The organism is Rhodococcus parequi (genome assembly GCF_046042785.1).
GTDB classification, from domain to species: Bacteria; Actinomycetota; Actinomycetes; order Mycobacteriales; family Mycobacteriaceae; genus Prescottella; species Prescottella parequi.
In genome coordinates this window covers 230,260-286,536 of record NZ_JBDLNV010000007.1, presented here as the reverse complement: position 1 = coordinate 286,536, position 56,277 = coordinate 230,260, and the positions used below count along the sequence as shown (strand labels likewise).

The 56,277-nt window shown below is 69.3% G+C and carries 55 protein-coding genes (2 of these 55 cut by a window edge); 30 read left to right on the top strand and 25 right to left on the bottom strand.

Going from position 1 to position 56,277, the window contains the following annotated elements:
- Positions 1–651, bottom strand: partial view of a transcriptional repressor LexA gene (gene lexA / locus ABEU20_RS20445; RefSeq protein ID WP_420166194.1) — the 5' portion only. The gene continues 78 nt to the left of window position 1, outside the view; 651 of the gene's 729 nt are visible here — the first part of the coding sequence; it begins with the start codon at positions 649–651; its stop codon lies beyond the left edge, outside the window.
- 303 nt (positions 652–954) lie between these two features.
- Between lexA and ABEU20_RS20440 the strand changes: the two genes are divergently transcribed.
- Together ABEU20_RS20440 and nrdR are read left to right on the top strand one after the other, a co-directional pair.
- Entirely contained in the window at positions 955–1,491 is a 537-nt protein-coding gene (locus tag ABEU20_RS20440; protein WP_420166193.1) for a LysM peptidoglycan-binding domain-containing protein, read from the top strand.
- A gap of 241 nt (positions 1,492–1,732) precedes the next feature.
- The gene (gene nrdR / locus ABEU20_RS20435) at positions 1,733–2,221 is read left to right on the top strand and encodes a transcriptional regulator NrdR (protein ID WP_420166192.1); all 489 of its coding nucleotides are present in this window, start codon (positions 1,733–1,735) and stop codon (positions 2,219–2,221) included.
- A 37-nt stretch (positions 2,222–2,258) separates the two neighbouring features.
- Here nrdR and hrpA read toward each other — a convergent pair whose 3' ends face one another.
- Positions 2,259–6,209, bottom strand: a complete 3,951-nt coding sequence (hrpA, locus tag ABEU20_RS20430) for an ATP-dependent RNA helicase HrpA (RefSeq protein WP_420166191.1) — start codon at positions 6,207–6,209, stop codon at positions 2,259–2,261.
- A 178-nt stretch (positions 6,210–6,387) separates the two neighbouring features.
- On the opposite strand from hrpA, the gene ABEU20_RS20425 reads away from it, so the two are divergent.
- The gene (locus tag ABEU20_RS20425) at positions 6,388–7,581 is read left to right on the top strand and encodes an aminotransferase family protein (protein ID WP_420166280.1); all 1,194 of its coding nucleotides are present in this window, start codon (positions 6,388–6,390) and stop codon (positions 7,579–7,581) included.
- 36 nt (positions 7,582–7,617) lie between these two features.
- Here ABEU20_RS20425 and ABEU20_RS20420 read toward each other — a convergent pair whose 3' ends face one another.
- A complete protein-coding gene (locus ABEU20_RS20420; RefSeq protein ID WP_420166190.1) occupies positions 7,618–8,616 on the bottom strand; it encodes a LacI family DNA-binding transcriptional regulator in 999 nt (332 codons plus the stop codon).
- A gap of 183 nt (positions 8,617–8,799) precedes the next feature.
- Here ABEU20_RS20420 and ABEU20_RS20415 point away from each other — a divergent pair, with 183 nt between their 5' ends.
- Genes ABEU20_RS20415 through ABEU20_RS20405 form a run of 3 tightly spaced genes read left to right on the top strand, consistent with a single transcriptional unit; the run spans position 8,800 to position 13,258 of the window.
- On the top strand, positions 8,800–9,774 hold the full coding sequence (locus ABEU20_RS20415) for a ribokinase (protein ID WP_420166189.1): 975 nt from the start codon (positions 8,800–8,802) through the stop codon (positions 9,772–9,774).
- Entirely contained in the window at positions 9,771–11,267 is a 1,497-nt protein-coding gene (locus ABEU20_RS20410) for a sugar ABC transporter ATP-binding protein (protein WP_420166188.1), read from the top strand. Before ABEU20_RS20415 ends, ABEU20_RS20410 begins: the two co-directional genes overlap by 4 nt.
- Positions 11,268–11,272: 5 nt before the next feature.
- Positions 11,273–13,258 carry an ABC transporter permease/substrate-binding protein gene (locus ABEU20_RS20405; RefSeq protein WP_420166187.1) on the top strand — a complete coding sequence of 662 codons (1,986 nt, stop codon included), beginning with the start codon at positions 11,273–11,275 and terminating at the stop codon, positions 13,256–13,258.
- Between the two features lie 3 nt (positions 13,259–13,261).
- On the opposite strand, the gene ABEU20_RS20400 is transcribed toward ABEU20_RS20405, so the two are convergent.
- Positions 13,262–13,513 carry a hypothetical protein gene (locus tag ABEU20_RS20400; protein WP_420166186.1) on the bottom strand — a complete coding sequence of 84 codons (252 nt, stop codon included), beginning with the start codon at positions 13,511–13,513 and terminating at the stop codon, positions 13,262–13,264.
- 17 nt (positions 13,514–13,530) lie between these two features.
- Here ABEU20_RS20400 and ABEU20_RS20395 point away from each other — a divergent pair, with 17 nt between their 5' ends.
- The 3 genes from ABEU20_RS20395 (at position 13,531) to ABEU20_RS20385 (ending at position 15,622) form a co-directional block, all read left to right on the top strand.
- Entirely contained in the window at positions 13,531–14,217 is a 687-nt protein-coding gene (locus tag ABEU20_RS20395; RefSeq protein ID WP_420166185.1) for a hypothetical protein, read from the top strand.
- Positions 14,218–14,572: 355 nt separating this feature from the next.
- Positions 14,573–15,160 carry a transglycosylase family protein gene (locus ABEU20_RS20390; protein ID WP_420166184.1) on the top strand — a complete coding sequence of 196 codons (588 nt, stop codon included), beginning with the start codon at positions 14,573–14,575 and terminating at the stop codon, positions 15,158–15,160.
- Positions 15,161–15,319: 159 nt separating this feature from the next.
- A complete protein-coding gene (locus ABEU20_RS20385) occupies positions 15,320–15,622 on the top strand; it encodes a hypothetical protein (protein WP_420166183.1) in 303 nt (100 codons plus the stop codon).
- Between the two features lie 29 nt (positions 15,623–15,651).
- Here the strand turns inward: ABEU20_RS20385 and ABEU20_RS20380 are convergent, their stop codons facing one another.
- Positions 15,652–16,329 carry a PhzF family phenazine biosynthesis protein gene (locus ABEU20_RS20380; protein WP_420166182.1) on the bottom strand — a complete coding sequence of 226 codons (678 nt, stop codon included), beginning with the start codon at positions 16,327–16,329 and terminating at the stop codon, positions 15,652–15,654.
- 105 nt (positions 16,330–16,434) lie between these two features.
- On the opposite strand from ABEU20_RS20380, the gene ABEU20_RS20375 reads away from it, so the two are divergent.
- A complete protein-coding gene (locus tag ABEU20_RS20375) occupies positions 16,435–17,367 on the top strand; it encodes a LysR substrate-binding domain-containing protein (RefSeq protein ID WP_420166181.1) in 933 nt (310 codons plus the stop codon).
- 25 nt (positions 17,368–17,392) lie between these two features.
- Here the strand turns inward: ABEU20_RS20375 and ABEU20_RS20370 are convergent, their stop codons facing one another.
- Positions 17,393–18,163: a LysR substrate-binding domain-containing protein gene (locus ABEU20_RS20370; RefSeq protein WP_420166180.1), complete on the bottom strand. Its 771-nt coding sequence runs from the start codon at positions 18,161–18,163 to the stop codon at positions 17,393–17,395.
- A gap of 73 nt (positions 18,164–18,236) precedes the next feature.
- Between ABEU20_RS20370 and ABEU20_RS20365 the strand changes: the two genes are divergently transcribed.
- Positions 18,237–18,668 carry a DUF5997 family protein gene (locus ABEU20_RS20365; RefSeq protein WP_420166179.1) on the top strand — a complete coding sequence of 144 codons (432 nt, stop codon included), beginning with the start codon at positions 18,237–18,239 and terminating at the stop codon, positions 18,666–18,668.
- A 39-nt stretch (positions 18,669–18,707) separates the two neighbouring features.
- On the opposite strand, the gene ABEU20_RS20360 is transcribed toward ABEU20_RS20365, so the two are convergent.
- The 5 genes from ABEU20_RS20360 to ABEU20_RS20340 form a co-directional block, all read right to left on the bottom strand.
- On the bottom strand, positions 18,708–19,007 hold the full coding sequence (locus ABEU20_RS20360; RefSeq protein ID WP_420166178.1) for a DUF1540 domain-containing protein: 300 nt from the start codon (positions 19,005–19,007) through the stop codon (positions 18,708–18,710).
- 87 nt (positions 19,008–19,094) lie between these two features.
- Complete coding sequence (locus tag ABEU20_RS20355) at positions 19,095–19,745, bottom strand: TM7S3/TM198-like domain-containing protein (RefSeq protein ID WP_420166177.1); 651 nt, start codon at positions 19,743–19,745, stop codon at positions 19,095–19,097.
- 74 nt (positions 19,746–19,819) lie between these two features.
- Positions 19,820–22,339: a DEAD/DEAH box helicase gene (locus ABEU20_RS20350; protein ID WP_420166176.1), complete on the bottom strand. Its 2,520-nt coding sequence runs from the start codon at positions 22,337–22,339 to the stop codon at positions 19,820–19,822.
- A 75-nt stretch (positions 22,340–22,414) separates the two neighbouring features.
- Complete coding sequence (locus ABEU20_RS20345; protein WP_420166175.1) at positions 22,415–23,452, bottom strand: alpha/beta fold hydrolase; 1,038 nt, start codon at positions 23,450–23,452, stop codon at positions 22,415–22,417.
- A 181-nt stretch (positions 23,453–23,633) separates the two neighbouring features.
- Positions 23,634–24,587 (bottom strand): proteasome assembly chaperone family protein, encoded by a 954-nt coding sequence (locus ABEU20_RS20340; protein WP_420166174.1) that lies wholly within the window; start codon positions 24,585–24,587, stop codon positions 23,634–23,636.
- Positions 24,588–24,798: 211 nt separating this feature from the next.
- Between ABEU20_RS20340 and ABEU20_RS20335 the strand changes: the two genes are divergently transcribed.
- A complete protein-coding gene (locus ABEU20_RS20335) occupies positions 24,799–25,479 on the top strand; it encodes a DUF5642 family protein (protein WP_420166173.1) in 681 nt (226 codons plus the stop codon).
- A 151-nt stretch (positions 25,480–25,630) separates the two neighbouring features.
- Positions 25,631–26,740 (top strand): DUF4192 domain-containing protein, encoded by a 1,110-nt coding sequence (locus ABEU20_RS20330; protein ID WP_420166172.1) that lies wholly within the window; start codon positions 25,631–25,633, stop codon positions 26,738–26,740.
- Here the strand turns inward: ABEU20_RS20330 and galE are convergent.
- Together galE and ABEU20_RS20320 are read right to left on the bottom strand one after the other, a co-directional pair.
- Positions 26,737–27,732 (bottom strand): UDP-glucose 4-epimerase GalE, encoded by a 996-nt coding sequence (gene galE / locus ABEU20_RS20325; protein ID WP_420166171.1) that lies wholly within the window; start codon positions 27,730–27,732, stop codon positions 26,737–26,739. The genes ABEU20_RS20330 and galE overlap by 4 nt on opposite strands.
- Positions 27,733–27,777: 45 nt before the next feature.
- Positions 27,778–28,464, bottom strand: a complete 687-nt coding sequence (locus ABEU20_RS20320) for a metal-dependent transcriptional regulator (protein ID WP_420166170.1) — start codon at positions 28,462–28,464, stop codon at positions 27,778–27,780.
- A 176-nt stretch (positions 28,465–28,640) separates the two neighbouring features.
- Between ABEU20_RS20320 and ABEU20_RS20315 the strand changes: the two genes are divergently transcribed.
- The gene (locus ABEU20_RS20315; protein ID WP_420166169.1) at positions 28,641–29,915 is read left to right on the top strand and encodes an acetoin utilization protein AcuC; all 1,275 of its coding nucleotides are present in this window, start codon (positions 28,641–28,643) and stop codon (positions 29,913–29,915) included.
- Complete coding sequence (locus ABEU20_RS20310; RefSeq protein ID WP_420166168.1) at positions 29,908–32,604, top strand: bifunctional acetate--CoA ligase family protein/GNAT family N-acetyltransferase; 2,697 nt, start codon at positions 29,908–29,910, stop codon at positions 32,602–32,604. The genes ABEU20_RS20315 and ABEU20_RS20310 overlap by 8 nt, the downstream gene beginning before the upstream one ends.
- Positions 32,605–32,695: 91 nt before the next feature.
- Here the strand turns inward: ABEU20_RS20310 and ABEU20_RS20305 are convergent, their stop codons facing one another.
- From ABEU20_RS20305 to ABEU20_RS20295, 3 genes are all read right to left on the bottom strand, one after another.
- Positions 32,696–33,664, bottom strand: coding sequence for a sigma-70 family RNA polymerase sigma factor (locus ABEU20_RS20305; RefSeq protein WP_420166167.1), 969 nt, complete (start codon positions 33,662–33,664; stop codon positions 32,696–32,698).
- A 151-nt stretch (positions 33,665–33,815) separates the two neighbouring features.
- Positions 33,816–35,294: a DUF7782 domain-containing protein gene (locus ABEU20_RS20300; RefSeq protein ID WP_420166166.1), complete on the bottom strand. Its 1,479-nt coding sequence runs from the start codon at positions 35,292–35,294 to the stop codon at positions 33,816–33,818.
- 46 nt (positions 35,295–35,340) lie between these two features.
- The gene (locus ABEU20_RS20295; protein ID WP_420166165.1) at positions 35,341–35,697 is read right to left on the bottom strand and encodes a DUF3099 domain-containing protein; all 357 of its coding nucleotides are present in this window, start codon (positions 35,695–35,697) and stop codon (positions 35,341–35,343) included.
- Positions 35,698–35,756: 59 nt separating this feature from the next.
- Between ABEU20_RS20295 and ABEU20_RS20290 the strand changes: the two genes are divergently transcribed.
- Positions 35,757–35,993 carry a DUF3039 domain-containing protein gene (locus ABEU20_RS20290; protein ID WP_420166164.1) on the top strand — a complete coding sequence of 79 codons (237 nt, stop codon included), beginning with the start codon at positions 35,757–35,759 and terminating at the stop codon, positions 35,991–35,993.
- Here the strand turns inward: ABEU20_RS20290 and ABEU20_RS20285 are convergent.
- Positions 35,966–37,075: a YihY/virulence factor BrkB family protein gene (locus ABEU20_RS20285; protein WP_420166163.1), complete on the bottom strand. Its 1,110-nt coding sequence runs from the start codon at positions 37,073–37,075 to the stop codon at positions 35,966–35,968. The genes ABEU20_RS20290 and ABEU20_RS20285 overlap by 28 nt on opposite strands.
- A 264-nt stretch (positions 37,076–37,339) precedes the next feature.
- Between ABEU20_RS20285 and ABEU20_RS20280 the strand changes: the two genes are divergently transcribed.
- Entirely contained in the window at positions 37,340–39,076 is a 1,737-nt protein-coding gene (locus ABEU20_RS20280; protein WP_420166162.1) for a DEAD/DEAH box helicase, read from the top strand.
- 96 nt (positions 39,077–39,172) lie between these two features.
- On the opposite strand, the gene ABEU20_RS20275 is transcribed toward ABEU20_RS20280, so the two are convergent.
- Entirely contained in the window at positions 39,173–39,376 is a 204-nt protein-coding gene (locus ABEU20_RS20275; RefSeq protein WP_420166161.1) for a DUF7455 domain-containing protein, read from the bottom strand.
- Positions 39,377–39,622: 246 nt separating this feature from the next.
- Here ABEU20_RS20275 and ABEU20_RS20270 point away from each other — a divergent pair, with 246 nt between their 5' ends.
- From ABEU20_RS20270 to ABEU20_RS20260, 3 genes are all read left to right on the top strand, one after another.
- On the top strand, positions 39,623–39,991 hold the full coding sequence (locus ABEU20_RS20270) for a DUF952 domain-containing protein (protein ID WP_420166160.1): 369 nt from the start codon (positions 39,623–39,625) through the stop codon (positions 39,989–39,991).
- Positions 39,992–40,069: 78 nt separating this feature from the next.
- Positions 40,070–40,552, top strand: a complete 483-nt coding sequence (locus ABEU20_RS20265) for a cation:proton antiporter regulatory subunit (RefSeq protein ID WP_225023116.1) — start codon at positions 40,070–40,072, stop codon at positions 40,550–40,552.
- A gap of 21 nt (positions 40,553–40,573) precedes the next feature.
- Complete coding sequence (locus tag ABEU20_RS20260) at positions 40,574–41,779, top strand: cation:proton antiporter (protein WP_420166159.1); 1,206 nt, start codon at positions 40,574–40,576, stop codon at positions 41,777–41,779.
- A 15-nt stretch (positions 41,780–41,794) separates the two neighbouring features.
- Here ABEU20_RS20260 and ABEU20_RS20255 read toward each other — a convergent pair whose 3' ends face one another.
- Together ABEU20_RS20255 and ppgK are read right to left on the bottom strand one after the other, a co-directional pair.
- Positions 41,795–43,171, bottom strand: a complete 1,377-nt coding sequence (locus tag ABEU20_RS20255; protein WP_420166158.1) for an RNA polymerase sigma factor — start codon at positions 43,169–43,171, stop codon at positions 41,795–41,797.
- Between the two features lie 123 nt (positions 43,172–43,294).
- The gene (gene ppgK / locus ABEU20_RS20250) at positions 43,295–44,071 is read right to left on the bottom strand and encodes a polyphosphate--glucose phosphotransferase (RefSeq protein WP_420166157.1); all 777 of its coding nucleotides are present in this window, start codon (positions 44,069–44,071) and stop codon (positions 43,295–43,297) included.
- A gap of 123 nt (positions 44,072–44,194) precedes the next feature.
- On the opposite strand from ppgK, the gene ABEU20_RS20245 reads away from it, so the two are divergent.
- Entirely contained in the window at positions 44,195–45,118 is a 924-nt protein-coding gene (locus tag ABEU20_RS20245; protein ID WP_420166156.1) for an inositol monophosphatase family protein, read from the top strand.
- 9 nt (positions 45,119–45,127) lie between these two features.
- Here ABEU20_RS20245 and cei read toward each other — a convergent pair whose 3' ends face one another.
- Positions 45,128–45,808 (bottom strand): envelope integrity protein Cei, encoded by a 681-nt coding sequence (gene cei / locus ABEU20_RS20240; protein WP_420166155.1) that lies wholly within the window; start codon positions 45,806–45,808, stop codon positions 45,128–45,130.
- 480 nt (positions 45,809–46,288) lie between these two features.
- On the opposite strand from cei, the gene ABEU20_RS20235 reads away from it, so the two are divergent.
- Entirely contained in the window at positions 46,289–46,591 is a 303-nt protein-coding gene (locus ABEU20_RS20235) for a DUF4193 domain-containing protein (protein WP_420166154.1), read from the top strand.
- 36 nt (positions 46,592–46,627) lie between these two features.
- Here the strand turns inward: ABEU20_RS20235 and ABEU20_RS20230 are convergent, their stop codons facing one another.
- A complete protein-coding gene (locus ABEU20_RS20230; protein WP_420166153.1) occupies positions 46,628–47,137 on the bottom strand; it encodes a DUF3093 domain-containing protein in 510 nt (169 codons plus the stop codon).
- An 18-nt stretch (positions 47,138–47,155) separates the two neighbouring features.
- Between ABEU20_RS20230 and dut the strand changes: the two genes are divergently transcribed.
- From dut to ABEU20_RS20215, 3 genes are all read left to right on the top strand, one after another.
- Positions 47,156–47,698 carry a dUTP diphosphatase gene (gene dut / locus ABEU20_RS20225; protein WP_420166152.1) on the top strand — a complete coding sequence of 181 codons (543 nt, stop codon included), beginning with the start codon at positions 47,156–47,158 and terminating at the stop codon, positions 47,696–47,698.
- Between the two features lie 2 nt (positions 47,699–47,700).
- On the top strand, positions 47,701–48,525 hold the full coding sequence (locus ABEU20_RS20220; protein ID WP_420166151.1) for a DUF3710 domain-containing protein: 825 nt from the start codon (positions 47,701–47,703) through the stop codon (positions 48,523–48,525).
- A gap of 101 nt (positions 48,526–48,626) precedes the next feature.
- Complete coding sequence (locus tag ABEU20_RS20215; protein ID WP_420166150.1) at positions 48,627–48,932, top strand: hypothetical protein; 306 nt, start codon at positions 48,627–48,629, stop codon at positions 48,930–48,932.
- A 26-nt stretch (positions 48,933–48,958) separates the two neighbouring features.
- Here ABEU20_RS20215 and ABEU20_RS20210 read toward each other — a convergent pair whose 3' ends face one another.
- A complete protein-coding gene (locus tag ABEU20_RS20210; RefSeq protein WP_420166149.1) occupies positions 48,959–49,663 on the bottom strand; it encodes an alpha/beta fold hydrolase in 705 nt (234 codons plus the stop codon).
- Between the two features lie 203 nt (positions 49,664–49,866).
- Here ABEU20_RS20210 and ABEU20_RS20205 point away from each other — a divergent pair, with 203 nt between their 5' ends.
- On the top strand, positions 49,867–50,244 hold the full coding sequence (locus ABEU20_RS20205; RefSeq protein ID WP_013415819.1) for an OB-fold nucleic acid binding domain-containing protein: 378 nt from the start codon (positions 49,867–49,869) through the stop codon (positions 50,242–50,244).
- A gap of 72 nt (positions 50,245–50,316) precedes the next feature.
- The gene (locus ABEU20_RS20200; protein WP_420166148.1) at positions 50,317–51,021 is read left to right on the top strand and encodes a DUF3159 domain-containing protein; all 705 of its coding nucleotides are present in this window, start codon (positions 50,317–50,319) and stop codon (positions 51,019–51,021) included.
- Here the strand turns inward: ABEU20_RS20200 and ABEU20_RS20195 are convergent.
- Both ABEU20_RS20195 and ABEU20_RS20190 read right to left on the bottom strand, forming a co-directional pair.
- Entirely contained in the window at positions 50,998–51,654 is a 657-nt protein-coding gene (locus tag ABEU20_RS20195) for a potassium channel family protein (protein ID WP_420166147.1), read from the bottom strand. The two genes, ABEU20_RS20200 and ABEU20_RS20195, sit on opposite strands and share 24 nt — an antisense overlap.
- A 46-nt stretch (positions 51,655–51,700) precedes the next feature.
- Complete coding sequence (locus ABEU20_RS20190) at positions 51,701–52,366, bottom strand: potassium channel family protein (protein ID WP_420166146.1); 666 nt, start codon at positions 52,364–52,366, stop codon at positions 51,701–51,703.
- A 213-nt stretch (positions 52,367–52,579) separates the two neighbouring features.
- Between ABEU20_RS20190 and ABEU20_RS20185 the strand changes: the two genes are divergently transcribed.
- The 3 genes from ABEU20_RS20185 to ABEU20_RS20175 form a co-directional block, all read left to right on the top strand.
- Positions 52,580–54,574 carry an APC family permease gene (locus tag ABEU20_RS20185; RefSeq protein ID WP_420166145.1) on the top strand — a complete coding sequence of 665 codons (1,995 nt, stop codon included), beginning with the start codon at positions 52,580–52,582 and terminating at the stop codon, positions 54,572–54,574.
- 21 nt (positions 54,575–54,595) lie between these two features.
- Positions 54,596–55,861: a class I SAM-dependent RNA methyltransferase gene (locus ABEU20_RS20180; RefSeq protein WP_420166144.1), complete on the top strand. Its 1,266-nt coding sequence runs from the start codon at positions 54,596–54,598 to the stop codon at positions 55,859–55,861.
- Between the two features lie 159 nt (positions 55,862–56,020).
- A protein-coding gene (locus tag ABEU20_RS20175; RefSeq protein ID WP_420166143.1) for a MarR family winged helix-turn-helix transcriptional regulator crosses the window boundary here: on the top strand, positions 56,021–56,277 show its 5' portion. Its footprint extends 226 nt past the window's final position; only the first 257 of its 483 coding nucleotides appear in the window; it begins with the start codon at positions 56,021–56,023; the stop codon falls past the right edge of the window.

Sequence of the window (56,277 nt, the reverse complement as noted above, 5' to 3'; positions counted from 1 at the left end):
GTGGGGCATGAGCCACACGTCCTTGCCGGTCCGCTTGAACGTCTTGACCGTCGCCTCGCCGTCGATCATCGCCGCGACGATGTCCCCGTTCTCGGCGACATTCTGCTGCCGGACCACCACCCAGTCGCCGTCGCAGATCGCGGCGTCGATCATGGACTCGCCGACGACCTTCAGCAGGAAGAGCGATCCCTGTCCCACGAGTTCGCGGGGCAGGGGGAACACGTCCTCGACGGCTTCCTCGGCCAGGATCGGGCCGCCGGCCGCGATCCGCCCGAGGACGGGCACGAACGTGGGAGCGGGGCGGTCGCCGGCGCCGTCACGATCGGTGGCCGACTCCTCGATGCTGTCCAGGCCGCGGACGTCGACGGCGCGGGGGCGGTTGGCGTCGCGGCGCAGGAAGCCCTTGCGTTCGAGGGTGCGCAACTGGTGGGCGACCGACGATGTGGACGTCAGCCCCACCGCGTCGCCGATCTCCCGGATGCTCGGCGGGTAGCCCCGCTCGGCGACCGACCCCCGGATCACCTCGAGCACCTTCCGCTGTCGAGCCGTGAGCTGGGAGGCGTCGAGCGTGGCAGTCGCCTCCTCCGGCGACTGGTTCCCGGAGGACGTGCTCCCGGAACGGCCCGAGATGCTCGTGCTGTCGTCCTTCATCGTGGGTGCGCCTCCTTCGCGGATACGTCGTGATGCGTATCGATTGGTGTGTCGAATCTATCCCGATCGGTCGGCTACTTCAAACATCTGTTCGAGCCGTGTCGGCGATTCTGCTGACTTTGTCGGAGTCGCGTGGTAGAAATCGAATATGTGTTCTATCGAACGCATGATCGAACAGGTTCACGGCGGACGGTTCGCGTGGAGACCAACAGCACGGCGAGCTGCAGCGATTCGACGATTCGCAGGAGGGTTCGGATGGGTACGGCACTTTCGGAGCAGCGAGGGGCACGAGCGTTCGAGGGAATGACCAGGGGTCGCGCGGTGTACGTGCGGGCGGACGCGACGGGAATCGAGTACGAATGCCGTCCAGCGCACCCGCGGGTGCGGGCCGCGGGAGTCGCTGAATCTGCCGCGGTGCGTGGACGGGAGCGGCAGCGCAGCACCTCCCGTCCCGCGGCGGGGGCGGTGGACTACGGCCGCGGGCTGCGGCACGGATCGGCCGGTACGCAGGTCTCCCGGGCGCCCGGTCCGTCCCACGGCAGGAAGCGTTCGCTGTCGGGGCTGTCGGCCGTCGTCGCGACCTTCGTCATCACGGCCGGTGTCGTGGCCGGTCTCGACGCCATCGCCAACCTCCGCTTGGCGCAGACGGATTCTGTTCCGACCTCTACCGATTCGGTGCAGGTGCGCCGGGGTGAGTCGCTCGGTGACGTCGCGGCGCGGGTGGCTCCCGAGGCTCCTGTCGCGCAGGTGGTCGACCGGATCGTCGAATTGAACGCGATGCCGGGTGCGGAGGTCCGCCCGGGTCAGGTCCTGATCAGCCCCGTGTCGTACGGAGGCTGACGTGGCCCGGCCGTGGACTGGCCGAGTGACCGCTGCGCCCCCTTCGCGCCGGACGTCGACAGGGAGGGTCACCCGCGAGTCGGTGCCGGGGCTGCCGGGGCGGGTATCCTCGATTCCTGTCAGTCCCACCACATCGCGTGGTCGCGTCGATATCGCGTCTCCTCTGCACGGGCCGGTCCTTCTGGTTTCGGCGGCGGTCGAGGAGCAATCCAGCGGCCACGATGGCCACGAAGGATTCACCATGCACTGCCCGTTCTGCCGGCACCCAGATTCACGCGTGGTCGATTCCCGTGAGGCCGACGAGGGGGCGGCCATCCGTCGTCGTCGATCGTGTCCCGAGTGCGGACGCCGCTTCAGCACGGTGGAGACCGCGGTGTTGTCGGTGGTCAAGCGCAGCGGTGTCACCGAACCGTTCAGCCGGGAAAAGGTGGTACAGGGTGTTCGGCGTGCCTGTCAGGGCCGTCAGGTGGACAACGATGCGCTCTACCTGCTGGCACAGCAGGTCGAGGACGCCGTTCGCGCCGCGGGGGCGCCCGAGATCCCCAGCCACGAGGTGGGACTGGCCATCCTCGGCCCACTGCGCGACCTCGACGAGGTCGCCTACCTCCGATTCGCGTCGGTGTACCGGTCCTTCAGCTCGGCGGAGGACTTCGAGCGTGAGATCAAGGACCTGCGCGCCCACCGCGACAGCCGCGACGAGGACCTGGCCGAGGCCGACAGCGCCGAATAGACCACGTGAGTCCCGGGGGACGGGCGTCCCGCGGCAATCAGCGCCGGATGGCGTCGATCGCCTTGAGGACCCGCTTCTCGGACACGGGGATCGACGTACCCAGCGACTGGGCGAACAGGCTCACCCGGAGTTCCTCTATCTTCCACAGGATCTCGTTCACGTCGTCGTCCCCGCGGCGTTCCTCGGGCAACGCCGACAGCATCCGGTCGTACGCCGCGTAGACGCGGTCGAGCGCATCCATCCCGACACGGTCTCGTTGCGCACTGCCCGGTAGGGATTCGAGGCGCAGCGCCGCCGCCGCCAGATAGCGCGGCAGCTCCCGTAGTCGCTTCGAGCCCAGCTCCGTGACGAAGCCGGGGAAGAGTAGCGACTCCCGTTGCTCGCGCACGTCGTCGGCCGCCTCGCCGGAACTGCGGTCGAGGATTGCCGACAGACGGTGCGCCTCGGTGAGCGCCGGCAGCAGCAGCCGCAGCAGCCGCGCGACCCGCGTGGCGAGCTGCGCGCGCACCTTGCCGGTGAGCTCCTCGAAGGCGGCCGGATCCTGCACGGGCCCGCCGTTCTCGGCGATCAGCTCGTCCACCGCGCAGGCGCGACAGTCTTCGAGGAGAGCGTCGAAGCCGCCGTCCGGGTTCTGCCCCAGCGCCAGGCGGTCGGCGTTGCTCATCCCGTTGATGACCGACTTGGCCTGCGTCGGAATGGCCTTCAGCAGCAGCTCGCGGGTGCCGGCCCGCATCGCTGCCCGCTGGGCGGCAGGTGTCGTCAGGACCCGCACCGCGACCCCGGACTCCTCGGCCACCAGCGCCGGATAGCCGGTGACCTTCTGGCCGCCGAGCTCGCGGGTGACCGACGACGGCAGGGTGCCGAGTGTCTGCGCCGTCCACACCAGCGCGGGCTTGCGTTCGGTGGCGGCGGCGGCCTTCGACACCTCCACCTCGACGCGGGGTGCGAGGGCGCGGCGCAGTGCCGTCAGGCTCTTGTCGCGTCCGAGGACCTTGCCCTTGTCGTCGACCGCAGCGAACGTCATGCGCAGGTGCGCCGGCAGGGACGCGACATCGAAGTCGGTCGGCTCGATCCGGCAGTTCCCCAGCCGGGACAGTTCCCGCGCCAGCGCATGCACCAGCGACTCCGAGCGCGGCTTCACCGAGGCGAGCGCGGCCGCGGCGAAATCGGGTGCCGGCACGACCTGTCGGCGAAGCTGTTTGGGCAGCGTCTTGATCAGGGCGGTGACGAGTTCGGTGCGCATGCCCGGTACCAGCCAGTCGAAGCCCACGGGGCGCAGGCCGGCGAGCAGCGCGACCGGGATCCGTGCGGTCACGCCGTCGTCGTCCTTGCCGGGCTCGAACTGGTAGGTGAGCGGGAACTGGATGTCGCCCTGACGCCACGCATCCGGGTAGTCGCCCTCGAGGACGGCCGCGGAGTCGGCGTTGACGACCGTCGACGTGGTGAAGTTCAGCAGGTTCGGGTTCTCACGTCGCGCTTTCTTCCACCACGTGTCGAAGTGCTTGGCGGACACGGCCTCCGCACCGACCCGCTCGTCGTAGAACTCGAAGAGCGTCTCGTCGTCGACCAGGATGTCGCGGCGCCGAGCGCGGTGCTCGAGTTCCTCGACGTCGTCGAGCAGCGCCCGGTTGGCGTGGAAGAACTTGTGTTGCGTCTGCCACTCGCCCTGAACCAGCGCGTGGCGGATGAACAACTCGCGCGAGACCTCGGGGTCGATCGAGCTGTAGGTGACGGGGCGCTCGGTGACGAGCGGGACCCCGTACAGGGTGACTCGCTCGTACGCCATCGCGCACGCCCGCTTGGTGGACCAGTGTGGCTCGGAGTAGGTGCGCTTGACGAGGTGGGGCGCCAGCTTCTCCGCCCACTCCGGTTCGATGCGGCCCGCCATCCGGGCCCACAGCCGCGACGTCTCGACGAGTTCCGCCGCCATCACCCAGCGCGGGGGCTTCTTGAACAGCCCGGATCCGGGGAAGATCGCGAACCGGCTGCCACGGGCGCCGAGGAAGTCGCGCTTGTCGCCCTCGCGCAGGCCGATGTGCGAGAGCAGGCCCGCCAGCAGCGACTGGTGGATCAGGGACTCCGAGACCCCGGAGGTCCCGGACGCGCCGGAATCGGAGGTCTCCCAGCCGAGCCCGCGGGCGATCTGCCGGAGCTGACCGTGCAGGTCCTGCCATTCGCGGATCCGCAGCCAGTGCAGGAACTCGTTGCGGCACATCTTGCGGAACTGGCCCCCGCTCAGCTCCTTCCGCTGCTCGCGCAGGTACTCCCACAGCTTCAGGTAGGCCAGGAAGTCCGAGTTCTCCACTGCGAAGCGGGCGTGCTTCTCGTCGGCGGCCTGCTGGAACTCGGCGGGGCGTTCCCGCACGTCCTGGATCGACAGTGCCGAGACGATCACCAGCATCTCGTGCAGGCAGCCGTTGCGGTGCGCCTCGACGAGCATGCGGGCCATGCGCGGATCGACCGGGAGTTGGGCGAGTTCGCGTCCGGTCGCGGTGAGCTGCGGGCCCGCCGGAGCCTGACCGTCGCCCTTCCCGGGCTGCTTGCCGGCCGCGATCGCGCCGAGTTCCTCGAGGAGGGCGATGCCGTCGCGGATCGCCCTCGGGTCGGGCTTCTCCACGAACGGGAACGCCTCGATGTCACCGAGGCCGAGTGCGGTCATCTGCAGCACCACCGATGCGAGGTTGGTGCGCAGGATCTCGGGCTCGGTGAACTGGGGCCGCGCCTCGAAGTCGTCCTCCGAGTACAACCGGATGCAGATGCCGTCGGCGACGCGCCCGCAGCGGCCGGCACGCTGACTGGCCGACGCCTGCGAGATCGGTTCGATCGGCAGGCGCTGCACCTTGGTCCGGACCGAGTAGCGCGAGATGCGCGCGGTGCCCGGGTCGACGACGTACCGGATACCGGGCACGGTCAGCGACGTCTCGGCGACGTTGGTGGACAGCACCACCCGGCGACCGGCGTGCGGGGTGAAGACCTTGTGCTGTTCGGCCGCGGACAGTCGCGCGTACAGCGGCACGATCTCGGTGTTCCGAAGTTTGCGGTCGCGCAGGGCGTCGGCGGTGTCCCGGATCTCGCGCTCGCCGGACAGGAAGACGAGGATGTCGCCGTCCCCCTCGGCCGACAGTTCCTGGACGGCCTCGCACACGGCGTCGACGGGGTCGCGGTCGAACGTCTGCTCGCCCACCTCGACGGTGAGCGGCCGGTAGCGCATCTCCACGGGGAACGTCCGGCCCGACACCTCGACGATCGGGGCGGGGACGCCGTCGACCGCGAAGTGCTCGGCGAACCGCTCGGGGTCGATGGTCGCCGACGTGATGATGACCTTGAGGTCGGGTCGGCGGGGGAGCAGCTGCTTGAGGTAGCCGAGGATGAAGTCGATGTTGAGGCTGCGTTCGTGTGCCTCGTCGATGATGAGGGTGTCGTAGCGGCGCAGCATCCGGTCCCGCTGGATCTCGGCGAGCAGGATGCCGTCCGTCATCAGCTTGACCAGGGTGGAGTCGGACACCTGATCGGTGAACCGCACGGTGTAGCCCACCGTGTCGCCGAGCTCCCGGCCCACCTCCTCGGCGATCCGCTCGGCGACGGTGCGCGCGGCCAGGCGGCGGGGCTGGGTGTGTCCGATCATGCCGCGGATGCCGCGGCCCAGTTCGAGGCAGATCTTCGGGATCTGGGTGGTCTTGCCGGACCCGGTCTCGCCGGCGACGATCACCACCTGGTGCGACGCGATGGCGGCGGCGATGTCGTCGCGGCGCTGCGTGACCGGCAGCGCCTCGGGGTAGGTGATCTCCGGGACCTGGGCGCGACGGCCCGCGATCCGCGTCTCGGCCGCGGTGATCTCCTCGTCGAGGGCGGCGAGCGCGGACGGGGACTTGGCGCGGTCGAGGCGTCGGCGCAGCCGGTGCTCGTCGCGCAGCGTGAGCGCACCGAGACGCTTCTTCGCCTCACGGCGATCGGTCTGGATCTCGGCTGCAGATGGTGATGTCGACATGCTGCGAACAGCCTATCGAAGCGCGCAACGGCAAATTCCCGGACGACCGGCGCAGCGCCGACGGCGACGGGCGGTCGGGGCGCCAACCGTGGCATAGTCGCTGGGGGGAGCGGGAAAGTACGTCTCGAACGAGTGGAGCACTGTGGTGAGTGGAGCACTGTGGCACGGGTTCGCCGACATGGGAGCGGTGCAGCGCGACGGCGCTTTCGTCGTCTCCCGCGGTGAGGGCGCCTACATCTGGGACGACGCGGGCACGCGCTACCTCGACGCGACCGCCGGCCTGTGGTTCACCAACGTCGGGCACGGCCGCACCGAGATCGCCGACGCCGTCGCCGCGCAGTTGTCGAAGGTGGCGCACTTCTCGAACTTCGGCGATTTCACCTCCGATGTGACCGTCGCTCTCGCCGAGCGCCTCGGAGCGATCGCGCCGGTGCCCGGCTCGAAGGTGTTCTTCACCTCGGGCGGCTCGGACTCCGTCGACTCGGCCGCCAAGCTCGCGCGTCGGTACTGGAACGAGCTGGGCCGGCCGGGGAAGAAACTGATCGTCGGACGGCAGAAGGCGTATCACGGCATGCACGTCGCCGGCACCGCGCTCGCCGGTATCCCGGTCAACCGGGAGGGCTACGGCGAACTGATGTCCGATGCTCGAACCGTGGGCTGGGACGACGCGAAGAGCCTGCTCGAGCTCATCGAGCGGGAGGGCGCGGACGCGATCGCGGCGTTCTTCTGCGAACCGATCATCGGCGCCGGCGGCATCTACCTGCCGCCCGAGGGTTACCTGACCGAGGTCCGCGACATCTGCCGCGAGCACGAGATCCTGTTCGTGGTCGACGAGGTCGTCACCGGTTTCGGGCGGATCGGGGGCTCGTGGTTCGCGTCCACCCGGTTCGGTCTCGAGCCCGACATGATCACCACCGCGAAGGGGCTCACGTCCGGCTACGTCCCGATGGGTGCGGTCTTCGTCGCGCCGACGGTGGCCGAACCGTTCTTCGGCGGCGGCGTGTGGTGGCGGCACGGCTACACCTACGGCGGGCACGCCGGTGCCGCCGCCGCGGCGATGGCGAACCTTGACATCGTCGAGCGGGAGAACCTGCTGGCGGAGGCGAAGCGGCTCGAGGCGGCGTTGCACGCGCATCTCGCGCCACTCGCCGAGCACCCGCGCGTCGCGGAGGTGCGCAGCGGACTCGGAGCGGTCGCGGCGGTGCAGCTGGCCGATCCCGCCGAGGCGCTGCCGTTCGTGAAGACGCTGCGCGCGCACGGCATCTCGGGTCGCGCCGCCGGCCAGGGTGCCATGCAGTTCTCGCCGTCGTTCGTCATGACCGACGAGCAGGTCGCCGAGATGGCGGCCGGGGTGCGTGCGGCCCTCGGCTGACCGCGGTCGGTGCAACGACACCGCCCCGGCCCGCCGTCAGGGCAACGTCGATCCTCGTGCGACGAGCACGGGGGTGATGGCGATCCGCTGCGGCGGCGGGCTGTCCGAGCGCGCCGCGGCGGCGTCGAGCAGGCGCACCGCCTGTGCGGCGATCTCGTCCTGGGGCTGACGCACGGTCGTCAGCGACGGCCGCGACAGCGCGGCGTACGGGGTGTCGTCGAATCCGGTGACCTGGATGTCCTCGGGGACCCGCATTCCGGCGGCGGCGAGGCCGTCGAGCACGCCGAGCGCGATCATGTCGTTCCCGCAGATCACGGCGTCGGGCCGGGGGTCGCGGTCGACGATGCGACATGCCGCCGCGCGCCCCCAGTCGGTGCTGAAGTCGCCGAGCAGGACATCCGGCTCGCCCAACCCGTAGCGCCCGGTCGCCTGCCGGTAGCCGTCCAGTCGTTCCTGGGCGGACGAGTCGACGGGTTCCGCGCCGACGAAGACCGGGCGGTACGCCCCGCGACCCACGACGTGATCGACGGCGAGCCGGAGTCCGAACTCGTTGTCGACGGTGACCGAACTGCCGGCATGGTCGTCGACCCGCAGGTCGACCTGCACGGTCGGGACCCGCGCGGCGGCGTCCGCGGTGGCGTCCCGGCTCGCCGTGCGATCGCACGGTACGAGGATCAGGGAGTCGACGCGGCGATCGAGCAGCGCCTGGATCTGGCGGCGCTCGGTCTGCGGCTCGTACCGGGAATTGGCGAGCAGCAGGCTGCGGTCGTCGTCGCGCAGCTGGTGTTCGACGGCCTCGACGAGGGTCGCGAAGTAGGGATTGCCGATGCTGGGTACCACCATGCCGACGGTGTAGGTGGTGCGTCCGCGCAGCGCGGCGGCAAGGATGTTGGGCTGGTAATCGAGCGCGGCCGCGGCGGCGAGCACGCGCTCCCGGTTCTCGGGGCGAACGCCGCGCTCGCTCGACAGCGCACGTGACGCCGTCGCGACCGACACTCCGGCTCGCGCGGCGACATCGCGAATGGTGGCACGCATGGGACCCCTCGAGATCGTGGAAACGTCACGGTAAACGATTTCCGGAACTCCGGGCAATCCAGACCGGAATGTACGCATTGCACCGCCTTGACGCGGGCGCATCGCTCCGTCATCGTGGGACCGCTACGGAAAACGATTTCAGTTCGTGGCGCAGTCGTTCTGTCCGACCGAGAGGCCGTCCCGATGTCCCAGACGCGTCAGTCCCAGCGCCCGCACGTTCCGGATCGTGCGTCACCGGAGGCGTCGCCGGAAGTCGTCGTCGTGGGCTCCGTGAACGTGGACACCGTCGTCCGCGTGCCGCGGTTGCCGGCGCCCGGTGAGACCGTGCTGGGGACCGGCGCGACCGAGCACGTCGGCGGCAAGGGCGCGAACCAGGCCGTGGCCGCGGCCCGGCTCGGGCGTCGGGTCGCCTTCGTCGGCGCGGTCGGCGATGATGCCGACGGCGGAACGGTCCGGGAGGCCTTGGCGGCCGAAGGCATCGACCTCGTCGGCCTCGGCAAGCGCCCCGGTGCCCGGACCGGTGCCGCCGTGGTGCAGGTCGACACCTCCGGCGAGAACTGCATCACCGTCCTGGCCGGCGCCAACGGCGACCTCGACGCCGCTGCCGTGCGGACCGTCGCCGACGACCTGCGACGCGCGCTGGTGACCGTCGTCCAACTCGAGATCCCCGACGACGCCGTCGCCGCCGCGATCGCGCTCGCGGGTGGCACCGTCGTCCTCAATCCCTCACCCGCGCGGCCCGTCGCCGCCGGGGTCCTGGACCGCGTCGACGTGCTCATCGTCAACCGGTCGGAGTTGGCGCTCCTCGCGGGGGAGACCGAACCGGAGACGGCGGGGCAGGCCGCGGAACTGGCGGGTCGGTTGTCCGGCCCCGCTGCCGTCGTGGTGACGCTCGGTGCGGACGGTGCGGTGCTGGTGCGCGCCGGTGCGGTGACCGAGGTGCCGGCCGTCGCCGTCGAGCGCGTCACGGATCCGACCGGAGCCGGGGACACGTTCGCCGGCGCCCTCGCGGACGCGCTGGTGCGCGGCGAATCGCTCGAGGACGCCGTGCGCTGGGCCGCGGAAGCCGCGGCGATCGCGGTCACCGGGTCGGGTGCCCAGTCCGCGATGCCTAGCCGCGAGCAGGTGCTCGCCGCGCGGCAGGCGAGCCGGTCGTGAGCGGGCCCGCGCGGCCCGGCCGGCTGGAGCTGGACGGAGTCTCCAAGCTGTATCCCGGTGTGCGAGCTCTCGATTCGGTGGACTTCGATCTGCACGGTGGCGAGGTGCACGTGCTGCTCGGCGAGAACGGCGCCGGCAAGTCGACGCTCATCAAGATGATGGCCGGCGTGCATCAGCCCGACACCGGCGAGATCCGGGTGGACGGAACCTCGGTGCGGCTGCGCGGGCCCGGGGACGCCGAGGCGCTGGGCATCTCCACGATCCACCAGGAGATGGCACTGGTGCCGCAGCTGACGGTGGCCGAGAACATCTTCCTGGGCAGGCCCCCGCGCCGGTTCGGGATCGTCGACACCCGCGCGATGCGCCGCCAGGCCCGGGAACTGCTCGAGCGGACCGGGCTCGACCTCGACGTCGACGCGACCGTCGGCGACCTCGGTGTCGCCCGGCGTCAGATGGTCGAGATCGCGAAGGCCCTGAGCATCGACACCCGCTTCCTCGTGATGGACGAACCCACCGCGGTGCTCAGCCGCGGCGAGGTCACCGCACTGTTCGACATCGTGCGCAGCCTCACCGCCCGCGGCGTCGGCGTCGTGTTCATCTCGCACCTGCTCGGGGAGGTCGCCGAGATCGGAGACCGGGTGACCGTCCTGCGCGACGGCGCGAAGGTGGGGGAGGCGCCCGCCGACACCGACGTCGACGAATTGGTACGCCTCATGGTGGGTCGGTCGATCGACCAGCAGTATCCGCCGCGCCGCAACGAGATCGGTGACGTCGTCCTCGACGTGCGCGGTCTCGGTCGGGACGGCCAGTTCGACGGCGTCGACCTGACCGTGCGTGCCGGGGAGGTCGTCGGCATCGGTGGACTGGTCGGCGCGGGCCGCACCGAGGTGGTGCGCGCGATCTTCGGCGCCGACCGGTACGACCGCGGCGAGGTGCTTGTCGACGGCCGCCCGGTGCGCCGCGGTGACGTCGTCGCCGCGCACGAGGCGGGACTCGCGCTGGTGCCGGAGGACCGCGCGGGACAGGGGCTGGTGCTCGGTGCGTCCGTCGAGGAGAACCTGGGCCTCGCGACGCTCGGGGACCGCACCCGTCTCGGTCTGGTCGACTTGAACGACCAGGCGGCGAAAGCCCGGACCGCCGTGCAGCGCATGGGGATCCGCGTGTACGGACCCCACCAACCGGCGGTCACCCTGTCCGGCGGCAACCAGCAGAAGATCGTCATCGGCAAGTGGCTCATGGCCAAGCCCCGCGTGCTGATCCTCGACGAACCCACCCGCGGCATCGACGTCGGCGCCCGCGCCGAGATCTACGAACTGATCGCCGAACTGACCGCCGACGGCACGGCCGTCGTGGTCGTGTCGAGCGACCTGCCCGAGCTGCTCGGGCTCAGCGACCGCGTGCTCGTGATGGCGGACGGAAGAGTCCGCGGCGAGCTGGACGGTACCCAGGCAACCCAGGAGAGCGTCATGGCTCTCGCGGTCACGGAAGGATGAGGGCGGTGCCCGAGAACAACACCGATCCCGCACGAGCGGGAACGTCGGCGGCGGGCGAGCAGCCCCCATCGTCCCGAGGCGGACTCTGGCGACGGGTGACGTCGGTGCGCGGCACCGGCGGCCCGCTCGCGGCACTCGTCGCCCTCGTGGTTCTGCTGGCGCTGCTGTCGGGGGATTTCCTCACCACGAACAACCTGCTCAATGTCGGGGTCCAGGCGTCGGTGACCGCGGTCCTCGCGTTCGGCATGACGTTCGTGATCGTCAGCGGCGGCATCGACCTGTCGGTGGGGTCGATCGCGGGCCTGTCCGGCATCGTCACCGGCTGGACCGCGACGACCGCGGGCGCCCCCATGTGGCTGGCGGTGCTCGCCGGTATGGCGTCGGGTGTCCTGGCCGGTGTGGTCTCGGGCGTCCTCATCACCGCCGGGCGGATGCCCCCGTTCATCGCGACGCTCGCGATGCTGTCCGTCGCACGTGGTCTCGCGTTGGTGATCGCCGACGGCCGGCCCATCCCCGTCGACGGCTGGCTCGCCACCCTCGGCAGCGGTGAGCTGTTCGGCTTCCTGCCGTATCCCGTCCTGGTGTTGGTCGCCGCCGCGATCGCGACCGGCCTGATCCTGCGCCGCACGTACGCGGGGCGGGCGATGTACGCGATCGGCGGCAACCCCGAGGCGGCGCGCCTGTCCGGGATCCGGGTGAACCGGCAGCAGGTGCTCGTCTACGCGCTGTCCGGACTCTTCGCGGCGGTCGCCGGCATCCTGCTCGCGGCCCGGCTGGCCTCGGCGCAGCCCGAGGCGGGCACCGGCTACGAACTCGACGCGATCGCGGCTGTGGTCATCGGCGGCGCGAGCCTGTCCGGTGGCGTCGGCACCGCGGTCGGCACCCTGATCGGCGCGTTGATCCTCGCGATCCTGCGCAACGGCCTCAACCTGCTCGACGTCTCCGCCTTCTGGCAGCAGGTCGTGATCGGTGCCGTCATCGCCGCGGCGGTGCTGTTCGACACGCTGCGGCGGCGCCGCCGCACCGGCGGCAAGGGCGGCGGACCGCTGAAGAGTCCGGCGGTCCGCAAGGCGGGCGCCGCGGTGCTGGTGCTCGTCGTGATCGCGGCGGGGTGGGCGATCGTCGACCGCCAGCGCAGTGGCGGCGCGTCCGGCACCCGCATCGCGCTGTCCCTGTCGACACTGAACAATCCGTTCTTCGTCGACGTCCGGGAGGGGGCGCAGGAAGAGGCGGACCGACTCGGCGTGAAGCTGACGGTCACCGACGCCGGATCCGATCCGTCCCGGCAGGCCAACGACATCCAGAACGCGATCGCACGTGGGGTGGACGCGATCGTCGTCAATCCCGTCGACTCCGACGCCGTCGTGCCGTCCGTCCAGGCGGCCAACGCGGCCGGTATCCCGGTGATCGCGCTCGATCGCGCGCCGAGCGGTGGTGTCGTCGTCACGACGGTGGCCTCCGACAACGTCGAGGGTGGACGACTGGCCGCCAGGCAGCTGGCGGAGCTGGTGGGCACAGGTCCGGTCGCGGTCCTCGAGGGCAAGCCGGGCACGTCCGCGGCGCGCGACCGGCAGGCCGGGTTCGACGAGGAGATCGCCCGGCACCCGGGAATCACGGTGGTCGCGTCGCAGCCCGCCGATTTCGACCGGACCAAGGCACTGGACGTGATGTCGAACGTGCTGCAGTCCAACCCGGACATCCGCGGGGTGTTCGCGGCCAACGACGAGATGGCGCTCGGCGCGGTCAAGGCGCTCGGCCCCCGCGCCGGCGGTCAGATCAAGATCGTCGGATTCGACGGCACGCCGGACGGATTGGCGGCGGTCGAGGCGGGCACCGTGAACGCCGATGTGGCCCAGCAACCGACGGTGCTCGGCGTCGACGCCATACGACTGGCCGTCGAGGCGACGGGCGACTCGGTGCTCGTGGACACGAGCGAGACCGGCGCGGTGCACAGCGTGCCGGTGCGGGTGGTCACCGCCAGCGACAACTGACGATCAGCGCCGCTTCAACAGGCGCGAGAGACGTTGCCGGACGGTGGGTCCGACGGAAGTCAGATCCACCGTCCGGCGACTGTCCGTGTCCGCGGCCGCTCGGGCGAACCGCGTGTGCAGTCGGTCGCGCACCTCGTCGGGAGTGTAGGCGCGGCGCTGGCGTTCGGCCCGCACCGCGAGCGCCCCGGTCGCGGCGACGCCCACCGCGCCCGCCAGTCCGAGTGCCTTCCACAGATGCCTGCCGTCGATGCGCATCGCTCTAGGCTAGGCGGATGATTCGGCGGACGCACTCATCGGAGATCACCCTCGACGAGGCGGTCGAGGCGACCCGAACGGGAGACATCTGGATCTTCCGGGGGCAGTCCGGTGCCGACCGCGCGATCCAGACCCTCACCAACAGTCCCGTCAATCATGTCGGCATGGCCGTCGTGCTCGACGATCTCCCGCCGCTCATGTGGCACGCCGAGCTCGGACGCTCCCTCCAGGACATGTGGACCGGCAGGTTCCAGCGCGGTGTCCAGTTGCACGACCTGCGTGCGGCGGTGCAGGTGTGGGGTGCGCGCTACGGGCAGCGGGGCTGGCTGCGGCAGCTCGCGGACCCGGTGACGCGTGAGCAGGAGGACGCGATGCTGCGCGCGATCGCGCGGCTCGACGGCACCCCGTTCCCGTCCACCACACGGCTCGCATCCCGGTGGTTCGGTGGGCGTCTGCCATCCCTGCTGCCCGGCCGTCGCCGTCCGTCGGCGGGCCTCGAGAGCGCGTACTGCGCCGAGGTGGTCGCTTCGACCTACGAGGCGATGGGCCTGCTGACCGCGGAGCGCCGGACCAATTGGTACGACCCGGGCCGATTCTGGAGCGGCGATCGCCTGCCGCTGGCGCCGGGCGTGAGCCTCGGCGAGGAGATCGCAGTCCTCCTCGGCCCGGAAGATCTGGCGGCGGGAGCCCAGCCGCGGCCGTGATCGGGTGAGCAGGGTCACCGAAAACGCGTGTCGATTGTCACATAACAACTGGATCACGACCGGTCTGTCGACTTGCGGACACGCCGAAGGCAACTGCGTAAACAGGGCTGCGTGACGGTGGTTCTCGGACGTCCGTACCGAAAACCGGGACAGTGACCTTTCCGTGACAGTCGCCTACGGTCGTTACCGGTTCGAGACCAACGGACCGAGCCGGATCGCCGCTGCACGACCCTGTCCCCGCGATCCGGACACCCGATTCTTCGAGGGGGCGGGGGTGAGACGGATGAGAGTTCCGCCCGATCGGATCGGTGCGCGAACGCCGTCTCTCCGGCAGGAGCGGAGAGGACCTACCCGAATGACCAGCTTCACCATCAAGCGTGCCCTCGGCGCAGTCGTTGCCACCGGCGCCGTCGTCGCGATCCCGTTGGCGCTCGGCGCCGGCACCGCCTCCGCCGCCGGCAGCCACGACTGGTCCGGCGTTGCCGAGTGCGAGTCGTCCGGCAACTGGTCGGCCAACACGGGCAACGGCTACTACGGCGGCCTGCAGTTCTCGCAGAGCACCTGGGAGGCCTACGGCGGCACCGGCAGCGCGAGCAATGCGAGCCAGTCCGAGCAGATCCGCGTCGCCGAGAACGTCCTCGACGGCCAGGGTGTCGGCGCGTGGCCGGTGTGTGGCCAGTACCTCACCGGCGGCAGCACTCCGGGTGGCTCCGTCGAGTCGATCGCCCAGCAGGCGCCGGCCCAGGTGACCGCGCCGGCCCCCGTCCAGCAGCAGGTCGCGGAGTGGGTCCAGACGGCGCCCGCCGGTGTCGGCAACTACATCGTCCAGCTGGGCGACACGCTCTCGCAGATCGCCCATAACCACGGCGTCGCGTTCGCGAACCTCGCCGCGCAGGTCCAGAACCCCGACCTGATCTTCCCCGGACAGACCCTCGCCCTCTGAGCGTCGGCTCCCGCGTAGGCCCCCGGGCCGCACAGCTCACAGCCCCACCGGTATCCCCCTCCCGGTGGGGCTGTGTCGTGTCCCGGGCCGGAGGCGCGTAACGATCGGTCTGTCGGCGGCGACGATACGGACATCGGCCCTATCCGTAAGGGAGTTGTCGTGACGCGATCTCTTCGAACTGTTCGACGTACAGCCTCGATGCTGGCCGCGGTGGCGGTGCCGGTGGTGGTCGCCACCTCGCTCGGCGTCGGTTCCGCGGAGGCGACCCCGTGGCGGTTCGGGCCCCTGTATCGCGGGGAGTTCTCCGGCGAGGGTGCCGAGTACCTGTGCAACAAGGCGCTCGCGCTCGAGAAGGCCTATCGAGCCGTCGTGATCGAGCCCTGCACCTACGACGCCGCCGAGGGTGTCTGGTATCGAGTCGTCTTCGCTCCCGACACCCTGGGCTTCGGCAGCAGCAGTTGACCATTGGGTTCCCCGTCGCGGCCGGGCGATCAGACCGTCAACGTGCGCTCCGGCTCCACGCGGCCGCCGACCTCGACCCAGTCGTCGTCGAACCTGGTCCGGATCTGTGACCCGCGGCCCTGGTTGACGAGCAGAGACCGGCGCAGGTGCGCGGTGATCCGTACCGCGGCCGCGCCGGTCGCCTCGTCCTCGGGGATACCGAGGCCCGGCGCGAACATGCGGGACCGGATCCGGCCCTCGACCTCGTCCTCCCACGCCCAGACGTAGTGGTGCCCCTCGGTGAAGTCGCGGGCACGAGCGTGCAGGACGTCGCGCACGTCCGGCATCGGATACAGCGCGAAGTCGGGCGCCCAGTCCGGATGTGCACGAACCCATGTCGCACCGTGCCGGTCGGCCGTCGCGACCCGGCCGGCGGGCACGGCGAGGGTCGTGACGCCGCTGCCCTGCTGCGTGAGCCACCACGACAGGCCGACGGTGGGATGCCCGGCGAAGGCCAGTTCCGTGGCGGGTGTGAAGATCTGTGCGCGGGCGACGGTCTCTCCGGGCGCCGGCAGATCGACGAACACCGTCTCGCTGAATCCGAGAACCTTCGCGAGACCCTGGCGTTCCGGGATGGCGACCGCGGCCGCGTCGACGATGCCCAGGGCATTTCCGTGCTTGCCGTCGGGATCGGTGAACACTCGGACGACATGGACTTCGATCGACATGCGCCCAGGCTATCGCTGTGACGGAGCGGAGCGTGCGTGGAGCCGCGCGTGCCGCCGACCGATTCCCGAGAGGGAAAGGCGATAGGTGCTACTACACTGATAGGCATGGCTGATGGGACCTATCAACCGACGCTGTCGCAGCTCCGCGCCTTCGTCGCGGTGGCCGAGTACCGCCACTTCGGCACCGCCGCCGCACGCTTGAGCGTGAGCCAGCCGACGCTGTCCCAATCGCTCGCCTCGCTCGAGAACGGGCTCGGGGTGCAGCTGATCGAACGGAGTACCCGCCGGGTCCTGGTCACCGCGGCGGGCGAGCAACTGCTCGCACAGGCCAAACTGATCCTCGACGCCGCGGACGGCTTCGTCGCCGCGGCCGCCGGGGTGGGGGACAGCCTCGTCGGCCCGCTGCGCATCGGCCTGATCCCGACCGTCGCGCCGTACGTGCTGCCGGCGCTGCTGCCCGCGATCCGCCGGGAGATGCCGGCCCTGGTGCCGCAAGTCATCGAGGATCAGACCGCCCGCCTGCTCGATGCCCTCCGCGCCGGCGCGATCGACGTCGCGGTTCTGGCGTTGCCGTCCGAGGCGCCCGGCCTGATCGAAATCCCGCTCTACCGTGAGGACTTCGTTGTCGTGCTACCGCGGGAGCACGTCCTCGCCGGGCGCGACGACCTTCCCCTCCAGGTGCTGGACGAGCTGCCCCTGCTGCTCCTCGACGAGGGACACTGCCTGCGGGATCAGACGTTGGACCTGTGCCGCTCGGTGGACGCGCACCCGCTCTCCGGGGACACCCGGGCCACGTCGCTCGCGACCGTCGTGCAGTGCGTGGCCGGGGGGCTGGGAGTGACTCTGGTGCCGGATTCCGCGGTGCCGGTCGAGACCCGGCGCGGCGACCTCGGCACCGCGCGCTTCGCCGCGCCCGCGCCGGGCCGGACCGTCGGGCTCGTGTTCCGGGCCTCGAGCGGCCGGGCGGAGGGCTACAGGCAGCTGGCCGGGCTGCTCCGGGCCGCGGCTCCGGTGGGCGTGGCGACCGTGCCCGCCTGAGGCCGCACCGGTCTCCGGCGGCGGCTCAGCGTCGCTTGCGGCCTCCCGGCTTGGCCTTGCTGCCGGGCTTGCCGCGACGCGAATCCTGGGCACGGGCCTTGCCCGCCTTGGCCGGCTGCTGTTTCGCGGTGCGCGGTTTGGCCGCCCGCGGCGTCCTCTCCTTGGTCTTCGGGGTCTCGTGCGGGTTGGGCCCACGCGAGCTGTTGGCCGTGCGTCCGCGCACGATGCCGATGAACTCCTCGACCAGTTCGGTCGTGCGATCCGCGGGCCACGACAGCGCAACCTGTGACGCGGGACCCTCCACGACCGGCCGGTACGTCAGATCCTTGCGATGGTGCAGGCGGGCGAGCGACATCGGAACCGCCACCACCCCGACACCGGCGGCGACGAGTTCGATCGCGTCGCCCGTCGTCGCGGGGCGATCCTGAGCCGGTCGACCCGGAAGCGTCTCCCATACGAGAGGGGTGTCGAGAGGGTCGAGTACCAGTTCCTCGGCGAGGTCGGTCAGGGCGACTTCCTCGGCGGCCGTGAACACGTGGTCCTTGGGGACGACGACGACCGGCACCTCCTCGTACAGTGTGATGACACTCAGGCCGGTCCGGTCGATCGGAAGTCGCAGCAGGGCCGCGTCGGCGCGGTCCTCGTGCAGGGCCGCCGGCGCGTCGGCAGCATCGACGGCCACCAGTTCGAGTGGAGTGTCGGTCACGCGCTCGCCCCAGATACGGACCCACTTCGCGGGGACGACACCGGGGACGTACGCGAGCCGGAACGGTCGGGATGCAGGCGCCTCGGTCACCCGGCAAGGCTACCCGGCGCTCTTCGGGAGCCACCCGTGCAGCCGCGCCACGCGTGCTCGATACCCTTGACACATGACGTCGCAGAAGACCCCCCAGACGATGAAGCCCGCAACCGCGGCCAAGAAGCTGGGTGTGTACCTCCAGGCCACCCCCGCCGAGTTCCAGGACGGTGTGGTGACCCGCGACGAGCTCAACGCATGGCAGGCCGACGCGCCGGAGTGGCTCGTCACCCTCCGCAAGGAGGGCCCGCACCCCAAGGACGTCGTCGCCGCCAAACTCGGCGTGTCCATCTCCGGCCTCGCCCGCGGCGGTGTGGACGAGGCGCTCACCACCGCGCAGATCGACGCGCTGCTCGCCGATCAGCCCGACTGGCTGGTTGCCGAGCGCGCCAACCTGGTCGAGGTCCGCAAGGACGAGAAGCGGATCCGCGAGCAGCAGGCCGCCAAGCGCGAGGAATCCAATCGGCGGCCGCGCAACGCGGGCCCCTTCAAGCCTTCGGTCTGATCTCCCGGCTCGGCCGGGTCCATCGTCGACCCGGCCGGATCAGCGGGGGCTGTACGTGAGGCAGCGCGCCGCGTGGTCGCCGGTACCGGCGCCGACCCGGACCTCGGTGGCACTGCACTCGAGATCGCGATTGTGCTTGCAGTCGGCGCGCTGGCACGCCCCGACCATGCTCGTCACGGTGTCGAGCCCACCCTTGGTGGACAGTGGGATGAACGTCTCGCAGTCGGCGCTGCCGTTGCTGCCCGCGACATTGATCGCGAAGGCGTGACAGCCGTCGTGGTTGTAGGAGCAGTCGGTCACCGAACAGTCGGTGACGTGGGGCATTTCCATCGTGGTCATGTGGCCCTCCGGACATCTCGACGGTCGTCCTGGTGCCACCTCACGGTATCCGCGTGGTGAGGGCCTGACCAGCAAGGATGGGCTGCCCTAAGCGCTCTGGGTGCGCTCCGGCGCCTGCTGCCACTGCGCGCGCAGTGACCGTTCGCGGCCGAGGAACCGTAGCTGCACCACCACGCCGGCGACGGCGAGCACGAGGTACACCACGTACCACCACCAGTCGTCGTCGATGGTGCGGGTGATCGACGCGTGCCCGAAGTCGGCGGCGTCGAGGACACCGGTGAGCAGCATCGCGCCACCGACGATCGCCACCGCTCCACCGAGCGCGCTGACGATCACCAGCAGTATCGCCGGCAGATCTGCCGCCAGTGCGAGCACTGCCAGCGCGATCCCGATCAGCACACCGACGAGGACGATCACCCAGTTCCACGTCACGCCCAGCGCCACCGTCGCACCGGCACCGAGCGCGAATCCGGCCGAGGCCATCGCCAGGACGACCGCGACCGCGTAGTAGAGGTAGGCAAGGATCGCGAACAGAATTGCGACCAGGATGCCGACGATCCAGCCCAGCGCCGTCGACAGGTAGCTGTCGCCGCCGATCGCGGACACCAGTCCGGCGCCGAGGCCGAAACCGACGAAGGCTCCCCAGAAGGCGATGACGACCCGCATCGCGGGAAGGCCGCGGAAGCAGAAGACTGCTCCGGCCAGAACGGCGAGGATCCCCAGCAGGACGTCGGTCATGCCGCGACCGTAGTCCGCAGCGGTCTGTTTTCAGGGGATGCTGCCGGGCAACACGCGGAGGCCGTCGGGGCGGATCAGCCCTCGGCCACCTCGAATTCGTCGAACACGACCTCGCCGGCCGCGTCGGACTCCGCCAGATTGACCTCTCCGAGCAGCGCCCAGCCGTGGTCGCCGTTCGGGTCCTCGAGGACCTGTCGGACCCGCCACAGCGTCGGCTCGACGGTGACCTGGAACAGCAGCGGGCCGCGCGCGGACGGGCCGGTTCCGATCTCGTCGTACTCGTCGAAGTACAACTCCAGCAAGTCCGCCCAGTCGTCGGCGTCGAGACCGTCACCGAGTGCGGCGAGCTCGTCCCAGCGCTGCCGGGACGCCAGTTCGACGCGGCGGAACATCGCGTTGCGGACCATCACCTTGAACGCGCGGGTATTCGCGGTGATCGGCCGCGGGATGTCGGCGCCGAACGCCACCTGCTGGTCGTCGGACTCGGCGCCCGGATTGGTGAGCTGCTCCCACTCGTCGAGCAGGCTCGAATCCACCTGGCGGATCAGCTCGCCGAGCCACTCGGTGAGATCTTCGAGTTCCTCGGTGCGGGCCTCGGCCGGAACCGTCTGCCGCAGTGCGCGATACGCGTCGGCGAGATAGCGCAGCACCAATCCCTCGGATCGCGCGAGGCCGTAGTGGCTCACGAGTTCGGCGAACGTCATCGACCGCTCCACCATGTCGCGGACCACGGACTTGGGGGAGAGGGCGAACTCGCTCATCCACGGATGCCCGGCACGGTACGTCTCGAACGCCGGGAAGAGGATGTCCGCCAGCGGCTTCGGCCACGTGATCTCCTCGAGGAGCTCCATCCGCTCCTCGTACTCGATGCCGTCCGCCTTCATCTCGGCAACGGCCTCGCCGCGCGCCGCGTGCTGCTGCGCCATAAGGATCTGCCGCGGATCGTCGAGCGTCGACTCGATGATCGACACGACGTCGAGTGCGTAGCCGGGGGATTCGGGATCGAGCAGTTCCAGCGAGGCGAGTGCGAACGGCGACAGCGGCTGGTTGAGCGCGAAGTCCCGCTGCAGATCCACTGTCAGTCGCGCCATACGGCCGTACTCGTCGGGCTCGTCGAGTTGCTGCACGATGCCCGCCTGCAGCAGACCCCGGTACAGGCGGATGGCCTTGAGAATGTGCTTGCGCTGCGCCGGTCGCGACTCGTGGTTGTCCTCGAGCAGGTGACGCATGGCCTGGAAGCAGTTGCCCGGGCGAGCGATCACGTTCAGCAGCATCGAGTTGCTCACCGAGAATCGCGAGACGAGCGGCTCGGGAGACGCGACGATCAGCTTGTCGAACGTGCCCTCGCCCCACGAGACGAATCCCTCGGGTGCCTTCTTGCGCTGCACCTTGCGGCGCTTCTTCGGATCGTCGCCGGCTTTGGCGAGCGCCCGCACGTTCTCGATCTCGTGCTCCGGCGCCTGCACGACGACCGTGCCCATCGTGTCGTAGCCGGCTCGTCCTGCGCGCCCGGCGATCTGGTGGAACTCGCGCGCCCGCAACTGACGGGTGCGGGTGCCGTCGAACTTCGTCAGGCCCGTCAGCAGCACGGTGCGGATCGGCACGTTGATGCCGACACCGAGCGTGTCGGTGCCACAGATCACCTTGAGCAGCCCGTCCTGCGCCAGTCGCTCGATGAGGCGCCGGTACTTGGGCAGCATGCCGGCGTGGTGGACGCCGATGCCGTGACGCACCAGGCGCGACAACGTCTTTCCGAACCCTGTGGTGAACCGGAACGCACCGATCGCCTCGGCGATCGCGTCCTTCTCGGCGCGGCTGCACAGATTGACGCTCGTCAGCGCCTGCGCGCGCTCGAGTGCCGCCGCCTGCGTGAAGTGCACGACGTACACCGGGGCCTGATGGGTGGTGACGAGTTCCTCGATCTCCTCGCCGATCGGCGTCTGCGAATACGAGAAATGCAGCGGCACCGGACGTTCGGAGCCCGACACCTCGGTCGTCGGACGTCCGGTCCGGCGGGTGAGGTCCTCACGCAGGTGCGTGACGTCGCCGAGCGTCGCCGACATCAGCAGGAACTGGGCCTGGGGCAACTCGATCAGCGGCACCTGCCAGGCCCAGCCGCGGTCCGGCTCGGAATAGAAGTGGAACTCGTCCATCACGACCTGGCCGATGTCGGAGCCGGCCCCCTCGCGCAGCGCGAGATTCGCGACGATCTCGGCCGTAGCGCAGATGATCGGCGCCGACGAGTTCACCGACGCGTCGCCGGTCATCATCCCGACCTTGTCGGCACCGAACACCTCGCACAGTGCGAAGAACTTCTCGCTCACCAGCGCCTTGATGGGTGCGGTGTAGAACGTGCGACGGCCTTCGGCGAGCGCGAAGAAGTGGGCGCCCAGCGCCACCATCGACTTTCCGGAACCCGTCGGCGTCGCCAGGATCACGTTCGCCCCGGAGACCAGCTCCATGAGCGCTTCCTCCTGCGCCGGGTACAGCTGCAGGCCACGATCGCCGGTCCACGAGGTGAACGCGTCGAAGAGGGCGTCGGCATCGACGTCGGTGGGGCCGACGGTGTCGGGGAGCAGATCGGGAAGCAGCACCGTTACAGGCTAGAGCCTCGCAGGGGCGGACGGGCCACGCGGGCATTCCGGACCCGCGGGTGCGGCGGGCGCCCGTCAGGTGGCGCTGCGCTCGTCGGACCCCATCGCGTCGAGCACCGCCATTCGGGTCTCCGGCGCGCCGGTGATCGTGGACTCGCCGACGCCGTCCGTGAGCAGCGCGCGCCAGCGATCCTCGTCGAACTCGAGCGCCGACGTCGAATCGAGGAAGCTCTCGAGGACGTCGAGGAAACGCATCGGATCGTCCCGGAACGGGAAGTGGCCCGCGTCGTCGAAGACGTCCAGGCGCGAACCCGGCATCGCAGAATGGGCGAGCCGCGCATGGCTGACAGGGATGACCGAGTCGCGTGCGCCCCAGATGAGCTGCACGGGCAGGTTCTCCGTCAGATAACAGCGGTCCAGCATCGTGACCACCTGCCCGCGCCAGTCGACGACGGATCGCAGTGTCCGCAGGTATGCCTCGTATGCCGTGGGATCGGGCAGCCCACCGAGCACCCGGACCAGATCGGGAGTGTCGTGCAGCATGGCGCCCGGGCGGAGCGGCGAACCGTGTATCCGGGACACCACGTCGCCGATCGCCCGCACCGCGGTCATCGCGCCGGGAACGCGCAGCAGCTTGAGGGCCTCGTTGACGACCGGCATCGAGATCAGACGCAACAGCGGGTGGACGTCCTTGGTGACGCCGCCCGCCGACACCAGCACCAAACGGTCGACCATGTGCGGAAACTGGTACGCGAACTGCATCGCGACCCCGCCGCCGAGCGAGTGGCCGACGACCGTCACCTTGTCGATGTCCAGAACCGACAGCAGGTCTCGCATGCCGTTGGCATAAGCCGCCACCGAATAGTCCGCACGCGGCTTGTCCGAACGCCCGTGACCGAGCAGATCCGGCGCGATGACCGTGTACTTCTCGGCCAGGTGCGGAATGATCTCGCTCCAGGTCGACGAGTTGTCGCCGATTCCGTGGATCAGGAGAAGAGCGGGCCCCTCACCGGCGATGCGGAAGGCGCGCCGGTAACCGTGGATGGTCCGGAAGACCATCCGTGGCTCGGTGTCCGGCACCGGGCGGAGCATCCGCGTACGAGAGTCGCTCATATCGCCTCCTGAAGCCACCACCCGCCGGGCGGGCGACGCTCAGATAATCGATCGTCCGAGTATATCCGTGCACCGAGAGCGTAGGTGGCGCAGTTGTCACAAGTGTGACTTCGGATAACGTAAAGGTTTCGTTATCGACGATACCTGGACGAACGACCGAACGGCTCGGCAACGAGATTGCTCAGCGGTCCTCGTCGGTGTCCCGGTCGGTCTCCCCGTCGATACGAGCCTGCTCCGCCAGGAACCGCTCGAACTCGGCTCCGAGTTCGTCGCCGCTCGGCAGATCCTCGTCGCCCGCCAGCAGCGTCGACTGCTGCTCCTGCGCCGCCACGTACGAGTCGTACTGGTTCTCGAGCGCCTTCACCACCGACTGGACCTCCTCGTTGGAGGTGATGTGCTCGTCGATCTGCTCACGGACGCGCGCGGCGGCTTCGCCGAGCGCGACCAGCGGGAGCTCGAGATCTGCGATCTCCATGACGTTCTCGAGCAGCGTCTCGGCGGCGGCCGGGTACTCGGTCTGTGCGAGATAGTGCGGCACGTGCACGGAGAAGCCCACCGACTCGTGTCCGTGCTGGCTCATCCGCAGTTCGAGGAGCGACGACGCGCTGCCCGGCACCTGAAGCTCGCCGGACCAGCGGTGATGATCCTTGATCAATTCCTTGTTCGTCGAATGTGCCGTCACGCTCAGTGGACGGGTGTGGGGGACGGCCATCGGAATGGCGTTGATGCCGACCGTGCGGCGGACGCCCAACTGCTCGGAGAGCAGCCGCACCGCGGTGGTGAACCGCTCCCACCGCAGATCGGGTTCCATGCCTGCGAGGAGTAGGAACGGGGTGCCGGCGGTGTCCCGCAGCGCGTACAGGTTCAGTTGCGGAGCGTCGAAGTCCGAGAAGTGGTCGGCCTTGAACGTCATCGTGGGCCGCCGCGACCGGTAGTCGATCAGCTCGTCCACCGCGAACGACGCGACCAGTTCCGTCTCGAGGCTCTCGCGCAGGTGCTTGGTGGCCAGCTTCACCGCGTGTCCGGCGTCGGAGAAGCCCTCGAGGCCGTGGATCAACACCGGACCCTGGCCGTCGGCCGAGGACAGATGCGGTGCCGGGAATTCCAGCTCGTACATCTTCGACTGCTCGTCCATGACGGCTCCTTTTCGATCGAACGTCTTCTTCCAGTGTCCCTCACCGCCTCCCGTCGTCCGAAAAGGGGAGCCGTGTAGGCGCGCGGCGGGTCGCAACCCGCCACCAGAGGACCAACATCGGCGGCCCGCGAATCATTCCGTGTGGTCCGGCCGTGTGACAGGGTGTGGCTGACGGGCGGGACCGTGAGCGAAACGTGCAGGAGGGCGCCATATGACGCAACGTCGGCTCTGCGCGCTCGCGCTGGGTTCGGTGGTGCTCGTCGCCGGGTGTGGGACGGTTGTCCCCGGCACGGCGACGCCGGCGCGGGAGGCGTCGCCGTCCCGGCCGCTCGGGGAGCTGCTGCTCGAACCGGAGGCCTTCCCGCCTGCCTACCCCGCGGTCGTTCTTCCCGCGCAGGCGGTTTCGCAGGCGGCCCCCGATCTCACCGGGATCGCGACCGGTGCTCGCGTCGTCCCGCCGGGATGCAAGCCGCCGCAACAGGACTACGGACCGAACGGAACCGCGATGGTGGTCGGTACGGATTCGGTGACCCGGTCGACCATCACGGTGGAACTGGTCCGCGCGGGGCCTCCGCTCGCGGAACTCGAGGCGCAGTTGGTCGAATGTCCGGACGTGACCGCGACGGCGAACGGCGTCGACGTGGCGGTGCGGACCACGGTCACTCCGCCGCCCGGCATCGAGGCGGACGACACGCTCGCGCTGCGGCGGACCGTCGAATCCGGGCGGCAGGGCGGCACGGTGACGCAGTCGATGCTCACGCTGATCGCGCAGGTCGCCGATGTGCGGATCCAGGCTACGTACATGTCCTTCGGCGACGAACCGGGTGGCGACGACGCAGCAATCCTCGACGAACTCTTCACCACGGCCGTCCAGAAGGTCCGTACGGGATGAGGGAGCGGCGTTAACACACGACCCTGACAGCGACGGCACCCGAGGCTGCCGGGACGACGGGTTCTGCACAGGCCGGCCGCTCATCCACAGGGCGGGCATCGCCCCAGGTCGCCGCGATCACCGTCGCCGGGTCGGGCGGCATCGTCGTGGCATGACGACACCGACCTCCGCACACGATTCACCCTGTCCCCACGACCCGCGCACGGCACGAGCGGTGCGCATCTCCGATCCCGGCGACCTCGTCAGCGCGGTACCCGCCCTCCTCGGCTTCCACCCGCACCGCTCGCTCGTCGTGATCTGCCTGACCGGAACCTCGGTCGGCGCTGTGATGCGGCACGACCTCCGCCCGGGTGAGACCGCCGTGATGCGCATCGTGCTCGAACAGTTCACCGCGGTTGCCGTTCGTGAAGGCGCCGACCGGATCCTGGTCGTCATGGTCGACGACCGATTGCCCGACCGGCCCTCGCCGTGTGATCTCGCGCCCTACCGGGAGATCGTGACCGTGTTCGACGAGCTTCTCGGGGCCCACGGGATCGAGATCGCCGCGACCCATCTCGTCGCCCGCATCGTGACCGGTGCCGAGTGGACCGGGCTCGACGGGACCGCGCGCGGAGTGCTCCCGGACCCGACGGCGTCGCGGGTCGCCGTCGCCCAGGTTCTCGGGGGGCGCGCCATCCGAGCGTCCCGCGACGAACTCGAGGCCGTGCTGCTCCCGAATTCGCTCGACGACCAGCAACGCGTCGCCTACCTCATCGACGACGCGCGCGCCCGGATCTCTTGCGGAGACGGGGTGGCGCGGACCGCCACCGACCCGAACGGGGTCGACCGGCACGGACTCGAACGGGTGCTCGTCGGGATCGCCCGAACCGCCGCCGGGGAGGAAGCGACAACCGAGGAGTGTGCGGAACTCGCTCTCGTGCTGGAGAATCCGCGGGTGCGAGACGCGTTGCTGGCGTTGTCGGCCGGCGCGTACGCGGACGACGCCGAGCAGTTGTGGATCGCCCTGGCGCGTGCACTACCCGAGCCGGAACGGGCCGAACCGCTCGCGCTCCTGGGGTTCGGTGCGTACCTCCGCGGGGACGGTCCGATGGCAGGGGTCGCACTGACCGCGGCGCTCGCGGCCGACCCCTGCCATCGCCTCGCCACTCTCCTCGACGATGCACTGCAGCGCGGCATGCGCCCGGACGTCCTGCGTGAACTCGCCGACGTCGGCCGCGACATCGCGGCCGAGCTGGGTGTGCCTCTGCCGCCGCTGACCTAGCGCCGCGCGGCGTGCGACCGGTCGCCCAGGGCCTGCAGGTATGTCCAGGCGTCGGAGACGATCTCGTCGAGATCGGTATGCGCTGGGCGCCAGCCGAGTTCGTCGACAGCGCGATCGCTGGAGGCGATCAACACGGCAGGATCACCCGCACGGCGAGGCGCGTCCTCGGCCGCAATCGGCAGACCGGTCACGCGTGCGCAGGCCGAAATGACCTCGCGGACAGAGAAACCTGCGCCACTGCCCAGGTTGTAGATGCGGTGTCGGCCGGCGACCGACGACTCCAGGGCCAGGAGGTGCGCGTCCGCCAGGTCCAGGACGTGGATGTAGTCGCGCACCGCGGTGCCGTCCTTGGTGGGCCAGTCGGTGCCGAACACCGAGATCTTCTCGCGCTGGCCCAGTGCTACCTGGAGAACGAGGGGAATGAGATGCGTTTCCACGACCCGGTTCTCACCGGCGCCCTTGTACGCGCCGGCGACGTTGAAATAGCGCAGGCTGGTCGCGGCGAGCGAGTGTGCGTTCGCGTAGGACGTGATCGCGTGGTCGATCGCGAGTTTCGTGGCGCCGTACGGATTGGTCGGGCGGGTCGGCGCGTCCTCGGTAATGGGGGTGCGCTCCGGCTCGCCGTACGTCGCCGCGGTCGACGAGAACACCAGGCGCGGTGTGCCCGACAGCCGCATCGCCTCGAGCAGTGCGAGCGTCGTCACGACATTGCCCTGCCAGTACTGCTCCGGGCGCTCGACGGACTCGCCCACCAGCGACTGCGCGGCGAAATGCAACACACCGTCGAAACGGGGTGCGCTGTTGCCGGATCCGAGTACGGACCCGGCAACAGCGGCGATGTCACCCTCGATGAACTCGGCGCCCTCCGGCACCGCGTCGGCGTTTCCGGTCGAGAGGTCGTCGACGACGACCACCTCGTGGCCACGTTCGAGCAGCACGGTGGTGCACACGCTGCCGACGTATCCTGCGCCGCCGGTAACCAGAAGTCTCACAGTTCATCTCCTCGCGTGCCGCAGCCGGACACGCGAAGCGAGGCGTCAGACCTGCTTCACCTGGACGGCGTGGGCCATTTCCTCGGGAAGGTCGAATTCGTCGTGACCGGACGCGGTGATCGTCACCGAGCCGGGTCGCGTCTCGACTGTAACCCGGGCGTCGGGCACGACGCCCGCCTCACGCAGCTGCCCGATCAGTTCGGGATCGGACTGCACGTGCTCGGCGAGGCGCCGCACGACCACGGCGGTCGGCTTGCCCGGCGGCACGTCCGTGAGCCTGATCAGCGTTTCCACACTGCCGGACGGGCGGTCCAGGCCCAGGTCCGCCAGACCCGGGATCGGATTGCCGTACGGCGAGGTCGTCGGGTTCTTCAGCACCTCGACGAGGCGCCGCTCGACATCCTCGCTCATCACGTGCTCCCAGCGGCACGCCTCGGCGTGCACCTGATCCCACTCGAGGCCGATGATGTCGACGAGCAGGCGCTCGGCGAGGCGATGCTTGCGCATCACCGCGACCGCGAGGTTGCGGCCCTTCTCGGTGAGCTCGAGATGACGGTCACCCGCCACCTGGAGCAGTCCGTCGCGCTCCATGCGAGCAACCGTCTGGCTCACGGTCGGACCGCTCTGCTCGAGTCGTTCGGCGATCCGCGCGCGGAGCGGGACAACGCCCTCTTCTTCCAAGTCGTAGATCGTCCGGAGATACATCTCCGTGGTGTCGACCAGATCCTTCACTCTCACACCCCTTCGTCTTGCGTGATTCTACCGGGCATTTCGGTTTGTCGGTCCCGCTCCGACACCGACGTGAAACGCGTCGCACGTGTTCCGGTCCGCGCGGTCCCGCGACCGTCTCCTCCACCCCCGTTCGTGGCGCCTCGCGCGGGCGGCATCGCGCCAAGTAGCTTGAGTGAATGGCCGCGTCGTCAGGTCCCGGCAGGGGCACAGCAACCACCGGATCGGATCGCGTCGTGGTCTGGAGTCCGGACTATCTCAGCTATCGCTGGAGTCCGCAGCACCCGATGAACCCGACGCGACTCGACCTCACGATGGCCCTCGCCGACGGACTGGGGCTGATCGAGGGCGCCGAGATGGTCCGACCGGACGCCGCGTCCGACGCCGATCTCCTCCGCATCCACACCCCCGCGTACATCGACGCGGTCAAGCTCGCGGGCGACGCCTCGGACGGGGCGCTGCCCCCGGAACTGGAGACCCGGCACGGACTCGGCACCGACGACAACCCGATCTTTCCCCGGATGCACGAGGCCAGCGCGGTGCTCGCGGGCGGTTCCCTGGCCGCGGCGAAGGAGATCGCGTCCGGCCGCGCACGGCGCGCGGTGAGCATCGGCGGCGGCATGCACCACGCGATGGCCGACTGGGCGTCCGGGTTCTGCGTCTACAACGACGCAGCGATCGCCATTTCCTGGTTGCTGGACAACGGTTTCGACCGCATCGCGTACGTCGACATAGACGCGCACCACGGCGACGGCGTGCAGCACGCGTTCCTCGGCGATCCCCGAGTGATGACCATCTCGATCCACCAGCATCCCGCGACGCTGTGGCCGAACACCGGGTGGTCGAGCGAGGTGGGGTCCGGCGCCGCCGAGGGCACCGCGGTCAACCTCCCGGTCCTGCCGGGCACCAGTGATGCGCTGTGGCTGAGGGGATTCCACGCGGTCGTGCCGGCCGCGATCGCGGGGTTCCGGCCGCAGATCGTGATCAGCCAGTGCGGTGCCGACAACCACCGCGAGGATCCGTTGGCCGATCTCGCCCTGACGGTCGACGGTCAGCGGGCCGCGTATCTCGCGATGCGCGACCTCGCCGACCGGTACGCGGAGGGACGCTGGCTCGCGGTGGGTGGCGGCGGATACGGGCTGGTGCGGGTCGTGCCGAGGTCGTGGACCCATCTCATCGCCGCCGCGCTCGATCGCGAGGTCGACCCCGCCACGGCGATCCCGGACGGCTGGCGTGAGAAGGCGCACGCCATCGCGCCCAGCGTCGACCTGCCGACGACGATGGGGGAGGGCGGCGACACGAAGTACCTGCCCTGGGACGGGCCGGGCGGGACGCCGGAGACCGGTGTCGCCTCGATGGACCGCGCCCTCACCCGCATCGACGCGGCGATCATCGCGACCCGCCGCGCCACGTTCCCACTGCTCGGCCTCGATCCGGAGGATCCCCGTGACTGACGGCACCGCCAAAGACGGCAAGCAAGTCGATCCCGAACGCGCGCGGAACTTTCCGCGGCACTGGCTGGCGGACGTGCTCGCGTCGGACGGAGGCGTCGTCCACCTGCGGCCGATCGTCCCCGAGGACGCCGACAAGCTCGTCGAGTTCCACGGCAAGCTCTCGGAACGCACCCGCTATCTGCGGTACTTCGGTCCGTACCCGACCATGTCCAAGCGTGACGTCGTCAACTTCACGACGGTCGATCATCGCAACCGCGTCGCCTTCGTCGCGATCCTCGGCGACGAGATCATCGCGGTGGGACGCTACGAGCGCCTGCTCGACGTCGGCGACGGCCGCTCCGCCGAGGTCGCGTTCGTGGTCGCGGATGCGCACCAGGGGCGCGGGCTCGGGCCGATCCTGCTCGAGCACCTCGCCGGCGCCGCCGCCGAGAACGGACTGAACATGTTCGTCGCCGAGGTGCTGGCCGAGAACCGCAACATGGTCTCGGTGTTCCGCGAGGCCGGATACCAGGTCAGCCGCAGCTTCGACGGGGGTGTGCTGCGCCTCGAGTTCGCGATCGACCCGACGGAGGCGCTGCTGTCGGTACGGAATTCGCGCGAGCGCGCCGCCGAGGCCCGCAGCGTCCGCAACGTGCTCAGCCCGCGATCGGTGGCGGTGATCGGCGCGTCCACCGACAGCTCCAAGGTCGGCAACGCGGTCCTGGCGAACCTGTTGCAGGGCAACTTCTCCGGGCCGGTCTATCCGGTGAATGCCGAACATCGGTCGGTGCGCGGTGTCCGCGCCTATCCGACGGTGCGCGACATCCCCGACGACGTGGACCTCGCCGTCGTCGCGGTCCCGGCCGAATCGATCGACGCGGTGCTCGACGACTGTCTCGCCAAGGGCGTCAAGGCACTCGTGGTGGTGTCGGCGGGTTTCGGCGAGACCGGGCCCGACGGGCGGGATTCCGAGCGTCGCCTCGTGCACGCGGCCCGTGCGCACGGGATGCGCTTGATCGGACCGAACGCGCTCGGCGTCGCGAACAACGATGTGGCGGTGTCGCTCAACGCGACGCTCGCTCCGGTGCTGCCGAAGCCGGGCCGGGTCGGCTTCTTCTGTCAGTCCGGCGCCCTCGGCATCGCGATCCTCGACCAGGCCGCGAAACGGCACCTGGGCCTGTCGACGTTCGTCTCGGCCGGCAACCGCGCGGACGTCTCCGGTAACGACCTGCTGCAGTTCTGGGACACCGATCCCGACACCGAGGTCGTGCTGCTGTACCTGGAGAGCTTCGGCAATCCCCGCAAGTTCTCCCGTATCGCCCGCCGGGTGGCCCGCAACAAGCCGATCGTCGCGGTCAAGAGCGGCCGGCACGCGGTGCCGCCGGCACACGCCGCGACCGGCGTCGAGATGGACGACTCGATCGTGCGGTCCCTGTTCGAACAGGCCGGCGTCGTGCAGGTCGGCTCGATCTCGCAGCTCTTCGACTGCGCGATGCTGTTCGGCTATCAGCCGCTGCCGGCGGGGCCGCGGGTCGCCGTGATCGGCAACTCGACCGCGCTGGGCGTCCTGGCCGTCGACGCGGCCCGCCGCGAGGGCCTGCAGGTGGGGGAGCCGGTCGACCTCGGCGCGCAGGCCACCCCCGAGTTGTTCGCGGACGCGGTGTCGACCGCACTCGCGTCGTTCGACGTGGACGCCGTCATCGCGGTCTTCGCCCCGCCCGTCGCGGTCGCCGTCGAGCCGTACGCGCAGGCGCTGCGAGAGGCGGTCGTCGAGACCGACAAGCCGATCCTCACCACGTTCCTCGCGGCCGAGGGGATTCCGGACGTACTCGCGGTCCGCGGGCCCGACGGGCATCCGACGCGCGGGTCGGTGCCGTCGTTCCCCGGACCCGAGCGTGCGGCGCTCGCACTGGCCCGCGCGTGGCGCTACGCCGCGTGGCGGGGCCGGCCGGTGTCGAAGGTGGTCCGGCCCAACGGCATCGATCCCGACCGGGCCCGCACCCTCGTCGAGGGCTGGCTGGGAGAGTCGAACGGCCGGTGGCTCTCGGACTTCGAGGCTGCGCAGTTGCTCGAGTGCTACGGCGTCCCCGTGGTCGAGTTCCGTGCGGCCACCACCGAGGAGGAAGCGGTCGCCGCCGCCGACGAACTGGGATACCCCGTCGCGGTCAAAGCGACCGGCGAGCTGTGGCGGCACCGCCCCGACCTCGGTGGCGTACGGCTGGATCTGGTGGGGCCGGACTCGGTGCGCCTCGCGTACCGCGACCTCGCGGCTGCGTCGGGGGAACCGTTGCTGCACGTGCAGAGGATGGCGACCAAGGGCATCGGCTGCGTCGTCGGGGTGCAGGACGACCCGTCGTTCGGTTCGCTCATCTCGTTCGGCCTGGCCGGCGTCATCTCCGACCTCCTGGGAGATCGCGCGTACCGGGTTCTGCCGCTGACCGAGGACGAGGCGACCGAACTGATCGACGCGCCGAAGGCCGCGCCGCTGCTGTCCGGCTACCGCAGCGCCGCGCCGGTGAACAAGAAGGCGCTCGTCGATCTGGTCCAGCGGGTCTCCGCTCTGGCCGACGACCTGCCGGAGGTCCGCTCTCTCGCATGTGAGCCGGTGCTCGCGTCCGCCGAGGGTGCCCAGGTCACCGACGCCCGGGTCCGGATCGGGCCCGAGCCGAGTCTGGCGGACCTGGGGCCGCGCCGACTCCGGGAGTGGTGAGCCCGCAACACCGAGAACGAGAAATCCCGGCCGATCTCCGAACCCGAGGGGGAGGGGCGGAGACCGGCCGGGAAGCCTGTGAGTAGAAGGATCAGCTCGCGTACGCGCGCAGACGATCGGCGCGCTCACCCTGGCGGAGCTTGCCCATCACCTCGCGTTCGATCTGCCGCACACGTTCGCGGGAGAGTCCGAACAGCTTGCCGATCTGGTCGAGGGTGCGCGGCTGGCCGTCGTCGAGGCCGTAGCGCAGACGAATCACCTGCTGCTCACGCTCGTCGAGCGTGGCCAGGACGCTGCGGACATCGCTGTGCAACAGCCCGGCGATCACGGCGTTCTCCGCGGATGTGGCCTCGGAGTCCTCGATGAAGTCGCCCAACGGGGCCTCTTCGTCGTTGCCGACGGGCATGTCCAGGCTCACCGGGTCGCGACTGTGGTCGAGCAGATCGGCGATCTTGTGCTCGGGGATCCCCGACTCCTGCGACAGTTCCTCGTCGGTGGCCTCGCGACCGAGCTGCTGGTGCAGTTCGCGCTTGATGCGGGCGAGCTTGTTGACCTGCTCGACGAGGTGGACGGGGAGCCGGATCGTGCGGCTCTGATCGGCCATACCGCGGGTGATCGCCTGACGGATCCACCACGTGGCGTACGTGGAGAACTTGAAGCCCTTCGCGTAGTCGAACTTCTCCATCGCGCGGATCAGACCGAGGTTGCCCTCCTGGATCAGGTCCAGGAGCGGCATGCCGCGACCGGTGTAGCGCTTCGCGAGGGAGACCACGAGGCGAAGGTTGGCCTCGAGGAGATGGCGGCGTGCCGCCTCGCCGTCCCGCACGATGATCGCCAGATCGCGCTTCTTCGCGGCGGTGAGGCGCTTCTTGTTCGCGAGCACGTGGGCGGCGTACAGCCCCGCCTCGATACGCCGCGCCAGATCGACCTCGTCGGCGGCTGTCAGCAGGGCCGTGCGGCCGATCCCGTTCAGGTAGACGCGAACGAGATCCGCGGCCGGGCTCTGGCCGTCCAGATCGGAGTCGATGGTGCGGGGTCGAGTGGTGCCGGGGCTTGTCATGACCTGCCTCCTCGTCGGGGTGTCTCATATCCCTCAACGCTTCGACGGTCCGGGAAAGTTCCCGAGACGATCCGTCGCCGCAGCCCTTGACCTGCAGGTATCGCGTAGGTCCCCTGAGAAGTTCCTGAGAACGTGCGGGCTCGGGAACGCGTCAGGCGGGTTCGATCAGCCCGTGACGCACCAGCGAGTGCACCAGCGGGATCGCGGTGGCGGTGAGTGACTCCTCGTCCTCGTCGTGCGCGAAGGCGAGCAGCGTGATGAGTTCTTCCAACGCCAGCCCGTCGCCGCGCATTCCCGCGAGCAGCGCCGCCGCCAATTCGTCCACCTCGTGCTGCCACTGCGGGCCGCTGCCGCGGTGCACCCGCGCGACCACCTGCTTCCAGCCGTCGTCGCCGGGCAGGAACACCCGCTCGAGCGCGGTGTCGGGCCGCACCGCGAACCGCGCCCCCAGCACGTCGTGGTCGCGCAGCCACGCGAGACGGTCGAAGTAGGCGAGCGCCTCGTCGCCCAGCGGATCGGTGAAGCCGTGCCGCAGGTCCTCGCACAGGATGTCCGACGGCGCATCGGTCCGTCGCAGGTACACGAACCCGAATCCGACGCCCTCGACGTCGGCCTCGGCGAGATGGTCGAGCCATGCCGCGGCGCGGGCCTGCACGGCGGGATCGCGCAGGTCCCCGCCGCCGTCGCGCAACCAGGTGCCCACGTACAGGGCGGGATCGGCGACGTCGCGCTGGACGATCCATGCGTCGACACCGTGTGCCGGCAGCCACGACGCCACCCGGTGGCGCCAGTCCTCCCCGTCGACGTGCAGCCACGACGCGAGCATCGCGGCCGTTCCGCCCGGTGCGAGGTGGTCCGTGGCTCCGGAGATCATCAGTTCGCTCGCGCCGTCGAGGTCGAGCCCGGAGTCGCGGTAGCTGTTGACCACCCGGGCTTCGCTGACCACGAACGGCGGGTTCGCGACGATCTGGTCGAACGTCCGGCCGGCGACCGGCGCGAACCACGAACCCTCGAGGATCTCGAAGTCGAGTCCGTTGAGCGCGGCCGTGGCCGCGGTCAGGTCGGTGGCGCGCGCGTTGACGTCGGTCGCGGTCACGGCGCCCGCATAGTCCGCCGCGCGCAGCGCCTGGATGCCGCATCCCGTCCCGACGTCCAACACGGTGCCGACCGGCCGGGTCGGGGTGCCCTGGAGCAGCGACAGCGACGCGTGGCCGACACCGATCACGTGGTCGTCGGCGGTCGGGCGGGGTCGCATCGAGCCGTCGAGGTCCGACAGCACCCAGCGAGTGCCGGTGCCGAGGTCGAGCGGCCGCAGATCCAGTTCGGCGCGCACGACGTCGCCGTCGCGAGAGAGCAGGCCTGCCGCCACGGCGTCGTCGATGTCGAGCGGGCTCAGCGCCGATGCCACCGCATCGGCGTCACAGTCGTCACCGAGCAGGAACAGGCGTACCAGGAGTCCGAGGTCGCCGCCGCCCGCGCACGCACGACGTACCGGCACCGGTTCGTGCCTGTCGAGGGCCGCGTGGGCCTCGGGGCCGAGCAGATCGAGGATCGAGTCGGTGTCGAACGCGGCGCGCGTGAGCGCCTCGCGGAGTGGGGCGCACACGGACAGCAGAAGATCACGGGTCACGGGAGCATTGTCGCAGCCGCCGGGTCACGACCGGCCGGCCGCGGACTCATCCCTCGATCGTGCGGTCCGTCCGCGGTTCGATGGCGCGGCCGGTGTTGCGGTTGTCGTACCGACTGGGCTCGTCCTTGGAGCGCGGCGGCCGGTCGTTCGCGATGAGGACCGCGATCCACGGCAGCGGAATCGACAGCGCGATGATGCCGACCGAGATCCAGGCGTTGCCGAACGCGCCGTACGCGAGGGCAGCGAGAATCAGCGCGGGAATCCGGAACGACATGATCGTCAGGTATTTCTTCACGCGCGCCCGGTGCTGATCCTCGATGGACTGCTGTGCCTCGGTGATCAGTGCCGGGTGGCGGGGTGTGCCGCTCTCGGAGGAGTCGCCGAACCCCGATGTTCTAGCCATGGTTCCACTGTTGCACTCTCGGGCGGCAATTGCACATGCGCTTGCGGCATTATTGAGGCGTGAGCACATTGACGAAGGAACGTCCCGACACCACCACCGACGAGACGACCGATGACGATGCCCCGAAGTTCTTCCACTATGTGAAGAAGAACAAGATCGCCGAGAGCGCGGTCATGGGGACGCACGTGGTCGCACTGTGTGGCGAGGTCTTTCCGGTCACCAAGTCCGCCAAGCCGGGCTCTCCCGTGTGCCCGGAGTGCAAGAAGATCTACGACGGATTGCGCAAGGGCGACTGATTCGGCGTTTCGTCGGTGGATGCGTCGCACTCGGGCGCGTCCACCGATTCGGCGTCGCCGGATTGTGACCGATCAGACGAGAAGCGGATCGGTCCGGTCGTGATCCGTCGGGTGATCGCGGTCACCGGGCCGGACTCGTCGGACGCATCGACCGCGGCCTGGGCGGCGATCCAGTCGCGGACCTGCTCCATGCGGGTGGCCCGGGCGGGCCAGAACTCCTGAATGGTGGCGTTGAACTCGGCGCCCAGCACGACCGCGAACCCCAGGAAGAATGTGAAGAGCAGGAACGCGATGGGCGTCGCGAGCGCACCGTACGTGTAGCCGGTGCCCGTCACCCAGGTCAGGTAGTGGCGGAGCACGGTGCTGGCCGCCATGAAGAAGACGCCCGCCAGCAGGGCGCCGCCGAGCAGGCGATGCCAGGGCAGGGACTTCGGCAGCGCAACCTTGTACAGCGTCGTCAAGCCGATGATCAGGAGTAGACCGACTGCGGGGTAGTAGAAGGTGTCCACCACCTCCGATCCGAACGCGTGCCACGACTCCGGCAGGGCCCGGCCGATCATCGTGGGTCCGAGCGCCACCAGCGGGAGCGTGAAGACCGAGAGAATCAGGAATCCCACGTAGAGCAGGAGCGCGAACACCCGTTGCCACACGGGATGGCGTGCGTCCTTCTGCCCGTGCGCCTCGACGATCGAGTCGACGAACGTGGAGATCGCGGAGGATCCCGCCCACAGCGACAGCAGGAAGCCTGCCGAGATGATCTCCGGGCGGCCGCGGCCCAGGACGTCGGTGACGGTGGGCTCGATGATCTGGTCCACCACGTTCTCACTGAACGCGCTGTGACTGAAGGTGATGATCTTCGACTGGATGATCTCGACGGTGTTGGGGCCGAACCAGCCGCCGACGTACCCGAGGCTGCCCAGCAGGCCGAGGAGGAGCGGCGGCAGCGAGAGGGTCTGCCAGAACGCAGCCGTCGCGGACTTGCCGAAGATCGAATCGTTCCACGCCTTGCTCGCGGTCCGGCCGACGACCTGAGCGCACCGCTTCAGCGGTCGGTGCTTCGTCGCTGCCGGAGTCTCACTCATGATGCTTCCAGGATTCCTGACGACGCGCCGAGATGCTCGGTGGGGTGCGGCCGTGTCGCGCGACGATCCTGCCAGCGGGTGTTCACCTGGGGCTTCCGTCGGCGCTCCGAGCTGATGCTGAAACGGTCGGTGGTGGGCGCTAGGCTCCTCGGGGGTCGTTGCCGGAGATCGGGGCTCCGAGACCGTGCCGTGGCAGCAGCCGTGACCCCTGTCAGCGAAGCAAGGAGTGGGAACAACTGTGCGAAGCCAGTGGCAAGGTGCGATGTGAGCGCTGACCCCGGAACTGTCGAAACTGCACCTGCTCCCACCGGCTCCCTCCGAGCGTGGCAGCGGCGCGCCCTCACGAAGTACCTGGCCACCAAGCCGCGGGACTTCCTCGCGGTCGCGACGCCCGGCGCCGGCAAGACGACCTTCGCGCTGCGCGTGGCCGCCGAACTGTTGCGGGACCGGACCGTCGACCAGATCACCGTCGTCGCGCCGACCGAGCATCTCAAGCACCAGTGGGCGGAGTCCGCTGCGCGCAACGGCATCGCCCTCGATTCGAACTTCTCGAACTCGACCGGGCAGACGTCGTCGGATTACCACGGCGTCGTCGTGACGTACGCACAGGTCGCGTCGCACCCGTTCAAACATCACGCCCGCACTGCGGCGCGCCGCACCCTGGTGATCCTCGACGAGATCCACCACGGCGGCGACGCCAAGAGCTGGGGCGAGGCGATCCGCGACGCCTACGGCGACGCGACACGCCGACTCGCCCTCACCGGCACGCCGTTCCGCAGTGACGACAGCCCGATCCCGTTCGTGACCTATGAACCGGACAACGAGGGCCACCAGCGCTCGAAGGCAGACCACACGTACGGCTACTCCGACGCACTCGCGGACGGCGTCGTCCGTCCGGTCGTCTTCCTCGCCTACTCGGGCGAGGCGCGCTGGCGCAACAGCGCCGGCGAGGAGTTCGCGGCCCGCCTCGGCGAGCCACTCAACGCCGAGCAGACCGCGCGTGCGTGGCGTACGGCGCTCGACCCTGCCGGCGACTGGATCCCGTCCGTCCTGACGGCCGCGAACACGCGGCTCGGCCAGTTGCGCGCGGGCGGCATGCCCGACGCCGGCGGGCTCGTCATCGCGACCGACCAGACGGTCGCACGGGCCTACGCGAAGCAACTCGAGGCGATCACCGGCGAGGCGCCGGCGGTAATCCTGTCCGACGACCCCACCGCGTCGAAGCGGATCGCGGAGTTCTCCAAGAGCACTCAGCCGTGGATGGTCGCGGTGCGCATGGTGTCCGAGGGCGTCGACGTGCCGCGGCTCGCCGTCGGCGTCTACGCCACCAGCGCCTCGACGCCCCTGTTCTTCGCTCAGGCGATCGGCCGCTTCGTGCGCTCGCGCGTGAAGGGGGAGACGGCCAGTGTGTTCCTGCCGTCCGTTCCCGTCCTGCTCGATCTCGCCAGCCAGCTCGAGGCGCAGCGCGACCACATCCTGGGCAAGCCGCACCGGGAGAAGGACGGTCTCGACGACGACCTGCTCGCGGACGCGAACAAGCAGAAGGACGAGCTGGGCGAGGAGGAGAAGGCGTTCACGTCGCTGGGCGCCGACGCCGAACTCGACCAGGTGATCTACGACGGTTCCTCGTTCGGGACCGCCACCTTCTCCGGTTCCGACGAGGAGGCCGACTACCTGGGCCTTCCCGGTCTGCTCGACGCCGAGCAGATGCGCGCGCTGCTCAGGCAACGGCAGCAGAGCCAGATCGACAAGCCCGCAGCCGTCGTCGAGGCCCCGGTGCCGCCGCCGGTGCCGCAGGTTGCGGAGCGGGTGGCCTCGGCCGGGCAGCTGGCCAATCTGCGCCGCGAACTGAACTCGCTCGTGGCCATGCACCACCACCGAACCGGCAAGCCGCACGGCATCATCCACGGCGAGTTGCGTCGCGCATGCGGCGGTCCGCCGACGGCGATCGCGACGGTGGAACAGCTCACCGATCGGATCGCGACGCTCCGGCAGTGGTGACAGAGCTCCGGAATAGCCGAAGCGGGCGACCACCGGTGGTGGTCGCCCGCTTCGGGAACTGGAGACGGACGAGCGTCCGCCCGGAGGGCTGACGCGTCAGATCGGGGCCGCGGATGATTCCGAATCGCTCACGATGGTGGCGTTCATCTCACGAAGACGATCGGCATGCTCGTTGGCGTGATGCTGGCAGAAGAGAAGCTCTCCTCCACTCGCGAGCACGGCGCGCACGCGGGCTCCTGCACTGCACCGGTCGCACCGGTCGGCAGCGGTCAACGGGGGGCTGGTCAGTGTTCCGGGCATGACTCCTCCGAACTGGCTGTGGGTTCGCACCCACCGCCTGGGGTCTTCCGCCGCGTCGGGGGTGACGCGGTAGGTCCACTCTGTCAGACGTTCGACTTGACCGGGTTGTTCCCGATTCGCTCCCGGTGTGTCGTCAGTAACAGCACCCGCCCTGAACTCGCACGATGCGATCCGCGACGATAGGGCTGTTCGCTAACAGCTGAGAATTGTCCTGGATGTACGGGGCGCGGGCGAGAGGAACAGTACATGTCGAACACCGGATCCGACCCCGATGCCGTGCTGCTGCACTTGTGTTCGCGGGCCGAGTGGGACCACCTCGACCGGGTCGGCCATCGCACCCCGCCCGGTTTCGAGGTCGACGGCTTCGTCCACCTGTCGACGTCGTCGCAGGTCCACCTGCCCGCGAATCGCCTGTTCGCGGGGCGGACCGATCTCGTGCTGCTGCACCTCGATCCCGCGCGCCTCGGCGCCGAGGTCAGATGGGAACCGGGCGTGCAGTCGGATCCGGAGTCGATGCGCTTCCCGCACCTGTACGGGCCGCTGCCGGCCGCGGCCGTGGTCGAGGTCACCGACTACCGGCCCGGTGCCGACGGGGTGTTCCCGCCCGTGGCCTGACGGGGCCGCGAAACGGAAGGGGGGGCTCGCCGGGAGGGTTCGTGGTCCGCCGCCCGCGCGGAGCGCTACCGTTTATCCATGAACGTCGAAGTGACGCCGCTGCCCGGTATCGGGGTCCGCAAGGACTTCGCACTCGCCACGGGGCGGCGCATCGGGGTGGTCACCCACCGTGACGGGCGCACCGATCTGATCGTCTCCAAGCTCGACGACCCGGACGCCTGCATGGCCTCGATCCCGCTCGAGTCGGAGGAGGCGTCGGTCCTGGCGAACCTCCTGGGCGCGCCACAACTGGTCGCGCAATTGCGGGAGGAGCACCGCGACCTGCCCGGCATCAGCACCCGCCAGCTGCCGATCGGCGAGAATTCGCCGTGGGACGGCCGGACCCTCGGTGAGACCGCGATGCGGACCCGGACCGGCGTCTCCGTCGTCGCCGTGATGCGCGCGGGGCAGGTCGCGCCGTCCCCGAACCCGGACTTCACCTTCACCGAGGGCGATCTCCTGGTCGCGGTCGGTACCCAGGAGGGCCTGGACCACGCCGCCAAGATCCTCGCGCACGGCTGATCCCGGCACGATCGACGCGCGATGACCGGCACCGCACTGGCACTCGTCGAACTCGGCGCTGTCTTCTTCGCACTCGGCGTGCTCGGCCGCCTGGCCGGACGCATCGGCATGTCACCGATCCCGCTGTATCTGATCGGTGGTCTCTGCTTCGGCCAGGGCGGCTTCATCCAACTCGGCGACATCGGCGAGTTCAGCCATCTCGCGAGTGAGATCGGTGTCGTCCTGCTGCTGTTGCTGCTGGGCCTGGAGTACACGGCGTCCGAACTCGTCACCGGACTCAGACGGTCCTGGTTCGCCGGTGTCGTCGATCTTCTCCTCAACGCCGCGCCCGGTGCCGTGCTGGCCTTCATGCTCGGCTGGGGTCCCGTCGGGGCCCTGACACTCGGTGGCGTCACGTACATCTCGTCGTCGGGCATCGTCGCGAAGGTACTCGGCGACCTCGGCCGGCTCGGTAACCGCGAAACCCCGGTGGTCCTCTCGATTCTCGTGTTCGAGGATCTCGCGATGGCGGTGTACCTGCCGATCCTCACCGCGGTGCTCGCGGGCGTGAGCTTCCTCGGCGGGCTGCAGGCGGTCGCGATCTCGTTCGCGGTCATCACGGTGGTGCTCGTCGTCGCGCTGCGCTACGGCAGCGTCGTCTCCGCCATCGTGGACAGCACCGACCGCGAGGTGTTCCTGCTGAAGCTGCTCGGCGCCGCGCTGCTCGTCGCCGGCTTCGCGTCGTCACTGCAGGTGTCTGCGGCGGTCGGCGCGTTCCTCCTCGGCATCGCGATCTCGGGATCCACGGCTCGGAACGCGACGCGACTCCTCGAGCCGCTGCGGGACCTGTTCGCGGCGATGTTCTTCGTCGTCTTCGGACTCAACACCGACCCGACGACCATCCCGCCGGTATTGCTGCCCGCGATCGGCCTGGCAGTCCTCACGACCGCTACCAAGGTGCTCACCGGATGGTGGGCCGCCGGACGCCAAGGCATCGGCACGATGGGCCGGGCACGCGCCGGAGCCGCGCTGATCGCGCGCGGCGAGTTCTCGATCGTCATCGCCGGCCTGGCCGTGTCGGCAGGCGCCGTCGAGGGGGAGCTGGCGGCGCTCGCCACGGCCTACGTGCTGCTGATGGCCGTCGTCGGGCCGGTCGGGGCCCGTATCGCCGAGCCGATCGTCCGGCTCTTCCAGCCGCCCCGACCGAAAGAGGAAGGGGCCCCGAAGGACCCCTTCCTCACCAGCTGACGCGCCGTCCGACCTCTAGTCGAGGTAGTCGCGCAGCACCTGCGACCGCGACGGGTGGCGCAGCTTCGACATCGTCTTCGACTCGATCTGGCGGATACGCTCGCGCGTGACGCCGTAGACCTGACCGATTTCGTCTAAAGTCCGCGGCTGGCCGTCGGTGAGACCGAAGCGCAGACGCACCACGCCGGCCTCGCGCTCGGAGAGGGTCTCGAGCACCGACTGCAGCTGATCCTGCAGCAGCGTGAAGCTCACCGCGTCGACCGCGACGACGGCCTCGGAGTCCTCGATGAAGTCGCCGAGCTGGCTGTCGCCCTCGTCGCCGATGGTCTGGTCGAGCGAGATGGGCTCACGCGCGTACTGCTGGATCTCCAGCACCTTCTCCGGCGTGATGTCCATTTCCTTCGCGAGCTCCTCGGGGGTGGGCTCGCGGCCCAGGTCCTGGAGCAGCTCACGCTGGATGCGACCGAGCTTGTTGATGACCTCGACCATGTGCACGGGGATACGGATCGTGCGGGCCTGGTCGGCCATCGCGCGGGTGATCGCCTGACGGATCCACCACGTGGCGTACGTGGAGAACTTGTAGCCCTTGGTGTAGTCGAACTTCTCGACCGCGCGGATCAGACCGAGGTTGCCTTCCTGGATGAGGTCCAGGAACGCCATGCCGCGGCCCGTGTAGCGCTTGGCCAGCGAGACGACCAGTCGCAGGTTCGCCTCGAGCAGGTGGTTCTTCGCGCGGTTGCCGTCGCGGGTGATCCAGTTCAGGTTGCGGCGATCGGTGGGGGAGGGCTTCTCGCCCTTCTCCGCCATCTCGCCCATCTTGTGCGTCGCGAACAGGCCGGCCTCGATGCGCTTGGCGAGTTCGACCTCCTCCTCCGCGTTGAGGAGCGCGACCTTGCCGATCTGCTTGAGGTACGCACGCACCGAGTCGGCCGAGGCCGTCAGCTCGGCATCCTTGCGGGCCTGTCGGAGGGCCTCGGACTCTTCCTCGTCCCAGACGAAGTCGCCGGACGCCTTGTCCTTCTCGGACGGCTCCTCGGTCTCCTCGTCTTCCTCGACGACGACGTCCTCGACATCTTCCTCGACGAGCTCGCCGTCGGCGACGTCGAGATCGGCGATGTCTACGTCTTCCTCATCGCCGATGTCGTCACCCTTGGCGGCCTTCGTGGTCGCCTTCTTGGTCGTCTTCTTGGCGGCCGTCTTCTTGGCGGCGGCCTTCTTCGCAGGAGCCTTCTTGGCGGCGGCCTTCTTCGCCGGCGCCTTCTTGGCGGCGGCCTTCTTCGCGGGAGCCTTCTTGGCGGCGGGCGCGCTACCGGTAGTGGCCTCGGCAGTGGGAGCAGTGGTCGCTGATTCGGGGGTGGAATCTGCGGTCTGACGCGTATCGGTGGCTGCCACGTACGCCCTTTCGTGACGGTGTCGTGCGGCGTCACGCCAGAGTGGAATTCCGGCGGAGAGGTCTGTCGGGTTTCGCCGACTCACAGTCGGCCACCATCCATTGTAACGACAGCTGGGAAAATGTTACGGAGCGATGCCGTTTTCCACCGCGTCGGACGGGGCGTCGGCCGAGGCCAGCGCGGCACCGACGATGCCCGCAGTGTTGAGCAGAGCTGCGGGAACGACCGGTGTGCGGTTCTCGAGCCGCGGAATCCACTTGTCGTGCTTGCGGCTGATCCCGCCGCCCGCGATGAACAGGTCCGGCCACAACAGGTCCTCGTAGCGGCGCAGCACGCGGGTCACCTCGACGGCCCACTCCTTGTACGAGAGCCCCTTCCCGTCTTTCACCGATGACGCGGCTCGATGTTCGGCTTCCTTGCCGTCGACCTCGAGGTGGCCGAGTTCGGTGTTCGGCAGTAGGACACCGCGGTGCAGGATCGCCGATCCGATCCCCGTGCCGAACGTCAGCAACACGACGACGCCGTCGACGTCCTTCCCGGCCCCGAAACGGTCCTCGGCCACACCGGCCGCGTCGGCGTCGTTGAGGACGGTGACGCCCCGGCCGCCCAGCGACTCGGAGAACAGGGCGCGCGCGTCGGTTCCGATCCACGACGGGTCGATGTTCGCGGCGGTACGGGCGATGCCGGAGGTGACGACACTCGGCAGGGTGATACCGACGGGCCCACTCCAGCCGGCCCGGGCGACGATCTCCGCAACCGTGGCCGCGACGGCGGCGGGTGTCGCCGGGCGCGGCGTCTCGATCTTGATGCGTTCCTCGACGAGTTCTCCCGTCGTGAGGTCGACGAGCGCCCCCTTGATGCCGCTGCCGCCGATGTCGACACCGAACCCACGTGCGCCCACCACCGTCTCCCTCCGTCGGATGACCGTCTGCGTCGAAACAGTAGTTGCTTCCGCAGCATCCGGCCGTGAGACAACGGGGGTGAAGGGTGGTGGGGTGGTTCGCGGTTGTGGTGCTATACACCCATGCACCGCGCGAACAGTCCGTCTGCCGAGACCACCGATACCGATCCGACCTCGACCGACCCTGTCGACCTCCTCCGGGTGGCCGTCGCCGTCGCCGAGGCCGCCGCAGACCACGTGCGGACGCGTCGCCCCGAGGTTTTCGGCGTGATGGGTGCACGAGTGCACGGGAGTGACGGGCAGTCGGTGCGCGCGAAGAGCACCCCCACGGATCCGGTCACCGTCGTCGACACCGAGGCCGAGCAGTTGATCCGGGCACACCTGTCCGAACTGCGCCCCCACGACGCCGTGCTGGGCGAGGAAGGCGGCGGCGACCGCGACGTCCCCGCGGGTGTGCGCTGGGTCGTGGACCCGATCGACGGGACGGTGAATTTCCTCTACGGAATCCCGGCGTACTCGGTCTCCGTCGCCGCCCAGATCGACGGTGTCTCCGTCGCGGGCGCCGTGGTGGACGTCGCTGCGCGCGTGACGTACTCGGCGGCGAAGGGGGAGGGCGCCCGGTTCGTCGACTCGAGTGCGCCGGACGGGGTCGTCGAGGGGACGCTGTCGTGCAACCCCGTCACCGACACCCCGTCGGTGCTCCTGGCCACCGGCTTCGGCTACGGCACCGAGCGTCGCCGCGCGCAGGGCCGGTTGATCGGCGAACTGCTTCCGCACGTGCGCGACATCCGCCGGATGGGGTCGGCCGCACTGGATCTGTGCATGGTCGCGTCCGGACGCGTCGACGCCCACTTCGAACACGGCCTCAACCCGTGGGACTGGGCGGCCGGCGCGCTCGTGGCCAGCGAGGCCGGCGCGCGGGTCCACCTGCCCGGCCCCGAGGTCGGCGGCGCTTCCGGTGAAGTGGTCGTCGCGATGGCGCCGGGTATCGCGGACGAACTCGAGGCTCTGATGCGCTCGGTGGGGGCGTACGCGCCGATACCGTGATCCGGTACGTCAGCAGCGGGCCGTGCGGGCGGCGTCGAGGAGTCCGCTGTCGAGCGGCGCGGGCTCGGCCCCGGCGATGGGGTCCTTCAGGGACTTGAGCACCTCGTCGGCGTCGGCACTGGGCGCGATGTCCTTCGAGTACGTGCCCAGCGCCAGGTCGACGGTGCTGTCGGTCCGGCCGTCCTGGATGAGTTCGGCGCACGGCGCCACGAGCCACAGTGCGCTCGCGGCGGCCAGTCCCTGTTCACCGAACCGGATCTGGCCGTAGCACTGGAGCGTCTGTTCCACGTAGACCGGATCGTTGCCGGCCTGGACATCGGGGGCGCTGGCGAAGCCGTACTCGCCCAGTTGCGCTGCGACGTGCGCGGCCTGTCCGCGTTCGCCGCTCGCGTTGAACACGCGCACCTGTGTCGAGGAGAGGGCGGCCGGGGGAACGTCGAGCAGCGTCCCGCGTCCCACCTTCTCGCCGAGGGGTTGGGGCGTCGGCGCGTCCGCCGACTTCGGCTTCACCGGGGGATTGCAGTCGACGGTGGTCGCAACCACCTCGGGCTCCGTGAGAATGCGGACCCACACCGTGAGGCCGACGAGTGCGAGCACGGAGAGGAGGGCGATCGCGGGCAGCAGGCGGCGCCGGGGAAACCGCCGGCCCTGATCGTCGGTCGAACGGCCTTCGGTGATCAGGGAAACCACGGTGTCTGTCGACCTCTCCGTAGATGAACGCGGTGCGGCGGCCCGCAGGGAAACGGTGTGGTTCCGGCCACGATCCGCCGACGGCGACCGAACTCCTGATCACTGTAGATCCCTGCTCCGTCACCGTCGTGCACATGCCGCGTGCAGGAATGTCTCGGCTCGAGCTGTTGTTGGTGACGATTGACGGACAGTTTTCGGGTGTGTCCGGTTCGGTTGCCACTTTTCCCGATGCGTCGGCTATTGTCTGGCGGCCCCAGTCGTGAGAACACACGATTTCGAGAGGGTCCGGAGGAAGACGAAAGTGAGGCGCAGGTCATGTTTTCCGGAAGGTGTTTCGGGCACTTCCGGAAGTCCTGGGGCGTTGTTCCAGCCGCAGGAATGTATCTGCCTGATCGTCGGTTTCCCAAGGATCGTCACACCTGTTGAGGGGTGACGGCCCGGGCACCGGGGATGTACGCACGAGGACGAGGGGAAGAGGAAATGGCAACCGACTACGACGCACCGAGGCGCTCGGAGACCGACGAGGTCTCGGAGGATTCACTCGAAGAACTGAAGGCACGACGAAACGAAGCGCAGTCCGCGGTCGTCGACGTGGACGAGACGGATACCGCGGAGTCCTTCGAACTCCCGGGTGCAGATCTGTCCGGCGAAGAACTGTCGGTGCGGGTGGTGCCCAAGCAGGCCGATGAATTCACCTGTGCGAGCTGCTTCCTGGTACACCACCGCAGCCGTCTCGCGACTGAAGAGAACGGCGTCATGATCTGCATGGACTGCGCGGCCTGACGCCGGTCCCTTCGGACACGCACAAAGGAAGAGGGACTACGCCTTCGGCGAAGTTCCGCTACCGATGGCGGCCAGCAGTTCGGCTGGCCGCCTCGTGCTGACAAGCCAGTACGGCGTCGGATCCTCGGGATCGTCGAGGACGATCAGAACGGTCTGCTTGACCCAGGAGCGATTGGTGACGAACGCGGCCGGATCGAGCTGCCGGCCCAACGCGGCACTCTTCGCGGACGGCGGGATGGTCGCTGTCCGGGAGATCACCGACAGCGGCAGGTGCGCGCGGCCCACCCGGAGTTCGCCGTCCGGCCCGTCGAACACCTCGATCCGCAGGCGCGACACCCAGAGCAGCGCCCACACCGGGAACGGGAACAGAAGCACGTACGGCAGCCAGGCGCGGATGCCGGGAGACCCCATGTGGATCTCGGCGGCGAGCAGTCCGGCGATGAGCAATCCGGCAGGCCACCACCACAACGGCACCCACAGGCGCTCCGAGTAGATCGGCGCTCGGGTGTCGGGCGTGGTAGCTGCGGGCTGAGACGATTCGGGCACGCCTTCAGAGTAGTCTCGGTGCACGTGAGCGATCTTCCTGCCATCGCGTTGAAGCGACTTGACTCCGGTGTCCCGCTGCCCAGGCGGGCCCACGAGGGCGACGCCGGCGTCGACCTCTGCACCACGACCGACGTCACGATCGAACCGGGCCGCCGAGTCCTGGTCGGCACGGGCATCGCGGTCGCCCTCCCGATCGGCACGGTCGGTCTGATCCACCCCCGTTCGGGCCTGGCGGCGAAGAGCGGCCTGTCCGTGGTGAACACGCCCGGCACGATCGACGCCGGATACCGCGGCGAGATCAAGGTCTGCCTGATCAACCACGACCTCGAGACCCCGATCGAACTTCGCCGCGGCGACCGCATCGCGCAACTCGTGGTCCAGAAGGTGGAACTCGTCGACTTCGTCGAGGTGGACACGCTCGACGAAACGGTCCGTGGAGCAAGTGGTTACGGATCGAGCGGTGGGCATGCGATCCTCGACGCGCACAATGCCGATCGAGCTGTCGACGGTACGGAAGGTCGCCCGCACGAGTTGACGCGGCAGCCGAGGGAAGGGGCCTGATCATGTTCGGACGTCGCAAGAAGAAGGAAGCCGAGCAGGCGGATTCCGCCCCGGTCGACTCCACTCCGGTCGACCAGGACGTGGAAGGCGACGCGGAACCCGAACTCGATGCACCGGTCGGCGCCCTCGACGGTGGTCCGTTCGACATCACCGAACTCGCCGAGGACGAGGAGCCCGCGAACACCCGACTCGACCTGGGGTCCGTGTTCCTCCCGATGCCCGACGGCGCGCAGTTGCAGGTCGAGATGTCACCGGAGGGGGCTCCGCAGAACGTCCACCTCGTCACTCAGTACGGCCGCATCACGGTGTCCGCCTACGCGGCGCCCAAGTCTCCCGGCCAGTGGCGCGAGGTCGCGTCGGAACTGGCCGAGTCGTTGCGTGCGGACAATGCCGAGGTCAGCATCGAATCCGGACCGTGGGGCCGGGAGGTGGCGGCCTCGACGCCCAACGCCGATCTGCGATTCATCGGCGTCGACGGACCGCGTTGGATGGTCCGCTGCGTCGTCGCGGGTCCGGCCGGCGCGATCGTGAGCGACGGTCCTCTCGTCGCCACCGCGCGCGCCGTCCTGCTGAACACCGTCATCAAGCGTGGCAACGATCCGCATCCGGTGCGTACCCCGCTGCCCGTGGTGCTGCCCCAGGTCCTTGTCGAGCAGCTGCAGGCGGCTCACGCCCAGCAGGTCGCGGCACAGCAGCAGGCGGCGCAGGAGCAGGCGGCCGCGCAGGGCACCGCTGCGCAGCCGCAGGCCCAGCAGCAGTCCGGGAACGGTTCCGAACCCCCGCGCCGCGGGGAGTCCGGTTCCGCGATGCAGCAACTCGGCCTCTAGGCGCGCCGGCCGTCGATTACCTCCCGGGTAATCGACGGCACGAACTCTCCCGCGGTTGGCTCGACGGCAGTCGCATCACCACCGCCGGAGAGGACAGGGCCGTGAGCACAGCCACCGCTACACCGAGCGCTACCGCGCAGCACTGGATCGACCGCGTGATCGTCAGTTCCCCGGTTGCCCGACATCTGGGTCTCCGCACGCTGCACGCGGAGGTCGATCGGGTCGATCTGGCGCTGGACTGCCGAGACGACCTCACGTTCGTCACAGCGGCCACCGGCCGTCGGCTGTCGGCGAGTGCGTTGGTGCGCCACCGCACCGGGTCCACGACGCACTGCGATGTCGTCGTCCGGGACGAGCACGACACGCTCGTCGCCACCGCGACCGCTACCAGTCGCATCTTCTCCTGAGCCGGGAGCCGCCGGCCCGGGGCACGTCAGAGAACCCGATCGAGCGCGGCGAGCGCCGCCCGGCCGAGCACACCCGGGTCTGCGCCGATCTCATCGAGCGTCGACTCGGACATCGCTGCTCTCGGCAGGACCGCGGTCCACTCCTTCGCGACCGTGAGGGGATGCACGGCGTCGTCGACGGCGGCGGCGATGCCCACGGGCACTCGAAGCGCCGCGAGGGTGGCGAGATCGGGTGCACGGTAGGTCGCCGCCTCCTCCAGTGCCGAGGGCAGATCGGGCCACTGGGACCGCCACGAGCGGCTGAGTTCGTCCGCCAGCCACGGCGGGCTCGACGCCGTCATCTCGGCGGTGACGGCATCGAGTCCGTCGGCGCGCAGCCGGGACGCGGTGAAGGTGGCGCTGGCCGCCGCGGGCGCATCCACGGGGGATCCGGTCCACGCCGGAAGCGCCGCGAGGACGGCATGGACGCGGTCGGGGTGATCCGACGCCCATTCGAGGGCCACGGCCGCGCCGATCGACACGCCCGCGACCACGATCGTCCCGTGCTCGGCGGCTGCGCGATCCATGGCATCGCGATAGCTGCCGACCACGCGCCTCGGATCGGGCTCGACCGCGATCGTTGCGACTCCCAGCTGGGACAATGCCGACCGGAACGCGCGATCGACGAAGCTCGCATCGGAACCGGTTCCGGGTAGGGCGACGGCCACCGAGGGCCATGACTGCGACTGCATGGTTCGATCTTGCACTGTCCGGTTCGTGGGGGATCCGGACCGCTGTGGTTGTCGGGTCACTTTAGGGTTACAGTGACCCTCATGGACCCCGCTCGGGACTCTCACGGGACTCGGGCAGGATTCCTGCAAGACAAGCGTTATACCCAGATACAACCCCTTCGTGCGACGTTCGGATGCGTCGCCATTTGCTCCAGGAGCGCGCTATGGCACCCGCCGCGGCAGGCTACTTTCGCAGGCTGACTCGCCGACTCACCGAGGATCTCGAGCAGCTCGACGCCGAGGAGATGGTCGAGACCGCCCAGGCATCCGGCGCCACCCGCGCGTGCGATTGCACGAGGGGCGAGGAAGTCACCATGTTCGGCAGGCTCCGCAGCGTCGAGGCGTGTCCCAAGTCGGCCAATGCCAGCGTCCGCGCCGAGTTCTTCGACGGAACCGATCCGGTCACGCTGGTATGGATCGGACGCCGCCGGATCCCCGGCATCGAGCCGGGTAAAACTCTCATGGTTCGCGGCCGGGTCGGCGACCGTGACGGTCAGAAGGTGATCTTCAATCCGTACTACGAGCTTCGTGGCGATTCCTGACGGACGTCCCGTCCAGGGCGCCGTTCTCCGTGCCGACGGCAGCTCGTCGTCCCGATGTGGCACCCTCGTCGCGTGACCGAAACGAAGCAGCAGACGATCCTCGAGCAGCTCGGTGGACTCAGCGGGCTGATCTACTCGTCGTTGCCCATCGTCGTCTTCGTCCCCGCGAACAGCCTCTTCGGTCTTGCGCCGGCGGTGTGGACCGCCCTCGGCGTCGCGGCCGCGATCCTCGTCTGGCGAGTGGTGCGGCGTGGCGCGATCCAGCCCGCGATCTCCGGATTCCTCGGGGTCGGCGTGTGCGCGTTCATCGCCTATCGGACCGGCGACGCCAAGGGGTACTTCCTCTTCGGCATCTACACGAGCCTTCTCTACGCGGCCGTGTTCCTGGTCTCGATCCTGGTGCGATGGCCCCTCGTGGGTGTCGTGTGGGGCTATCTGAACGGTCACCGCAACACCTGGAAAGCCCACAAGGGCGCCGTGCATGCCTACGACATCGCCACGGCGGCATGGGCGCTCGTGTTCGGGGCCCGGTATCTGGTGCAGTCCGAGTTGTACGACGCAGACCAGACGGGGTGGCTCGCGGCGGCGCGAATCGGTATGGGTTGGCCACTCACGGGTCTGGTGCTGCTCGTGACGATCTGGGCGGTGCGCCGGGCGGACAGGCTGGTCGAGCCCGGGCCCGAGCCGACTCCGGCCCCGGTGGAGCAGGACGAGAAGCCCGCCTCGACCGGTGAGACGGGCCCGTCGGCCGAATCAGATATCGATCGCGGCGCGTAGCTCGTCCTCGACCTCCACCGCGGCGACGAACAGCAGTTCGTCTCCGCCCTCGACCGGATCGTCCGGCTGCGGGACGATGACCCGGCCGCCCCGCAGGATCGTCACGAGCGCCACGTCACGCGGAAGTTTGATCTTGCGTACCGGCTTGCCGGCCAGTGGGGTGTCGTCCGGCAGCGTGATCTCGACCAGGTTCGCCTGACCCTGACGGAACGTCATGAGGCGCACCAGATCGCCGACCGTGACCGCCTCCTCGACGAGCGAGGCCAGCATGCGAGGGGTCGACACCGCGACGTCCACGCCCCAAGACTCGTCGAAGAGCCACTCGTTGCGGGGATCGTTGACGCGGGCGACCACCCGGGGGACGCCGAACTCGGTCTTCGCGAGCAGACTCACGACGATGTTGGCCTTGTCGTCGCCGGTGGCGGCGATCACGACGTCATAGGTCTCCAGCTGGGCGGCCTCGAGGAGGCTCAGTTCGCACGCGTCCGCGTGCACCCACTCCGCCTGGGGGATCACGTCGGGTTCGACGTGTTCGAGCTTGCGTTCGAGCAGCATCACGTGGTGCTCGCTGCGGACGAGTTCACGGGCGATGGAGCGGCCGACGGCGCCGGCTCCTGCGATGGCGACTCTCATCGGGAACATCCAATCGGGTCGAACGAGTATGGGGGCATGACCGGACTCAGTCGTCCGCCGGCGGCGGGTTACCGGCCAGCGCGACCGCCTCGGCGACCGTCCCGGACACGGCGGCCACGTAGACCTGGTCCTGGGCCTGGATGACGGTCTTGCGGTCCGGGAGGATCCCCGAGCCGAAGCGGATGACGAACGAGACACGGGAGCTCGTCGCGGCCTCGAGATCGGTGATGCTGCGGCCGACCCAGTCCTCGTGCAGGGGCAGTTCGGTGACCACGACGGTGCCCGAGGGATCTCGCCACTTCGAGATCTGGTCGTCCTGCGCGAGCGCGAGCATGAAGCGATCGGTGGTCCAGGGGACCGTCGCGATGGTCGGGATACCGAGGCGCTCGTACACCGCGGCACGCTTGGCGTCGTAGATGCGCGCGACGACGCGCTCGACACCGAAGTTCTCGCGCGCGACCCGCGCGGAGATGATGTTCGAATTGTCGCCGGAGGACACCGCGGCGAACGCTTCGGCGCGTTCGATCCCGGCGCGGATCAGCACGTCGCGGTCGAATCCCATCCCGACCACCGTGTGGCCGGTGAAATCGGATCCGAGCCGGAGGAAGGCGCTCGCGTCGCGGTCGATGACCGCCACCTCGTGTCCGATCCGGCTCAGTGCTGTAGCGAGGGACGAGCCGACTCGGCCGCATCCCATGACGACTACGTACACCCGTCCACTCCGTTCATCTCACGTCAGACCCGACGGGTTGCCGTCGGCGTCGAATCGAACCGTACAGCGCGCCTGGGTAAGAGCAAGTATCCGCCGACGGCGCTGTGAGGGAGGCCGCTCGTCGTCGCAGTCGGGGCGCGGAGTAAAGTCGATGAAACGCCCACAGCGCCGCCCCCGTGTCACGGAACTCTTCGGACGGCTTACGCTTTGGCGGTGTCGAAGGTTTCCACAGCCGCAAAACGGCTGATCCTGGGGCGGCCGTTCCGTAGCGACAAGCTCGGGCACACGCTTCTGCCCAAGCGCATCGCGCTACCGGTTTTCGCCTCGGATGCAATGTCTTCGGTCGCCTACGCGCCCGAGGAGATCTTCCTGGTTCTGTCCGTCGCGGGTATTTCCGCGTACGCGTACACCCCCTGGATCGGTCTGGCCGTCGCCGTCGTCATGGCCGTCGTGGTGGCCAGCTACCGGCAGAACGTGCACGCCTACCCGTCCGGTGGCGGCGACTACGAGGTGGCGACCGTGAACCTCGGGCCCAACGCCGGTCTCACGGTCGGCAGCGCCCTCATGGTCGACTACGTGCTCACGGTCGCGGTGTCGATCTCGTCCGCGGCGTCGAACATCGGATCGGCCGTGCCGTTCGTCGCCCAACACAAGGTGCTCTTCGCGATTGCGGCGATTGCGCTGCTCACCGCGGTCAACCTGCGCGGTATCCGCGAGTCGGGCTCGGCCTTCGCGCTCCCGACGTACGCCTTCATCGTCGGCATGCTGATCATGCTCGGCTGGGGATTCGCGCGGATCTACATCTTCGGCGACGACGTCCACGCCGAGTCGTCGGCGTTCGACCTGCAGGCCGAGGACTCCCACCTGTACGGCATCGCGTTCGCCTTCCTCATCGCGCGTGCCTTCTCGTCGGGCTGTGCCGCTCTGACGGGCGTCGAGGCCATCAGCAACGGTGTGCCCGCTTTCCAGAAGCCGAAGTCGCGCAACGCTGCGACCACGCTGCTGTTGCTGGGCACCTTCGCGATCGTGCTGCTGATGGGCATCATCATGCTGGCGCAGAAGATCGGGATCGTCTACGCGCACGACCCGGCGACACAACTCGTCGGAGCGCCGGAGGGCTACCACCAGAAAACGCTGATCGCGCAGCTCGCCGAGGCGGTCTTCTCCGGATTCCCGGTCGGATTCTTCTTCATGGCGATCGTGACGGCGTTGATCCTCGTGCTCGCCGCCAACACGGCGTTCAACGGCTTCCCCGTCCTCGCCTCGGTGCTCGCCCAGGACCGCTACCTGCCGCGTCAGCTGCACACGCGCGGCGACCGGCTCGCCTTCAGCAACGGCATCCTGTTCCTCTCGGGTGCGGCGATCGCGTTCGTCGTGGTCTTCGGCGCCGAGGTGACGAAGCTGATCCAGCTCTACATCGTCGGGGTGTTCGTCTCGTTCGTGCTCAGCCAGACCGGCATGATCCGGCACTGGACCCGGCATCTGCGGGCCGAGACGGATCCGGCGCAGCGTCGGCGCATGCAGCGCTCTCGGGTCATCAACTCGATCGGCCTGGGGATGACCGGTGCGGTCCTGATCATCGTGCTGCTGACGAAGTTCGCTGCCGGTGCCTGGATCGCCATCGTCGCCATGATCGTGATCTTCATCGTGATGAAGTCGATCCGACGCCACTACGACAGCGTCGCCGCGGAACTCGAGGAGCAGGAATGGGACGGCGTGCTGCCCAGCCGCACGCACTCGATCGTCCTGGTGTCGAAGATGCACATGCCGACCATGCGGGCGCTGGCGTACGCGCGCGCCACCCGACCGGACACCATCGAGGCGGTCACCGTCAACGTCGACGAGCCGGACACCCGCGCGCTCGTGCGCGAGTGGGAGAAGAGCGACATCACGGTGCCGCTCAAGGTGATCGAGTCGCCGTACCGTGAGATCACCAAGCCGGTGCTCGACTACGTCCGCAGGGTTCGGCGGGACTCGCCCCGCGACGTCGTCACCGTGTTCATCCCCGAATACGTGGTCGGCCACTGGTGGGAGCAGATCCTGCACAACCAGAGCGCGCTGCGTCTGAAGAGCCGGTTGCTGTTCCAGCCCGGCGTCATGGTCACGAGTGTGCCGTGGCAGTTGAACTCGTCGGAGAAGGTCAAGCGCGAACGGGTGGACAATGCTCCCGGCGCGATTCGGCGCGGATTCGAGGCAGAAGACAAGTGATCGAGTGATGGGCGGTTCGTGGTGAGTGAGGACTGGACGGGGCGTCGGCTCGAGGTCGAGTTGGGCAATCCCGGCCACGGCGGCTTCTGTGTCGCCCGGCACGAGGGTCGTGTGCTCTTCGTCAGGCACGGACTACCGGGCGAGAAGGTGGTCGCGCTCGTCACCGAGGACCGCGGTGGTTCGTTCTGTCGCGCGGACGCCGTCGAGATCCTCGCGCCGTCGCGCGACCGGGTCGAGTCGGTGTGCCCCATCGCGGGCCCGGGCGGCGCCGGGTGTTGTGACTATTCGCACGCCACCCTCGACGCGGGCCGCGAGATGAAGTCGTTCGTCGTCGCCGAGCAGTTGCGGCGGATCGCCGGCATCGAGCAGGACGTCGTCGTCGAGGAACTGCCCGGAACCGGGAAGGGAACCGGCTGGCGGTCCCGCGTCCGGCTGGCGGTCGACCCGGCCGGGCGGCCGGGCTTCCATCGCTACCGCAGCCTCGACATCGAGACGTTCCTGGCGTGCCCGCAGATCGACCCGTCTGCGTACATCGGGCTCTCCGAGCGGTCGTGGCAGCCCGGCGCCGAGGTCCAGATCGTGCTGGACGCGGACGGCAACCGTCACGTGGTGGAGATCGCCCCCGCCAAGGTGTCGCGCACCGGTCGCCGCAGCCCCGGTCGGCGGGGCGCGACGGCGCGCCGGGCGGCGTCGTCCGGTACCCGGGCGGAGCGGCTCGTCATCGGGTCCGGCCGGCCCGTCGAGCGGGTCGGTGATCGGGAGTGGCAGCTGGCCGCGACCGGCTTCTGGCAGGCGCATCGCGGTGCCGCAGGCACGTACGCGAGCGTCGTGGGGGAGTGGGCGCAGCCGTCCGCGGGCGACAACGTGTGGGATCTCTACGGCGGTGTCGGAGTGTTCGCTGCCACGCTCGCCGACCAGGTCGGGGTGACCGGGCGGGTCGATTCGGTCGAGTTCTCGAAGCAGGCGGTGGCCGACGGCACCGCCGCACTGGCCGACGTACCGCAGGTGCATCTGCACGCCGCCCGGGTCGAACGGGCTCTGCACGATCTGCCCACTCCGGATGTGGTGGTGCTGGACCCGCCGCGGACCGGCGCCGGCCGCGAGGTCGTCGACACCATCGTCGCGGCGGGGCCGCAGCGGATCGTTCACATCGGGTGTGACCCGGCGTCCTTCGCGCGGGACGTCTCGCTTTTCCGGGCGGGTGGGTACCGGCTCGAACAGGTTCGCGCATTCGACGCCTTCCCCCTCACACATCACGTCGAAAGTCTCGCGCTTCTGACTCGCTGACGTGGTTCCTGACACGTACCTGACGGTCTGTTGTCTCTAGAAGCGCTGGTCAGGGCATCGAAATGCGGTATGTCGCATTTGAGAAGTAATTGCTTGACACACGCAACTATGCATATAGTTGCGCTCTGCAAGTAATTACGAGGGATGCGGAGTGCGCGGATGGCTGTGCAAGCAGACACAGCACAGGCCCTGGTCGACGCGATCTTTCTGTTCGGTCGTTCACTGAAGAACGCGATCGCGAGTGCGACGGACGATCCGATCGCGCCCGCGCTGGTCGCGGTCCTGGTCGCGCTGTCGGCCCGAGGCCCGTGCCGGCAGAACGAACTCGCGTCGGTGCTGTGCCTGAGTCAATCGGGGCTGAGTCGGCAGATGACGGAATTGGTCGATGCCGGTCTCGTCGAGCGTCGACCGGACCC

What these genes read in the sequence shown, in the direction of transcription:
- ABEU20_RS20355 (WP_420166177.1), bottom strand. Translation starts at nt 19,745, where the DNA reads ATGACCGACGTCCTGCTGGGGATCCTCGCCGTTCTGGCCGGAGCAGTC.
- ABEU20_RS20305 (WP_420166167.1), bottom strand. Translation starts at nt 33,664, where the DNA reads ATGACAAGCCCCGGCACCACTCGACCCCGCACCATCGACTCCGATCTG.
- ABEU20_RS20295 (WP_420166165.1), bottom strand. Translation starts at nt 35,697, where the DNA reads ATGGCTAGAACATCGGGGTTCGGCGACTCCTCCGAGAGCGGCACACCC.
- ABEU20_RS20220 (WP_420166151.1), top strand. Translation starts at nt 47,701, where the DNA reads ATGTTCGGACGTCGCAAGAAGAAGGAAGCCGAGCAGGCGGATTCCGCC.
- ABEU20_RS20315 (WP_420166169.1), top strand. Translation starts at nt 28,641, where the DNA reads ATGGCCGCGTCGTCAGGTCCCGGCAGGGGCACAGCAACCACCGGATCG.
- ABEU20_RS20195 (WP_420166147.1), bottom strand. Translation starts at nt 51,654, where the DNA reads ATGAGAGTCGCCATCGCAGGAGCCGGCGCCGTCGGCCGCTCCATCGCC.
- ABEU20_RS20390 (WP_420166184.1), top strand. Translation starts at nt 14,573, where the DNA reads ATGACCAGCTTCACCATCAAGCGTGCCCTCGGCGCAGTCGTTGCCACC.
- ABEU20_RS20360 (WP_420166178.1), bottom strand. Translation starts at nt 19,007, where the DNA reads ATGACCACGATGGAAATGCCCCACGTCACCGACTGTTCGGTGACCGAC.
- ABEU20_RS20265 (WP_225023116.1), top strand. Translation starts at nt 40,070, where the DNA reads ATGAACGTCGAAGTGACGCCGCTGCCCGGTATCGGGGTCCGCAAGGAC.
- ABEU20_RS20365 (WP_420166179.1), top strand. Translation starts at nt 18,237, where the DNA reads ATGACGTCGCAGAAGACCCCCCAGACGATGAAGCCCGCAACCGCGGCC.
- ABEU20_RS20415 (WP_420166189.1), top strand. Translation starts at nt 8,800, where the DNA reads ATGTCCCAGACGCGTCAGTCCCAGCGCCCGCACGTTCCGGATCGTGCG.
- ABEU20_RS20395 (WP_420166185.1), top strand. Translation starts at nt 13,531, where the DNA reads ATGATTCGGCGGACGCACTCATCGGAGATCACCCTCGACGAGGCGGTC.
- ABEU20_RS20210 (WP_420166149.1), bottom strand. Translation starts at nt 49,663, where the DNA reads ATGCAGTCGCAGTCATGGCCCTCGGTGGCCGTCGCCCTACCCGGAACC.
- ABEU20_RS20380 (WP_420166182.1), bottom strand. Translation starts at nt 16,329, where the DNA reads ATGTCGATCGAAGTCCATGTCGTCCGAGTGTTCACCGATCCCGACGGC.
- ABEU20_RS20375 (WP_420166181.1), top strand. Translation starts at nt 16,435, where the DNA reads ATGGCTGATGGGACCTATCAACCGACGCTGTCGCAGCTCCGCGCCTTC.
- ABEU20_RS20285 (WP_420166163.1), bottom strand. Translation starts at nt 37,075, where the DNA reads ATGAGTGAGACTCCGGCAGCGACGAAGCACCGACCGCTGAAGCGGTGC.
- ABEU20_RS20270 (WP_420166160.1), top strand. Translation starts at nt 39,623, where the DNA reads ATGTCGAACACCGGATCCGACCCCGATGCCGTGCTGCTGCACTTGTGT.
- ABEU20_RS20335 (WP_420166173.1), top strand. Translation starts at nt 24,799, where the DNA reads ATGACGCAACGTCGGCTCTGCGCGCTCGCGCTGGGTTCGGTGGTGCTC.
- ABEU20_RS20330 (WP_420166172.1), top strand. Translation starts at nt 25,631, where the DNA reads ATGACGACACCGACCTCCGCACACGATTCACCCTGTCCCCACGACCCG.
- ABEU20_RS20205 (WP_013415819.1), top strand. Translation starts at nt 49,867, where the DNA reads ATGGCACCCGCCGCGGCAGGCTACTTTCGCAGGCTGACTCGCCGACTC.
- ABEU20_RS20440 (WP_420166193.1), top strand. Translation starts at nt 955, where the DNA reads ATGACCAGGGGTCGCGCGGTGTACGTGCGGGCGGACGCGACGGGAATC.
- ABEU20_RS20425 (WP_420166280.1), top strand. Translation starts at nt 6,388, where the DNA reads ATGGGAGCGGTGCAGCGCGACGGCGCTTTCGTCGTCTCCCGCGGTGAG.
- ABEU20_RS20275 (WP_420166161.1), bottom strand. Translation starts at nt 39,376, where the DNA reads ATGCCCGGAACACTGACCAGCCCCCCGTTGACCGCTGCCGACCGGTGC.
- ABEU20_RS20260 (WP_420166159.1), top strand. Translation starts at nt 40,574, where the DNA reads ATGACCGGCACCGCACTGGCACTCGTCGAACTCGGCGCTGTCTTCTTC.
- hrpA (WP_420166191.1), bottom strand. Translation starts at nt 6,209, where the DNA reads ATGTCGACATCACCATCTGCAGCCGAGATCCAGACCGATCGCCGTGAG.
- ABEU20_RS20345 (WP_420166175.1), bottom strand. Translation starts at nt 23,452, where the DNA reads ATGAGCGACTCTCGTACGCGGATGCTCCGCCCGGTGCCGGACACCGAG.
- ABEU20_RS20235 (WP_420166154.1), top strand. Translation starts at nt 46,289, where the DNA reads ATGGCAACCGACTACGACGCACCGAGGCGCTCGGAGACCGACGAGGTC.
- ABEU20_RS20420 (WP_420166190.1), bottom strand. Translation starts at nt 8,616, where the DNA reads ATGCGTGCCACCATTCGCGATGTCGCCGCGCGAGCCGGAGTGTCGGTC.
- ABEU20_RS20245 (WP_420166156.1), top strand. Translation starts at nt 44,195, where the DNA reads ATGCACCGCGCGAACAGTCCGTCTGCCGAGACCACCGATACCGATCCG.
- ABEU20_RS20340 (WP_420166174.1), bottom strand. Translation starts at nt 24,587, where the DNA reads ATGGACGAGCAGTCGAAGATGTACGAGCTGGAATTCCCGGCACCGCAT.
- ABEU20_RS20400 (WP_420166186.1), bottom strand. Translation starts at nt 13,513, where the DNA reads ATGCGCATCGACGGCAGGCATCTGTGGAAGGCACTCGGACTGGCGGGC.
- nrdR (WP_420166192.1), top strand. Translation starts at nt 1,733, where the DNA reads ATGCACTGCCCGTTCTGCCGGCACCCAGATTCACGCGTGGTCGATTCC.